Here is a 57,671-nt window from a genome sequence, read left to right as displayed (position 1 = left end):
GGGATGCCAAAAATCCTAACGGTTTTCGAGAAGCGGGCAAGAATTATCCGATTTGGAAAGATTTTTTTGGCGGGTTTAAGGGAGAAAAAGATTCTTTAGTAAAAGATGTGGCAGTTGTTGATAAGTCTACAATTAAATTTGTTTTGAATCGACCTTTTGCTGCTTTTCCGTCGGCGATAGGGTCCGCTTATTTTGGGATGGCGAGTCCGGCGGCGGTGAAAAAAGCGGGTGCTAAGTACGGCACTCCGGGGTCGCTGGCGGTGGGTACGGGGCCTTTTGTGTTTAAGGAATGGCGATCGGGCGATCGCATTGTTTTGGAGAAAAATCCTAATTATTGGAAAACTGGCACGCCAAAAGTCAATCAATTGGTAATTCGCTTTGTTGACGATCCGGCGGCGAGACTGGCTCAGTTGAGAGCAGGACAACTTGATTTTACTGTGGATTTAACGCCGGATCAATTGAAAGAGGTTCAAGCAGATCCTAATTTAGAAGCTGTGGTGCGACCTTCTTTTAATGTCGGTTATTTAGGGTTAAATCCGAGTTACGAACCTTTGTCAAAACCGGAAGTCAGGCGGGCGATTGCCCAAACAATTAACAAGCCAGCAATAGTCAAAGCTTTCTGGGGAGAACTCGGAAAACATGATTCGCAATTTATCCCGCCTGCGCTGAATTGGGCGGGGTCTGATAAAGTTAAAGATTATGAATTTAACCCGCAGCAAGCTAAAGCAATGCTCGCGAAAGCCGGTTATCCGAACGGTTTTGATTTGGATTTGTGGTATATGCCCGTCAGCCGTCCCTATTTTCCCACGCCGAAGCCGATTGCTGAGGCTTTTGCGGCGGATTTGAGCGCGATCGGGATTCGGGTAAAATTGCTGACAAAGGATTGGTCTGCTTATTTAGCCGATCGGGTAAAACCTCCCGGATTTCAAGCTTTTATGATGGGTTGGATTGGAGATTACGGCGATCCAGACAATTTTTATTATCCTCACTTCGGGCCTGGTTCCACGGGGGATTTGGGAAATTGGAAAAATCCGAAAGTTCTGGAACTTTTGGATCGGGGGAGGGCCAGTGGCGATAAAGCAGCTAGGGCGAAAATTTATGCGGAAGTTAGCGAGATTTTGCATGGGGAAGCTGTGCGTTTGCCGATCGTACATTCGCAGCCGCTTTTAGGGAAACGCAAGAATATTCAAGGTTGGATTCCGAGTCCTTTGGGGTCTGAGTCTTTTGAGGATGTTAGTAAGTCTTGAAAATCGCGGAGAATGTGCGTTTCTAAGCACCCTACATTATACTTATTCTCATTGCGATCGGATTTTGCTTAAAGCTTTGCAATTGCTTTCCTTCGGAGCGCGAAAGCTAACACTCTCGCAATGACAAATAGTTTTATCGGATTTTAAGCACAATCGTAGGGTGCGTCAGCACACTAAAACTTTGGAAAATTTAACAAGTCTTCAAGCTGACGCACCCTACAAGCTAAAATAAAGCCATGTTTCAATATATTGTTAAACGTTTGCTGGGACTATTGCCAGTCCTTTTCGGAATCACTCTGCTAGTATTTATATTTTTGCATTTGATACCGGGAGACCCAGCTACAGTGCTTTTGGGAGAACGGGGAACTCCCGAACAGGTGGAAAATTTGAGAGCGAGATTAGGTTTGAATCAGCCTTTGCCTTTGCAATATTTGGCGTTTTTATGGAGTTTGCTGCGCTTTGATTTGGGAAATAGTATTATTAGCGGTATTCCGATAATTGATGAAATTAGAAGTCGGTGGCCTGCTACTTTTGAACTGTCTGTGGTGGCGATGTTGGTGGCACTGGTTATCGGAATTCCGGCCGGGATTTTGGCTGCTGTTCGGAAAAATAGCTGGCTGGACAATCTGGCGATGAGCGGTTCGTTAATTGGCGTATCTTTGCCAGTGTATTGGTTGGGATTGATGTTGATTTATTTGTTTGCTGTTTATCTGAAATGGCTGCCTCCTAGCGGGCGGATTAGTGTAGATTTGGGGTTTGGTTTTAAGTCGATTACGGGTGTTTATGTTTTGGATGCGTTGCTGAGGTGGGATTTGGCGGCTTTGCGGGATGCGATCACCCATTTAATCCTGCCCGCTTTGACTTTAGGAACTATTCCCCTGGCTATTATAGCTCGCATCACTCGTTCTGCGATGCTGGAAGTGCTTTCTCAAGATTACATCCGCACTGCGAGGGCTAAGGGATTGCCGGAATATTGGGTGATTTTGAAACACGCTTTGAAAAATGCGTTTTTGCCTATCGTCACAACTATAGGTTTGCAGTTCGGCACTCTTTTAGGTGGCGCTATTCTGACTGAAACGATTTTCTCGTGGCCGGGAATTGGTTCTTGGATTTATACGGGTATTCTGACGCGGGATTACCCAATTGTCCAAGGAGGAGTAATTTTTGTGGCTGTAACTTTTGTACTGATTAATCTGGCGGTTGATATTTCCTATGCTTTTTTCGATCCGAGAATTCAGTACCGTTAATGAAAAGGAAATTAGACACGAAATGCTTGTTTAACATCCGGCTGCAGCAGGTAGTAAATGCTAGCCACTGCAAAACCCAGAGTTAAAAAATTGACGGCTGTACCGCCGCTGCCAAACATTTTGACAATTTGCGTGAGGGTGGCGAGGATGTGGACAATTAACGTTCCCGTCCAAGCCCAATTTTTGAGTTGAAACAAACCCCAAGTTAAGAGTAAGGAGAGGAGACCTAAAATAAAACTGATCGCAGCAAAAATTCCAATGAAGCCCCCGATTACAGCCCCAATTTTTGCCCCGCCGAAAGCCGCACCGAGACCGCCAAAAATGCCTGCAAAAAGTAAGATGAACAAGCCGTCAAGGAGGCTGAATACGCCACTAATTAGCTGCAAGATTGCCAGAACTGTAACGCTTTGAGGACGATTCATTATTTTGATTTTCCATTTTTAACGAATTTGAAACATATTTTAACCCACATTGAGCAGGTAGCGATCGTCCGCGAGGAATTGTTCAACTAAAAGTGCATAGGATCTCAAGAGAGAAGGTAATATTGGCGGCAAGGAGCACCCAAGAACTGGAGAATCCCCAATCGCTCAGATGTCAAATTGGTAATCTGCTTGACACCATCAACCGTCAACAAATGAATCGACATGAAACATTTAAACACCCACCGAGCAAGTAAGTTTGGCCGTAGGCTTACCGACTTGATTCTCAATCGTCTGTTTAGCACGCTCGATAGCCTGACGAAGTGACCGTTGACCCAAACTATAAACCACCAAATACAAACCCATTAACATTGACCACAAAGCCACTCGTTCAGGAGTCTTGAGAAAGACAACAAATGGGAAGTCGTAAGCATCGCGGACAAAACCCAGACTGCGTACCACGAGTTCCATGATTAGTGTAGCCAGCACCGCTACCTTAACGATCGCCAGAAGCCGATCACGGATAATCGCCTCAGTGATCGCGTCTTCAATTAAGATGTTGACGCAGTTGGAAGTCTAACAACATAATGCGGACACCGTTATTCCACCCACTTGTCCCTGGCGCATCGCTTCCGGGCGACTGGTATCACGGCAGCATTCCTACCAACATTGAAGTGGGAGAGAACTCAGTGATCGATTCTTCCTTCTGCTTCAAGCACTACTACGCTGCTGGCTCTGTTGGTCTGCGTGTTGGGAGCAACGTCACGATCTGGCGTGCTTCCTTGGCTGTTGACGCCGATGCAGTCATTGAGATTGGTGATTATTGCTACATTGCCGATGCCTCCCTAGTTTGCTCCGCCCGCATCACTCTGGGTGCCCATGTCATGGTTGCAGGCGGAGTAACAATTGTGGATTCCGACTTTCATCCCATTGCTCCCGCTGCCCGGCTGATCGATACGATCGCTCTTTCTCCAATTGGCGATCGCCAACGCCGCCCTCCTATTGAAGTTCTTCCCGTAGTTATCCAGGACGACGTGTGGATCGGCTACAATGCAACCATCCTCAAAGGAGTACGGGTGGGAGCTGGTGTCGCGATCGCGCCCTCTCCAATGCCAACCCCGATCAAAGAGCAATCACCGAAATAAGTAGGTAGAAGAAATTAAACACAGCTGCGCGCCATTTTATAAATTTGCCCTTTGCATCAGACTAGAAATCACCTTCTCCGCTGCAAAATACTCTGTCGCTATCTCTCTGGCAGCAAGGCAATTCCCCTCGTAGTCGCTCTCAATAGCATCAATTGCTGTGAGGATGTCCTCCATTGTTGTGAATCCAAACAGCCCCCGCCCTGTAGGCAGGAACTTACTAAAACCTGTATCCTGAGTGATTACTGGTCGTCCGGCGGCGAGGTAACAGGCGCTGCGATCGCTAAACCAGCCAGTACGAGGACGGACATACTGGTCACGCGCTACGGTGAACTCACCACGAGCACCTTGGATGTAAGTTCGGTAGCGCTCAACGTCTTGTGATATACCTATTGAATCCACATGACGCCACCCATGCTTTTCAAGTAGTTGCTTTACCTCCTCGCTTACCAAAGTTGCTAACTCAAATGGCACCTGGCAGCGACTTGGGAGGTCGAGAACCTTCTCGAACTCACGGTCTTTTGTCCAATAATACGTATCGCCTTGATAGGAAATATTTTTATCCTTATTGTGCCAGGTGGTGATGGTATTATAGGCAGCTCCATCGCTCTTGTAGGGGTTGTCCCACAAATCTAGAACTATCGGTTGGCGTGTCGGTAGCCAGTGGAAGCGCTCTACGGGTAAACTGCAATCTGGTTCACCTAGGTTCTCGCCAAAGCTAAAGTGTGTATCGTGCGCTGACAGCTCAGCGATTGTTGCTTCATCGCCCTGCGATACCCAAACCTGGTAGGAAAAGGGATCTGACTCCACGTAAATGCGACGAGGACAGGTTAAGTGTTCTTCACGGATTTCTTGCGACCCAGTGACATTCAGGAATGCGTCCGCCTCCCGGTAAAGCTGTAATATCTGGTCTTCGGTCATTCCGTAGCACTGCCCACCGGGATAGTTGCCACGGAACGCCCATCGGTTCCTAAAGCCATGTGCCTCAAGAATTGGAACCATCGCCTCAATATTCCCGCTTGCATCACCCGAAAGGTCGTTGATTCGGGGGTCGTATATCCAGCAACTGGAGTCCTCTATATAGTATGGGTCATAGCCGAGCCGACGTAGCCCGATCAGGTAGTGGAGAAACTGATAGGTAACACCAGCCAGAGGGTACCAGAAGAAGATACCAAAGACAATGATTTTTCCCTTGGAAGGCTTTTTAGGCTCCATCGTTTTTGTCCTGCATTTCCAATTGTTTGATTAAGCGTGCAGGGTTGCCAGCGACGACACTGTAGGGCGGCACGTCTTGATTTACCACAGACCGCGCCCCAACGATCGCTCCCTCGCCAATAGTCACCCCTGGCAGCACGCAGGCATCAAAACCAATCCAAACGTTGCGCTCAATACGGATTGGTCGCGCCACAACCCCGGCGTCGATGCATCGGGGTAAACACTCTGACACTCGCTCCAGTTGACGCTGACGTTCTACGGGGTCAAATGGTAGTCGGTAGGTATCCATCAGCACAACGTTCCAGGAAATTAGGGTATAATCCCCAATTTCTATCTCGGCGTCACAGATAATCCTAGCTCCGTGGACAAGGGTATAGTTGCCCACCGTCACCTGCCCGTGCCGACCAACATCAAACATCGTTCCTAAATACGTGGAGGCACCACGACCGAGCGATACTCCCACTTGTGCCTCGCTGCGGTATAAGGAGAAACTGAAGCTAGTCTCAACGTAGGCGGTATCGTCGAGAACTACGTTCTCTGGAATCGTCCCCGGATACCAATCCCAGGGGAGAGTGCGTGTGGAATCCATGGCATTAGACGCTCCCGATAACTTGTGCCGGATTGCCGATGACTCTGGTGCGGGGCGGCACGTCTTTAGTTACCACCGCCCCAGCCTCCACGAAAGCCCCAGCCCCAATCCGAACTCCCTTCAGAATTGCGGCGTTCGGTCCGATCCAGGCGTTGTCCTCAATTACCACAGGTCGCCGTACAACCTCTGGTCGCCGTAAGCCCTTCCCCAGGGGTGAGCAGGCGATCGCATCGGCAATGCGATCGCTAGGTGCGATCGGATGAAAGTCCGTGTCCATGATGGTGGCATTCCATCCAATAACCACGTAGCTGCCGATGCAAAGTTCTAGCTCGCACAGCAGCACAGCATTTGTGAAGTAGCAGTAGTCGCCAATCTCAACCCGACCTTCCTGGCCAATGGCAAAATGAACGCCGTCCATCGTACAGTGCGCTCCAATCGTTAGCGCCGATTCTCTGCAACTGTGAAATCGCTTAAAAGCGAATTCACCCGTGATGACTGTATTGGAATTGACTTGAACGTTCGCCGGGAGTTCTCCGTTTGTCCAAAATCCCGGCTCGAAGTGTGCAATATCGCTCATCGTCTCCTCTGTTCATCTAGAGCTGCTGACACATCTGATGTCACAGTAAGCAGTCGTCCATTTTCGAGTACCAGCAGCTTGTCACAGCTTTCCAACGTACTCAGGCGGTGGGCAATCATAAAGGTGGTGCGGTTGTTCATCAGACGTTCCATCGCTTCCATAATCGCCGCTTCGGTTTTGGTATCGATTGAACTTGTAGGCTCGTCAAGGATGAGAATAGGAGCGTCCTTCAAAAAGGCGCGAGCCAGAGATATCCGCTGCCGCTGCCCACCTGAGAGCCGCATTCCACGCTCACCGACCAGAGTTTCATAGCCCTGTGGTAGGTTGAGGATGAACTCGTGGGCGTTGGCTGCCTCCGCCGCCGTTATAATATCTTGCTCACTGGCATCAGGGCGGGCGTAAGCGATGTTCTCGGCGATGCTGGTTGAGAAAAGCACCGGTTCTTGGAGAGCGATCGCAAACTGGTTACGTAAAGCAGCTAACTTGTAGTCGCGCAGATCAATGCCGTCTAGGAGGATTTGACCAGCAGTGGGATCATAAAAGCGGGTCAGCAAGTTGAGCAGGGTAGTCTTGCCTGCGCCTGTCTTCCCCGTTATACCCACGCGGGTGCCAGGAGTTACCTCAAAAGAGATATCCTCTAAAATTGGGTGACCCTGGTCGTAGGCGAAGGAAGCCTGGTAAAAGGTCACAGCACCCGCCGCACGAGAGATTGACCTGGTATATCTGCGTTCGACAACATCCGGCCTCTCGCCAAGAAGGCAGAAGGCTCGCTCAACACTGGCAAGGGAACGCTGCATCCCTGTGACTTGATCGCCAATGCTCATTAGGGGTATGTACAGTTGCGTCAGATAAGAATTTACCAGGAGCAAATCGCCCAGGCTTAAAATCCCTGTTTGGACGTGTTTCACGCCCATAAACAGAACAGCTGCTGTTCCTATTGCCATAGTCAGTGCCACGAGGCAGCTGAAAAAACTTTGGGCTAAGGAGACGCGAATCAGCGCCCAAATGCTTTTGCTGTAGTGATCGATGAAGCGGTCTTGTTCGTGATCCTCCCGACCAAACGCTTTTACCACACGAATTGCCCCCAGCACCTCCTGTACTACTGATAGAGCAGAGCTTTCCAGGTTTTTTGCCTCAGTCCACTGATGGCGCAGACGCTGGCTATAAACCTGTGTGAGTAGGAACAAAATGGGTGAAACACCGAGGGCGACTAAAGCAAGTTGCCAGTCGAGGCGCATGGTGACATAAGCCATCCCGACGAATGTGAAAACCGAGGTGATTAAGGGGATGAACCCGTTAATCATGATCCATTGGATGGCAGGGGCATCGTATTGGATGCGGTATGTGGAGTCGGTCGTACCCTTAGAATCGTGGTAAGACAGTGACAGACGCTGGACATGGCGGAAAAGCTGGGCGCGGAATTCTAGAACCATCTTTTCGCCGGTGAACGTCCCTAGTAACAAACTCCCAAACCCTTGAAGTTGGTTGAGCAGAGCGATCGCAACTACCAGCACGGCTGCGATCGCGAGTACAGCCGGATCGGAATGGGCGATCGCTGTTGGCAGCAGTGTATCCAGGAAGCCGGGAATTGGTTGGGAGCCGATAACATTGTCTACAGCAATCTTGAGCGGTAGCGGCATCAGCAGCGCCAGGGGCATTGACAGCATACTGAGCAGAAAGATGCCTGCAATGTGGAGCCAGTAGGGCCGTGTCTGGCGCAGCAGCTTTCGGTAGAGACGGAAATCACGTACAACCATGATGGTTAGGATGTGACCCTTTCAGTTATTGAAGGGACTGGCACTAGCTCTAATTTCTTAGCCACGATCTCTAGGACGTGGTACATCGTGCGCCCCAAACAGAACTGCTGATACAAAATGATCGCTGCGATCACTGCACCAAGTACTCCTGTAGCTACGGCTACCTTAGTCAGGCCTAGAATAAGAGACACAATTGTAACCAAAACCCAAAACCATAGGATTGTTGCAGCCATCCGCGACATCCTTAGCGTACACCCCACTCTTAAGAGTCTCTTATTCCCTCCGTGGTTTTCGGTACAAACTTTAATCATTGCTCTGGGAAAGAATCCTTGATGAATCTTCAGATCCCAGTCACTCCATCCTTGATCGACGGTAATAAAATACTTGCGGGGCAAGAGGAAGTCCATCACTTCCTGAATCAGACTCTCTTTCTCCAGACCTACCTCCGTCCAATAGGATAAGAAAAGGGATCGCTTCTGCCAAGAAATCTCAGGTTTTTGCACAAGCTCGTCAAACTTTATCGGCTCCACCTGGCTAAGTCCCCGCCTCCGCCAAAAGTAACGCTCTAGGCTGCGTACAAGAGGACCTAAGTAAATCAGCAATGCCACTAGCAAACGACCTTGCAGTCCCTGAAAACGACTATCCATCTGGGTCCGTAGCGAACCGGATATACAGTAGCTCCATGATAAAAAGAGCGGTGCTATACCTAACCACGGGTTGCCACCCGACAAGACTAAATAAATAAACAACAAGGCAGCTCCGACATTCCACTCCAGCGTCAGAGGAAGATAAGAGAGGAAGGAGGCGGGAGGCTCATACAGGGTTTGAAACAACCCGCGACCAAAACCCCCAGAGTAAATAACAGGCTGACCGGAGAGGAAACTAGAGGAAAGGTCGCCGTAGATCCTGCCTAGCCACTGCGATTGTCCCAGCAGGTTAAAGCGGTAGGGATGTTTGAAATATACGAGAGCTTCTGCTTTACCATAGCCGCGCTGCTGCTTAAGGTAGTCTTTAACTGTGTTACGCCGAAAGTGCCACACTACTGCTGCTGGGCTAAAGCCAATTGTATAACCCTTGTCTTGCAAGCGCCAGCAGATATCAACATCGTCACCCGCTGCATGAAACATGGGGTCAAAGCCTCCTATTTCCTCTAATACCTTACGGCGAAAAGCCATGTTACAACCTGGGATGTGTTCAGCGACTTCATCACTCAAAAGGACGTGAGTTGGCCCACCTGGAGACACGGCAACACAGGAGGGGACAAGAGAGTTCTCTGGGGGAGGGAAGTTTGGTCCACCCACTGCCGAAAGTCCTGAAGACAGAAACTTGGCAACCATATAAGTAAGCCAGTCTGGATCGGCTACGCAGTCCGAGTCGGTATAGGCAATAATTTCACCTGTTGCCTCTGCTAGACCTACATTGCGTGCCACGCTTAGCCCTTTATTATCCTGGCTGATTAGTTTGATATAGTCATAAGATTTGGCGATTTTGAGAGTGCCATCAGTCGATCCATCATTGATTACAATAACTTCGTAGTTCGGATAGTTGAGTTCTTTGAGAGAAGCTAGGCAACTGTCAATAGTGCGATCGGCATTGTACGCGCATACAACCACCGAGACCCGAGGATACTCCGGTAATGCTGGTGGCAGATGTGCTGTGTAATACTGTTGCACTGTCTGGAACGCAGTTTTCTTACTTCGTTCGGCATCCACTAGACCAAAAGCCCAGTCCTCGATAGCAGACCCCCCCGTAAACCACTCGTCAGTCCAAGAAAACACGATCGTCCCCGCTGCTCCCATATCAAAACTGGTTGACAATTTTTGAGCGATAATTTCGGCTTGGGATTGGGTACCCTCACGGATTGAGTCAACACCAAACTCGCTTAACACCAAAGGTTTATCTTCTGCCAGGTTATGCAGTCGGGAGAGGTAGCTGCGGAAATCCTTTTCTCGATGTAAGTAAACGTTAAAAGATAAGAAATCAGTAAAGTCAATATCTAGATACTCAGTACAAGGATAATTGGCATAGCTCACAAGCGCCTTTGGATCGGCATCTTTTACCACCCCCATTAACTCCTTAAGAAAAGCACGGATTCGCTTGGCACCGTGCCACCGCACAATATCCGAAGGAATTTCGTTACCAATCAAATAGCCAAATACACCCGGATACTCTCGACAGGCTTTCACCCCATTGGCAATTGTCTGACGAATCTCTGCTCTAGTAGAAGAGGAGTCAAGGAAGGCAATATGCTGAGCCCAAGGTATACCAATGAGTATTCTGAGACCGTAGGTTGCCGCTAGATTCAAAAGCCAATCGGGTGGAATGGTATAGGTGCGTATACAGTTTGCCCCTAACTCTGCCATCAGTGCAAAGTCTTTCTCTACCATAGGTTTTTCGGGAAAAGGCGCACCGTGACTACCTAACGAGAAAGTACCATAGGTCACCCCCTTGAGGAAGAATTTCTTTTCCCCAACAAAGAAAAATTTTCCCTTTACTGTAACCGTCCCAGGATTGGGCAAAGGCTGACTACGGCAGTCCAAATTTGGGAAAGAGATATTTTCCACAAAATCCTTTAGTTTGATGTTTAGAGCAACTGTTCTTAATGATTTTCATCAATGATATAGTACAATATTTATTGTATGTAGTATAATTAAAAACAAAAATTAGCATTAGAGCGAGCAAAAATCATCTCTAGAACCCATTTGACATCTAAGAAGAGGGTGCAAGCCTTTTAAGCTTCAGTCGAATAAAAAAAAGTTGAGCTTTGCAGTCGCATTATCCAAAGTTCTCTGAAAGTTCTTGACTAAAATTTTGTATCTTTCCACCCAAGCATTTGACCGTTCTTTTCCCCCACCTTGCTCTCACGGGTACAAATCCGGATCTTCCCTGTACTTCTTTGTCTTGTTTTGAGGGTTTTTTCGAGAGTTCAAACTTGATTTTTGTCAGAATTTGTGGAGAAATCTTTTTTTACTCCTAGATGTCATCGCTTCGCGAACACGAGTCCGCAATAACCTAGTGACGGTCGATCGCCCGCTGTCATATCCCACTGCGATCGCTTGTGAGAGGGGTACTCCTAGATCCCAAAAACAATATTGTCTGCTAAAATATATTTTATTTGCCAGCAGCCAGGAGCGATTCTGTTTGGGTCCACCTCTTTTGGCTGAAAAAACTTAACATTATTTAATAATTTGCAACGATTAGCTATAATTGTTTACAGGTGCTGGTTGGGGAACTTTTTTAAAATCACCCGATGGGATGAGTCTGGAAGACGATGCCAAGCATCTGAAAAAATTTTACCTTTAAAGGTAATCCTGAGATTAAATTAGGTGAGTCGGTATGATCGTTAGCCCTAAAAAGGAAACTGCTCAGGTCAAGGTGGAAGATACTCAGACTGTAGACACCAAGGCCGCAGAGACCAAAATTGCAGATAACAAAACCGCCCAAAAGCAGTCTCCGAAGAAACCCGCGCGCAAACCGCAGCGGTGGGCGATTGGGTTGGTTGCAGCCGGGTTGCTAGCTGTACCGACCACCATATATATAGCAAAAAGTCGATCGCAGCCGAAAGTAGATGCGATCGCCACGATGACAGTGCCGGTGGAAGCGCAAAACCTCACGGTGCGGATCACGTCGAGCGGCACCGTGCAGCCCGTACAGCGCGTGAATCTCAGCCCCAAAGGCTCCGGGCGCATAGCAGAATTATTTGTCGAACAGGGCGATAAAGTCCAAGCAGGACAAATCGTGGCTCGCATGGAAAGCCGCGATGTAGAAGCTCAACTAGCTCAAGCTAAAGCCCGCGAAGCCAGCGTGCGAGCTAAACTCGCCAAAATCGAAGCAGGAAATAGATCGGAAGACATCGCCAGCGCCAGAGCGCGCTTAGAGCAAGCAGAGGCCAGTCTCGCGCAAGTCCAAGCGGGCAGCCGCGTGGAAGAAGTTGCAGGAGCCAGAGCTCGCTTGCAGCAAACTCAAGCAGGTTTGCAACGACTGCGAGCTGGCAGCCGCGTTGAAGAAGTCAGCCAAGCGCGAGCTCGTTTAGCCCAAGCTCAAGCTCGTTTAGCAGATGCTAAAACCGGCAGTGTCAAACAAGAAATTGCCCAAGCACAAACGCAAATTGACTCGAGTAAAGCCCAAGCCGAACTAACCGCTCAACGGGTAGAACGCAATCGGCCGTTAGTGGAAGAAGGTGCTCTGGCTAAAGATAAACTGGATGAATTAATTAAAGAAAATCGTACAGCCCAAGCTAAATTAATAGAATCCCAAAGACGCCTGCAACAACTGCAAGAAAGTCGGGAGTCGCAAATTCAGCAACTGCAAGCTGCTGTGCAAGTCGAGCAGCAAGCATTGAAGCAATTGCAAAACGGCACGCGATCCGAAGAAATTGCTCAAGCCGAAGCAGAAGTTGCCGAAGCAAAAAGCAAATTAGCGCAAGTAGAAAACGGCAACCGTCCAGAAGAAATCGCCAAAGCCGAAGCAGCAGTTGCTGAAGCTAAAAGCCAATTGGCGGCACAAGAAAACGGTTCTCGCCCGGAAGAAATAGCTCAAGCTCAAGCTGAATTAGCCGAAGCTCAAGCTCAAGTTCGCTTTCAAGAAGTCCAGTTAGAAGATACGAAAGTTCGCGCTCCATTTGCTGGAGTTATTACCCAAAGATACGCGATTCAAGGAGCTTTTGTAACTCCGGCAACTTCGGCATCGGAAGCTACTTCGGCAACTTCGACATCGATTGTCGCTTTGGCTAGAGATGTGGAAGTTTTAGCGAAAGTCCCGGAGGCTGATATCAGTCAAATTAAACCGGGCCAAGAAGTTGAAATAGTGGCTGATGCTTATCCAGATAAAGTGTTTAAAGGTCGCGTTAAATTAATTGCGCCGGAAGCTGTTAAGGAACGGGATGTGACGCTATTTCAAGTTCGAGTTGCCATTGATACAGGCAAAGAGTCGCTGCAATCGGGGATGAATGTAGATTTGAGATTTGTCGGTCAAAAGCTGAGCAATGCTTTAGTTGTGCCGACGGTGGCAATTGTGACTAATAAAGGTCAAACGGGTGTGCTAGTTCCTGATGAGAAACAACAGCCGAAGTTTAAGCCTGTTACGGTTGGCTCGACTATTGGCAACAAGATTCAGATTTTAGAGGGTGCAAAAGCGGGCGATCGCGTTTTTACCGAACTTCCTCAAGGTAAAAAATTAGAGGATATTATCAAGAATCAGAAATAGGGCATGGGGCAGAGGGCAGAAGGCATTACCAATTGTGAATTGCAAATTGGTTGTTTGTTATTTGTTATTTCATGATTGCTCCTTTTTCCCTCTTCCCTCTTCCTTCTTCCTTCTTCCTTCTTCCTTCTTCCTTCTAAAAATTATGGATATTGTTGAAAGCGTCAAAATGGCCGTCACAACTTTGATGGCAAACAAGCTTCGCAGCACCTTGACGATGTTAGGAATTATCATAGGCAATGCTTCTGTCATTTCGATGATCGGTATCGGGGAAGGAGCTCAAACATTTATCGAGGGACAAGTTAACTCTCTGGGTTCAAACTTGCTATTTATTATTCCCGGAAGTCCTGAAGCCCAAAGCCGGCCGGTGATTCCGCCACAGACTTTAGTAGTGGAAGATGCAGAGGCGATCGCATCTCAAGTTCCTTCTGTCCAAGAAGTCGCACCAACTCTCAATGATAGTCAACTCGTTACTTACCGCAATAAAAACGTTTCATCTTCCATTGTCGGAACTACCCCAGAATTTCTGACAGTTAGAAGCTTTGATGTCGGTCAAGGTCGATTTTTAAGCAAATTAGATTTAGAAAGACAAGAAAATGTGGTTGCTTTAGGATCGGAAGCAGCAGAACAATTGTTTGGCAATACACAGCCAGTGGGTCAATACATTCGCATCAAAAATTCTAGCTTTCAAGTGATTGGAGTCATGCAGGCGAAAGGTTCAAGTTTTGGCGACAATCAAGATATGAACGTTTATTTGCCGCTGACAACAATGGCCAACCGGATCGTAGGTCGCTCGTCTCCCTACGGTACAAAAGTAACATTTATTTCGGTTGCGATCAAAGATGAAACTATGATGCAAGCGGCCCAATTTCAAATAGAAAATCTGCTCAGGTTGCGTCATAAAATCACTAAAGAAGATGATTTTACAGTCCGAAATCAGAAAGAGTTAATGAAAACTTTGGGCAACATTACTGGTGGTTTGACGTTGATGTTGGCTTTTGTGGCAGCAATTTCGCTGTTTGTCGGCGGCATCGGGATTATGAATATCATGCTGGTTTCTGTTACCGAACGCACCAAGGAAATTGGATTGAGAAAGGCGATCGGAGCATCTCAGCAGGATATCCTGATTCAGTTTATGATCGAGTCTGTGATTTTGTCAGCGGCAGGCGGGGCGATCGGCACTGGATTCGGTATCGGAGGCGTGCTTTTAGTCGCTGCTTTTACTCCTCTGCAAGCTAGCGTTTCCCCAGTGGCGATCGCACTTGCAGTCGGTGTTTCCGGCAGCATAGGCTTATTCTTCGGCATTGTACCTGCAAAACAAGCTGCTAAATTAGACCCGATTGTGGCTTTGAGAAGTGCTTAATCAGTTTGTTGACGGTTGACTGTTGACTGTTGACTGTAGTAATTCATTATTAAGTGTGTCATGGTTTGCTGTGCGTCGCAATCCCAATCCCCTGGGATTTTGACGCACAGCAAACCATGACATTGGCCTGTTTTTCTTGTTCCTTCTTGTTCATTTAAAGAAAATATGAATTTTATTGAAAGCGTCAAAATGGCAGGTCAAACACTGCTAGCAAACAAAACTCGCAGCAGTTTAACAATGATCGGCATGATTGTCGGCAACGCCTCAGTAATTGCCATGATTGGAATTGGAGAAGGAGCTCAAAAATTTGTAGCAGGACAAGTTCAATCGCTGGGTACAAATGTATTAATCGTGAGGCCTGGAGTTCCCAACGCGAGGCGAAGTTCTCTCACAAATGTGCCTCAAACTCTCGTACTGCCAGATGCAAAGGCGATCGCCACTCAAGTTCCCTCCGTTCAAGGCGTGTCAGCGGAACTTAACAGTTCCGAAATAGTTCGCTACAGCAACAAAAATGTTTCTGCTCTAATTTTTGGCACGATTCCCGAATTTCTAGAAGTCAGAAGTTTTGAAATGGCAAAAGGGCGGTTTTTGACCGAACTTGATGTTAAGCAAAGTAACCAAGTTGTGGTTCTCGGTTCAGAATTAGCGGAGAAACTTTTTGGCAATACAAATCCCTTGGGCGAACAGGTGCGTATCCAAAATGTCAGCCTCAAAGTAATTGGAGTATTGGCCCCCAAAGGCACATCTTTTGGCACGAATTTTGACAATTCCGCCGCTGTGCCGATCGCCACAATGGCCAATCGCATAGTCGGGCGCACATCTCCCTACGGTTTGGCTGTCACGTCGATATTTATTTCGATTAAAGATGAATCGCAAATGGACGCGGCGCAATTTCAGGTGGAAAACCTGCTGAGATTGCGGCACAAAATTACTACCGAAGATGATTTTAGTGTCAGAAACCAGAAAGATTTAATGGCAAGAATGGGGGCAATTTCCGGCGCTTTGACTCTGATGTTAACTGCTGTTGCCAGCATTTCCCTCTTAGTCGGCGGAATTGGGATTATGAACATTATGCTTGTGTCGGTGAGCGAACGCACTCAGGAAATCGGGCTCAGAAAGGCGATCGGCGCATCCCAACAAGATATCTTGTTTCAATTTATTGTCGAAGCTGTAATTTTGTCGGCTGCCGGAGGGATAGTCGGTACTTGCGTAGGTGTCGGCGGTATCTTGCTTGTAGGTAATTTCACGCCCTTGCAAGCTGGTATTTCGCCCGTGGCGATCGCCCTTGCTGTCAGTGTATCCGGTGCAGTTGGCCTCTTTTTCGGCGTTGTCCCCGCCCGCCAAGCCGCCAAACTAGACCCGATCGCAGCCTTGAGAAGTGCTTAATCAATATATACTTACTCAGTTACACCATCCGCGCCTTTTATGAAGGTAAAAATTATATTGCTCTAAATTTAAAAAAAATGTTTTTTTGTAAAATTTTAACCAAGTGGCAGTATGGGAGGCAGTTTTAAGGACTGTATTTTTACGCACATTCAGAGCGCAAAACTTTATAAAAAGCCCATTAAATATTAAAGATTCAATAAAGCTGTGTTGTGGTGTTTACTTCCGCGCCAGAAAGTTTAATAATATTAAACTAGGGGTAAACACACTTAAGCATCTATAGAGTTTACGAAACCTTTGCGATTTAATCAAAATATCCAATAAATAAACATGGCATCCCGGACCTCTAGTTCTAAGTTTGACTATCTCGAAGGAACCACCGAACCAGACAGATTTAACGCCTTGGATGGCAACGACATCATTTATGCCAACAGCGGAGACGACTATCTCGAAGGCGATGTCGGCAAAGACAAAATCTGCGGCGACTCAGGCAACGATACGATTCTTGGCGGTGCGGACAATGACATCCTCTGGGGAGGCAAAGGCACCGACCTAATTGGTGGCGATTCCGGGAACGACATCATCTACGCGGGCGCAGGCAGCGATACCATGAGCGGCGGCACAGGCGATGATATATTTGCCATTGCTAAAGGCAGCGGCGGCCCAACTGTAGCCACAGCCGACTACATCGCCGACTTCGGCAACGGCAATGACAAAATTCGATTGCTAGACGGCCTCACCTTTGAAGATTTAAACATCCAGCAAGGCACCGGTGCCAACAGCAACAGCACCGTCATTCAAGACAAACTCACGGGCGAGTATTTAGCAGTCTTGCCGGGAGTCAACAGCAACACAATCAACCGCGACCAATTCACAAATCAGCTATCGGGAAACCCTGTCATCGAGTGGAACGGAGTCATGCTGAATGCAGTGCGGACAGCCAGCACCGCGCCTCCCCTCGCCTCCCGCAACATGGCAATGGTTCACGCAGCCATTTACGATGCTGTTAACTCTATCAGCAAAAAATACACCCCTTACCTCGTGGAAATAGACCCACCTGCAGGTACATCAGCAGAAGCAGCCACCGCCGCGGCCGCCTACGGCGTCTTACGCCTCCTCTACCCAGCACAAGCAGCCACATTTGACGAAGCATACGCATCGTCTCTAGCTAAAATTACCGACGGCAAAGCCAAACAAGACGGGATTGCCCTGGGACAGCAAGTTGCCGACCAAATTATCAGTTCGCGGAGTACAGACGGCATCACGAATCTAGTGGAGTACACCCCCTCAACCAACCTTGGCAGTTGGGTGCCGACTCCCCCCGCCCTGGCCGCCCCGCTGGCGCCGCATTGGGGGGGCGTGACTCCCTTTGCGCTGACTAGCGGTTCTCAGTTCCGCCCGGACGGCCCGCCCGCCCTTGACAGCGCCAAGTACGCAGAGGAACTTAACTACGTCAAAGAAATCGGCAAAAGTGACAGCCTCACGCGCACCCCAGACCAAACAGCGATCGCCAAATTCTGGGCCAACGGCGCTGGGACGTTTACGCCTCCGGGCCACTGGAACCAAATCGCCGAAGAAACAGCGACTCTCACTGGTCAATCCTTAGAAGATAGCGCCCGCTTGTTCGCCCTGCTGAATATTGCTCTGGCCGATGCAGCTATTAGCTGCTGGGATGCCAAGTACCAGTACAATTTATGGCGCCCGGTGACAGCTATCCGCCAAGCTGACACAGACAACAATCCCGAAACCACAGCCGACCCCCTGTGGACTTCGCTGATACCTACTCCGCCGTTCCCTGAGTACATGTCGGGCCACAGTACCTTTAGCGGTGCAGCCGATGTCGTTATGAGTTCTGTATTTGGTTCGGATTACGGCTTTGGAGATCCGGGAGACAAAACTGTCAACACTTTGCGAACCTATGAAAACTTCAGCGCAGCGGCCGATGAATCGGGCATCAGTCGCATTTACGGAGGCATTCATTTCATGAGTGCTAACGTAGATGGTTTAAGTGCGGGTAGAAATGTGGGGAACTATGTTGTCCAGAATTTCTTAAAGGCTTAGGAAAGTCGGGGCGGGTTTACGAGATTATTGGTTTGAGCTTACATCTTTCACCATTTTCAAGAACGGGCAAGATGCCCGTTCCACAAAACTCAATTTTCTTGTGGAATGGGCATCTTGCCCGTTCCGCAAGATGCCTGTTTTACAAGAAATCAACTCTTTGTGGAACAGGCATCTTGCCTGTTGCTAATTATTCCAGCAGTTCTACAGTGCCGAGATACCCGTCTACTCGGACTTTTTGACCGTCTCGCAAGCGAGTGGTCGCTTCAGAAATATTCATGACTGCGGGAATTTTGTACTCGCGAGCGATTATTGCTCCGTGAGATAGTTGGCCGCCAACTTCGGCGATAATTGCTGTTGCTCCTAATAGCAGCGGTGCCCAACCTGCATCGGTGTAAGGAACTACTGCGATCGCATTTTCTCCTAAATCTGTGCTCGCGGTGCGGCAAATCTTGACAAAGCCTTCGACACGACCAATACTTGCTGGAATTCCCTGGATGATATTAGTTGCGGATGTGGCAAGTTCGATCGACCTTTTCTGAGAATTTGGCAGCAAATTGCCGTAGACGACAGGGGGAATCGGACGATCGCGATCGGCTAAGAGGCGATCGCGCCTTGCCGTAATTGTATCCTTAAACGAAACACTCGCCCCGCTGCGAATCCATTGCTGAATTTCCCCAAATTCCAGATAAAAAATATCCCCGCTTTCCTGAAACACCTGCATTGCCAATCCGCAAGCTTCTATCTCCAAAAAAGTCCAGCGTAGATGAGCCAACAACCGCGCGTAAATTTCGCTAATTTCGTTTTTGACGCTCGCTCTTTCCTGACATTTATCTAGCCGCCACTCCTGCCCAAAACTCAAGCCTAATTTCCGCTTTTCGACTAAATTAATTTGGGCTTTTTGAGCCATACTTATTAGCAGTTTTTGGTAAACTTCCGGTTGTTCTCGCCAAGTATGAACAGCGATATCCGTTCCCACTTCGCTCAAATATCCGTAAATATCAAGCCACTTTTCAAAGTCTGCTTGTAAAGCTGGAGTTTCAGAAAATGTCTGTGCTAAATGTGCGACTGAAACAGTTTCGTCAGACTGCGAAACAGCAGCTTGCCGCAATTTTTGAGCCAACTGCTGCAACGCTCGCACAGAAGCAATTTCAGGAGCGCTTTCATTGTCCAGCCATTCATCAGAAACGCGAAAAATTGCCTTGCGAATAGCCAGCCCGATCGGCCCTAATATATTGTAGTAAGTAATCGGTTTCAGCCACTCCTGAATTTGCTCGGCTTTCTCCAACAATTCCGACAAATATTGATAATCTGGCATTGGGCATTGGGCATTGGGCATTAATATTTCTTCTTCGCTCAAACCTCTTCCTTCTTCCTTCTCCAGACTTTGCAGTGCGGGGAGGAAAATAGAAGTGCGATCGCGTTTAAATTCTGCATTCAGCGCCCTCTCCCGCTGCACCAGACGCCACAAACCAGGCAAATTAGGCAAAATCTTCCCCAAAGGCGGCTTGCCCATCTTTTGCCCTCTGAGCAAAAATTCCAAACCCTGCTCTGGCAATCCCATCATCCGAAAAATTTCGCCCAACAAAGTCGCATTAAAATAGGCGTGAGAACCCAGCAAAGTTGCCGTTTCATTAAAGTTTAAGCCACTGGCGCGATCGCCCAAAACCACCTGAAAAATCTCTCCCCAAACCCCGCAAGTAAGCGGTCGATTAATGGACCAAGTTAGCGGGCGAATTGCACCGGGAATCACTTCTGCTGCAATAGTGCGCGTCCAAAAAGGCTGTAAATTTGTAATCGGCCGACTTTGCAAAATCCAAACTTTTTCGCCGTCCCAACTCCACTCAATATCCTGCGGGATGCCGTGAAAAAAAGCTTCGATTGCTTGCGATTGTTTCACCAATTTTGCTATAATCGATTTATCAATAATAGAATTATTTTCAACTTCACTTAAACTTTTTTCTAATGATTCAGGTGTACTAAAATCTATTTCTAAATGAACCGGAGTAACTTGTCCGCCGACAACTGATTCAGCACCTCCCGGCAAAGCTTCAATAATAATCTGGGAACCGCCATCTAAAGGATTGCGGCTGAACATGACTCCCGCAATTTGGCTGTCAATGTAAGGCTGAATCAATACAGCCATTTGGGTATCGGGGAGTTGTCGCTGGCGGCGGTAAGCCACAGCTTCGGAAGTCCAATAAGACTGGCGGCAGCGATTAATTGCATCGAGCAATTCTGCTTCGGTGAAAACCGGGCCAATAGTTTGATATTGTCCGGCGGCAGAACTTGTATCGCCATCTTCTCCCGCAGCAGAAGAACGCACAATCATTCGATTTTGGATTTTGGATTTTAGATTTTGGATTACAGAATTACTGATTAACAGTCGATCGGCATTTTCCTCATCGCCTCTTCCTTCTTCCTTCTTCCCTCTTCCTTCTTCCTTCTCCCCTCTTCCTTCTTCCTTCGATGCCCATATAAAACCAGCAGGTACGTTAAAACCGCCGCGTTTCAGTTGAGACAATTTAGCAGCTTTATCGCCGCAGATTGCAGCATCTAACGAGTCATCAAGAGAAAACAATTGTTCTGATTTAGATAAAGCCATATCATCACCCTGACTGAAATTAATTGCTGCTAACAACAAAGCTAACCCTGTTGCTGCTAAAAATTCAGGCATTGATTGTCGCCACACCCAAACCCAAATTGGCGTACACAGACACCCGCAACGGGAAGCAAAGAGTCTCGCCCGATCGCCCTCACCCCACCACCGCTGTGCCAAACCCCACGCCAGCAGCCCCCAAATGCCCGATGATACAGCCACCGGCGGCGAAAATACCAAAAGACCCCACACCGCGTTCGTCACGCCTCCACCTCGGGCGATCGCATATCTGCCCGCAACTAGAGGAATTAACAGGGCGATCGCGATCGCGGGTGCATCCGGGAAGCAAAATCGCCCCGCCAAAACTGGCACAATACCCCGGGCAATTTCTACCAACACCGCAGCAATTCCCGCTAATTTCCCCCCGTGAATGAAAGCTGCAGACACCCCCACATTCCCCGTGCCCAGCGCCCTCAAATCTCGGCGGCCAAACACTCGCACTGCCCATTCCGTTAGCGGTAAAGCACCCAGGCTGAAACTAGCAGTCAACAGCAATGCTATTGTCGGCAACGGCATAAAATCAGCTCTCCTATTTTCAAGCTCTAAACATTATGACGGCAATTCTGTCAATTTTTCTGTCTTCCGATATATCAACCAAACGTCCTTAGCACTTAAGATAATGTAAAAGTAGAGTAGATAAGGATTTAGCCTAATGATAGGTATCAGCTTGACCACTCCCATAGCAGTTGTTGCACCCATCCGGCGAGTAATGATTGAGCTGCTGATGCAGCAGCCAGTGCCGGAATCAAGTGTCAGCTTGAGCACTCCAATATTAGTTCTTGTTGCTGGCTTTATTGCGGCAGCTACGATCGGCTCTGTCGCCTGGTATAACTCCAAGCGTCCCCCCGGTTGGGAAGCCAAAGAACGCCCTGATTTTGTACCCAAAGTTGATAAAGATGATTTGATTGCTGAGGTTTCTGATTCAAAGAAAAAATAGAACAAAGCTGTTTGAGATCAAAAAAAGCTTTGAGAGGAATAGAAATTACCCTTGCATATCTATCCGGTAGGGTGCGCCTCGGCGCGCCTTACGCTGCTATATATAAAAGCTTTGAGTGAACAGTTTTAATAGCCCGAAAGCACTAATGTCAATACAGCGATCGCTCATCCCGCGCTCGATCCCTTTATTGACATTGATGGAAGAGATCATTAGATAGATTTAATCATAGAAATTTCGACCTTGAGTACAGCTTTAGAGTTCTCAGGAGATTCAGGCTCTTTTGGGAAGTGGCATTTGAAACATCTCACCACCTATTCGTAAATTTGGCTGCTAAGGCGATCGCCCCGACGATTATTTTGCAGTTTAATGTCATAAGTTTGTTTTTTCGACGTATGGGCGATCGCTCTAAACCAATGCGGCTGCTTGAGGGTGTGACTTTTTTTCTACGCCTAATTCCGTCCGCTTCAAAACCAACAGCGTAATATCATCAAACACTTTTTGACGGCCTATATGACGCCGTACATCGTCAATCACGGCTTGCTTGATTTCCCCAGCCGATAAATGCCAGTTTTGGCTAATGACTTCACACATCGGCTCAACGCCATACTGTTTTTTGTTAATGTCTTTTGCTTCGGTAATGCCATCGGTATATAGCACTATACCATCTCCTGGGTGTAGCTCCATTGAAATATGACTGATGAACTCAGCAATGTCATCGTCAAGAGCAATCGGAAAACCTAAATCCATCGTGTCGATACGTTCTACCTGTCCGCCAAGGCGCACAATGATTGTTTCTTCATGCTGACCGCTAATGCTGACCCGTCCTTGGGAATAATTTAAAATCGCTAGGGTGAGACTTTTCTCAGATTTCATACGCTGCACGTTTTTATACAGGGTGCGGTTGAGCGCATCTAAAAACCGAACCGGATCAGTTTCGCGGATTTCCTTGAGGGTACGGACTGCCGTTTGCGCCATCAGCATCAAGATACCGCTTTCGAGTCCATGTCCCGTGACATCGCCGATGCCCAGAGTGACAACGCCATCGGTGTTTAAAACATCATAGTAGTCGCCGCCGACTTCATCGGCAGCCTCCATGTATGCGGCAATATCGAGTCCTTCAATTTTCAGTTCCTCAGCATTGGGCAGAATCATTTGCTGCATTTGACGCACGATATCCAATTCAGCACCCATGCGAAGATTGTCTTCCTTTAGTCTCTCGTTGAGGGCAAGGATTTCGCCGTTGGCAGTTGCTAGTTCTGCCGTGCGTTCTTTGACTTTATCTTCGAGTGTTTCAAACGATTCCTTCAGTTGCCCTGCCATGCTGTCGAAGGAACGTTCCAGCGTATCAATTTCCTCAATTTCAATAAAGTCAGTGGTGCCTACTCGCTTATCGAGGTTACCAGCAGCAATTTGTTCAGCAGCTTTAGTAATTCGGAGAACGGGACGGGTAATCGAGCGAGCCGTCAGGATACCGATCGCAATTGTCAAAATCAGAGTCGCTAAACAGAGCAGGATTGTAGTACGAGTATTAGCATTGATTTGTGACATAAAGTCCGATTCTCGAACCGTAGTCACTATCACCCAATTCAGACCAAACTCATCTTGCCAAGGTTCAACCAAAACAAATTGGCGTTCCCCCTTAATCTTAAAGTCGAGTTGTTGGATCTTTGTAATCTGGTTGAGATCGCCAAAATGCTCTGACAAATACTGTGTACTTGCCCGGATCAAAGGATCGCTGCTGGTTGATGCTGCTAATCTTTCGGCTTTACCATTCTTGACTGTGTAGATAGGGGAGTTCGTTGAACTCGCAACCAGCAGTCCTTCACGATCCATGATAAACACTCCTCCCGAAGGACTAATTTTGATTTGATTCAAAAAGTTACTGATGTGAGAAATAACCAAATCAGTTTCTAGAACACCTACAAAATTGCCTGCTTTATCACGATAGGGCTGGACAGCCGGAATTCCTAACCGTACTGCTGAGTTGGAAGAAAACTGATAGATTTTACCCCAAGTCGGTTTATTGGCTTCCTTAGCCGCTCGGTACCAGGGGCGGCGGGTGGGGAGGTAGTTTTTTGAAGCACCGATCTGCTTATCAATTAGATTTCCCTGTTTGTCAAGCAGATAAACTAGCTTATTGACACCCGTACTTTTATCCTTAACTTCTACAGAAAATTTGCCACCCTCTAGTCGTTCAACACCGATAAATTTTTCCTGCTCATTACCAAACCCAATGTAACTGATGGTTTCAAACTGTTGAAGGAGTCTCCAAAAATACTGCCTTGAGGCAGAAAACTTATTGACATCCAATAAGCCTATCTGAATGAGATCATAATTAATTTGATTAACTCGCTGAGGCATTTTCAGGTAAGTCTCAAGGTGGTGATTAACTCGATTGTTGACTTCCTTTTGCAGTTGGTTTGCCAGATCATTGATTGCTCTTTGTCCGCTTCTAAAGGAGAGATAACCTACTAACCCAACAGCCGCTACAATTTGCAAAACGAAGGGAACGACGAGGGCTGTACGGAGACGCAATTTACGAGAAGTATTTTTCAAAGATTTCACGGGAATAGCGGTTAACTAAGAATAATTTACCCTTTCAGCATCGCTTCCAGTTGTTGCGGGGCGTTATTAGGAGTTTCTACCTATTCCTTCAAAACCCGCAGTGTATTATTATCACTGGCTTAGCGGGACAAAAACTGCCTTTTAAGCCCAAACAAAGCCTACACGGGCTTTATATGAAGGTGTAGAAGTCCCTGTTTTCTTGCAACCAGCAGATTTGTGGGATTTGCTCTCAGCAGTTTACAGGCAATATGCCCTGTACTATACAACTTTTTAGGCCGCCTATGAAAAAGTTTTCCCTCGCCAGCGATACCAATCTGGCGGGAGAGATAGGGGCAAAACTTCTGATATACCAAGATTCAATAACACCCTGATGCCAGGGATATCTCGCTATTGTAATAAAAACTATATCATTTTATTATAAAATGCTCTCCAATCATGTGGGAGCTATCTGGTATTTTATCGAGGGTTACAAGGCTTCTTGACGCCTAAAAGTGTTAAGGATTTTTCCTTGCTATGCACAAGAACCCAAAAATTTAAGTTTGGTAACGGAACTTTCCGTGGCCTCTTCAGCTAATTCAATCCGAACAAATGTCGAATTTAGGACAGTTGGTGGCAGGAGTGGCTCACGAAATCAAAAACCCCGTAATTTTTATTTACGGCAAAATAGTTCATGTTAATCAAAATTTTTTAGATTTATTCAACCTGATTGAAATTTACCAGACCTACTATCCATAATTCGCAGCCTAAATCTCATAAAATGTAAAACATATTGAGCTAGATTTTATTAAAAATGCAGAAATAGCGTAAATCTTGTTGAGCAGATAGCAGGTCTAAAAGCGTTTATCTAGTTTCAAGAAATTATATTATTTATGTAGGGGCTAATTTCAGACAGCCCCTACATCATCTTTGCTCCGACTGGCTTATTTTTGCAGCGGATTGAGTTTCGTAACTGAGCTTTCCTTGGCATCTTCAGCGCTATCTTTGAGGAAACCAGAAGCATCCTTAAAGGCGGCGCCTACTCTCTCTAAAATTTTGGCATCGGGATCGCTGCGGTCGAATACGGTTTGAGCCTTAGCCGGCTGTCCGTCTGGCGTGTCTAACAGAGTTTTATCTCCGCCGAGTTCGAGGTCGAACTTGTCCGTTTCCATCGGTGCAGAACCCCGATAAAGCAGCTTTGAGGAATTAGATTCACCGGTAGTCGAGGCCAGGAGACGATCGCCCACGATCGACAAATCAGCCCGATTGTTTTCTGCTTTAGCAGGCGATTGATTGACTTTAGGGTCGGTAGACATTTGATAATTCGTGTATCCATCTCCACCGCCCTTGTGGGGGTTATTCATTCCTCCCATTTGAACGGGAGGATTCTCAGGCCGAGCACCTCGAACATCGCCGGCATTGCAAGCTGTGCTGGTAAACACCAGCAAACCTGCCATCAATACAGTCAAAAATTGACCGATACGCAGTCTTTTAAAAAAAGCAGTTACTGTGTTCACAAAAGTTTTCCAATTTTTTACTACTACTTGTCAAGAGTAAAAATAAACTACCCACGCCTGCCTCTAACGGCGGTAATATTTTGCCACGGATTGCTATCTATTTTTTTATAACTTTAGAGGGATTTAAAAAGTGCGATTGCCTTCGAGAGATTATTTTTGGTATGACTAACACGCCGATATCTAGAAACCCGGTAAAAAAACCGGGTTTCTAGAGAAAGTTCGGTTGAGAAACTCGCGTACCCGACGGAGAAGAAAAGGGGGAGAGAGTTTCAAAGCGTAGTCTTCGGGTGCGTGCGTTCCAATAATTGCTCGCAAAAGCTTTTCTGTTTTTGACCACGCCCAAAAACGGATACTTGCGAACGACTCCTGCGGTGGAGTTATACAAATTTTAGACTCTTGTTCAAACACCCAGATTCATCTGTGGAGTAAATCTAACATCTAACATCTCAAATCCACTGACGCACCCTACCAGCTACTAACCTCAGAACGCTACTGCTAATCTGGGAATTTTTCGACTTTCGCTTCAGCTTCCAAAGTCAGCACACCAGCTTCCACATTTAGCTGTTGGACCCGCAGGGACATTCCCTCAAGTTCAAAATTTCGCAAGTTTAAAACTTCACCAGCTTTCTCGGCCAAAGCTTGAGTTAACTCCGGCGAAAATTCCTTGTTTTCGGGATACTCGACATCCTGAAGAGAAATTGCCCAACCGCCCGCTGCGATCTCAGGTTTGGATGTAAATTGAATTTTTTCCGTGGAGGCAGTTTCCCGCACCAATACCTCAGCATTTAAAGCGATTTTTCCGGTTAGCAATTGGCACTCAATAGTTTTAACGTCTATTGTCTGCTGTTGTCCGTCAACAGTAACTTTTAAGTTTTTCAGTTTCCTGCTGATGTATTCGGAATTAAAAGCGCGGTTGATATCGCTTTCTGTTAAAACTACGCGTGCCGCACCCAAGGCAGGGCCGTTCAGTTCAATTTTGCCAAACATAGCCGTCAGGGGATTGACAGCAATATCCTTAATGTGGATTTGCAAATCTTCCACGCGCAAATCTTGTTGCATTACCAACCCTTTGCCCTCAACGGCAACGGCCTCTACCGATCCCTGGGCTAGCTGGATGGGATCGGTGTTGACTGTGACAGACAAAGTTTCCGATTCGTCTAATTTGCTAGCAATAGCAATCTCGGCCACTTTGTCGATCGCCTGTTCCCCTAAACTCCTATTTTCTTGAAGCACGCTCAGAATTCCTAATAATTATTGCTTCAAAAATAGTAGTTAATACTTAATTGAGTTAGCGTCTTCCTCTCGGCAGGTTTCTCGTCTTAAAAAAACTCAGCCAAAGACAGAGGGTTTCCACAAAGTTGCTAAAATTAGTAAGCTGCTCTTCGGCGCACTCTACATTGACTCGGTTGCGAAGCAGTGAAAAATCAAAAACTTGGATTTTTCCCAAAAGTCTTTTCGAGAAGTTCGATCGCCCGCTACAATAAATAACAGCCGGCACCGCTTTTTGCAATGAATTCAGAATCAACTCTCGCCAGACTACAAGCTACACTTCCCGACGGAAAACTGCCTTCTAGCTACGGGGTATACTTCAAAAACACCCTAGTAGCCCTGTGTCACGCCCTAGAAGACCACATTTTGCAAACCAGCGGCGGGGACAAGATAGAACTCAAACCCCTAGTTTTGGTGGCGTTTCAGCAGGGAAAATGGTATTTACAGGAAGCCGATCGCTACCTAGATATTGCTAATGCCTCTCGGCGCATTGTCATCGCAGCAGTAGCCGACAGCGGTTTCGCTACCCACAAAACCGGTCAATTAGAAAATGTATCTTTAATAAATCTCGATGAGAGCGACCCGATAATCCAAGAATGGAATTTAATCATCCTCGCCCCGACATACAAAGCAATGGTGCTTTGCCGCGAACTTTCAGCCCAAGAATACTTGCCCGAGGGCAAGCCAGAAGTAGATACAGAGCGAAAGTTCTACGGTTTGTGGTCGTTTGACCAGTCTTTGGTGTCGGCTGCTGCAGAAATTTTTATAGAACAGACGCGACATTACAACGCCCCCCTGGCCGACAGTTTGCTGGAAATGCACCACGAAATCCTGGCAACTAAAGGCCCGCCCTTGGCCGACATTAGCGGCGTCGTATCGCGGATCGTCACTTACCTGCAAAGTTCTCAGCAGCAAATGGTGGCAATTAACCGCCAAACCCGCGAGTTGTGGGAATTGGAAGGTCAAGCTTTGCGCGTCAGCCGGAATTTGAACGCTAACAAACTTCAAGCTTTTCTGCGGATGGCCCAGCGCGTAGACGAACGCGATACCGCAAACCCCACAGCGTCTTTGCAGGTGGCGGCTTTGTCGGAAACTTTGGGTCAACTGCTGGATTTGCCGGCTTTGCAGTTGCGCAGGCTGCGGCTGGCTGGATTGCTGTTTCGAGTCGGCTTAATTTCGGCCCCGAATGAGGTGTTCGATCGCACTCCCGAGGCTTTCGACCAAGCAACTTTATCATTTTGGCGCGATCGCAGTTTCATCGGTTCCCAACTGCTGCAAGCAATGCCGGAAATAGCACCTGTCGCAGAAATTGTCAAGCACCAACTCGAATATTGGGACGGCAGCGGCAGGCCAGAGGGTTTGCGAGCCGAAACAATACCCGTGGCTTCGCGGATTTTGGGGTTGGTCGCTGATTTTCAAGAATTGACTCAACCGCGTGGCGATCGTCCGGCTTTGAGTTTGAGCCAGGCTTTGGAAGAGTGCCGGGAACTGTGCGGCATTCGCTTCGATCCGGCTTTGGTGGAAACTCTCAGCAACGTCGTCAGGCTGGCAGAAATGGGTTTGATGGAGTTACCGACTCGCCCGAGCCAACTGCCTAACGTGTGGTTGGAGGATTTGGGCGAGCGAACGACCGCGGCCGCTCCGGCATTATAAAATAACTGGATTGGTAATGGGCGATCGGTAATTGGTAATTGGGAATTGGGCATTTAGGACTCGGGCACAAATCCTTTCCAACACTAGAAAAAATCAGCCCTCTGTGCTTGCTAAGCACACCCTACCGCTTTCCAACACTAGAAAAAATCAGCCCTCTGTGCTTGCTAAGCGCACCCTACCGCTCTTAGTAGGAGCCGTAGCTTCTCTGTGCCAACCGCGCACAGAGAAGCTACTAATGAATGACTAAAAACTAATGATTAATGACTAAAAACTAATGACTAATGACCTCGAAGCCATACGAAAAGGCAAAATTTTGATGTTGGCCGGCACTGATTTAGCCGGCAAAGACTTAGCGGGAGCCGATCTCGCCGGTGCTAACTTGTCTCAAGCCAACTTGAGTGGAGCTAATCTCGCCGGCGCTAACTTGCAGCGGGCCGTATTGCGAGCCAACCTCCGCGGCGCTGACTTGAGCGGCGCTGACTTGCGAGGCGCAGATTTTCGGAATGCCGATTTGCGGGGGGCTTCCTTCGCTAACGCTTTAGTCCGCGACGCAAGTTTTGGGGGTGCTTTTTTGACAGGCGCTGCGATCGGCAATTTGGATTTGAGCGGTGTCGATTTTCGCGGCGCCGATTTGCGGGGCGCTAATATGGCTCGGGCAATTTTGCTGGCCGCCGATTTGAGCAATGCCAATTTGTCCGGCGCTGATTTGTCAGGAGCTGACTTGGAAGAAGCGATCCTGAATGGAGCCGTACTGCGCGGCGCTAACCTGACGGGGGCTAATTTGCTCTGCGCGTTGATCGAACAAACCGTTTGGGATGGAGCGTTGCTCGATCGCGCCTGTCTCCAAGGCACCCCCCTGAGCCGTTAAATTTCAACAATGTTGTTTAGAAGACAGACAAAAAACAAGATCTGCTTATGAGGTGAATAAGCACAAGCGATTTTTACATTTCTTAATATGGGGTTATAATGGCGACTGTAGACGAGCAAACGAATAAATGGTAGCAGCTTTGTTTAGCGGTACATCCTTTCAAGGTCAAAGTGGCGATCGCCTTGTTAGTAAAGTAGCAGGAGCTGCGATCGCAGCCTTATTCAAGCGTTCTGAAAAGGCCGAAGCCAACATCCGAGTCGAACCAGTAGCCAAACTCTTGCAGGGAAGCATCGACGGTTTCGACTTCGTTGGCAAAGGTATGTTGATGTACAACGGCCTCCGCATAGAAGTGATGGAACTATACCTGCAAGCACTCTCCATTGATTTTGGGGCGATTTTTGCAGGTCAAGTGAAATTGCGACAGCCTACCCAGGCAAATATGCGAGTAGTCTTAAGTCGATCGGATTTAACCACCTCATTCAATACACCTTTTGTAGTTGAAAAACTCCAGAAGCTGAAGTATCAAGAGCAATCTCTGCACTTTCAAAACACTGAAGTCAGCTTCGGAGCCGACAAATCCATTCGGCTTCAGTCCGAAATTACCGTAGGCGATGCCAGCGAACCCGTCAAAATAGATATTACAGCTCAATTGCAAGTAGAAGACCGACGCAAAATCCAATTTGTCAGCGTTACTTACGGCGGTGACGGGCAAGCAGTAGACTTGGGTCAAGCTATAATTGCCCACGTAAATAACTTGCTAGACTTAGACAAATTTGCCTTAGAAGGCACTCAACTGCGAGTAGACCGCTGCCGAGTTCAGAACGACGAGCTGGTTTTCTACGGTTGGGCTGGTATCGAACAGTTCCCCAAGGGCAAGCGCTAAACCTCAGCCTGCTGAGGTGGTCAAATGAAATTTGTGTGAAGAATTTTATAGCTTAACAACAAAACCCGCCCAGGCGGGTTTTGCTATTTTAGCGACAGTTGTTAAGCTGTGGCGCTGCTAGGGTAAGGTCGCGCTATAGCCTTTATGACAAAAATTGGGTACACCCAAACCGGTGTTGCCAAGCTTCTTAAGTTAGATTTCATAACTCATCTAGCCAAGAAATTCTATTTCCGGCGTATTTACAGAACTAAGTTGTCGCGCATTTAATTAATCAACTACTGCGTACTTAAACTGTTGTGGGGTGACCACTCCTAGCGCACCCTCAAGCTTAAATTTAAATGAAAAATAGTTGATTCACTGGGATTCTATTCTCGGCTCAAAATCAGCACTCAGGTTGATGCGATCGCATAAATTACCTTGATAAAGTTAGAGCGTCCTCAACCCAGAAACCGGGTTTGAAGGACTAAATTCTCTGGTAAAGGGCGATCGCCAGGATTGGAACAACGCGGTTGATGAGAGTCGCGGGGGCGTAAGTCCTATAGAAAATAAATAACCCCAAAAGAGGAAAAATGTTCGGATTTTATTTATTTTGTATCTACATCGCAGTCTTGTCCGTGTTTGCTGGACCAAGCACCCGCAGGTCCGAGAAATGGTGGGTAGAAATTGTCACAGATTTGCCTCACTGTACCTACTATTTTGGCCCCTTCGACACCGACAAAGAAGCCTCCAGCAATATTCCGGGCTACGTCGAAGACCTGGAAAGCGAGGGAGCCAAAAGAGTTAGCATCCGCATCAAACGGTGTCAGCCTTCGGAACTCACGATTTGCGATAGTGAATTTTCAGAGGGTATCGCGGCTTAAGAATTTTGATAGTGCAGGCGCCAGAAACCGGGTTTTTTGACTAAAATACTCCGTCTATCACGAGGGGTATATGTTAAATAACCCGGTTTCTGAGCGTCAAGAGTGCCTCAGTTTTGTTTGAGTTTTCAATTACCTCAAGCCTCAACAATAATATTAAGCACGATCTTGTCTTAGTCCTTACTCTGCGGACTTTGTATTTGTAGTGCTGGCTTAAAAGGCGGCATCTTCTCCACCAAAATGCAGATTTTAGCCAGCATTAACGGTCAAAAATAATCGGGGCTAAATCAGCACTGAGGACGAGCCGATCGCTCGCGTTGCCTTGATAAATTGAGAATACTAAAAACTACTTAAGTATTCCCAGAGGTAAATATGTTTGAAATCTCTATGTTGGGTATGTTTTTCACGGCTGTTTGGATGCTAGCTCAACCTGCTAGCAGCACTCGACGCGACGAATGGTGGGTAGAAGTTGATACAGATTCGCCAAAGCGTACCTACTGCTTTGGGCCCTATGACAGCAGACAGGAAGCTTCTGACAGATCGACCGGCTACATCCGAGATCTGGAGAACAAAGGAGCTAAAAAAATTACCATCAACCTCAAACAAGGTAGTCAACCTACTCAGCTAAGAGCTAGCGAAGAGTCTTGAGAAGGTTGGAAACTGCCAATTACGGGCGAAGAAAAGTTGATTTATTAACAGGGTTTTTTTCTAATGAGATCGCGCTTGCATAGACTAGGGACACAACAATGCTGTGTCCCGAGGAAAGAGTGAAGAAAGAATCTTATTTGCGTCCGAGAAATGCACGCTTTTTCAAAGCATCATCTGATTGAGATTACTGCGAGGATTAAAAGTACGATTTGCTTGGATTTTCTCGTAGGACTCGCGTTCGATAGGGGTGAGTTCTTTCGGCGGCACGATCGCAATTTTTACCAACAAATCAGTCCGCTCGTTTTTCTTGGGTTTCGGCCATCCTTTGCCCCGCAACCGCAAAGACTGACCCGAACGAATCCCGGCTGGAACTTTCACAGTGATCGTTCCTTCAGGCACCGGCACTTCAATTGAAGCTCCCAACACCGCTTCGTCTGGAGTTATCGGTACTTCGCAGACCAAATTTTCTCCCTCAAACTGGAAGAAAGCATGAGGCAAAACTTCTAATTTTAGGTACAAATCTCCCTGCTGCTTCGTGTATGGGTCAACTTGCCCTTTGCCTTTTATCCTAATTTTGCTGCCGGTTTTCACTCCTGCTGGAATCGAAACTTCGCCCGTGGCGACTCGCTTAGAAGTTCCCCGAAATGCTTCCCCCAGAGTCAAGGAAATGGCGACCTCGGTGTCGAGAGAGGTTCCTGCGCTGCGGTTTTCGTACCCCGCGAAATCTTCAAATCCGCCAAAACCCGCGGGCCCGCCGCTGCTAGTGCGGTAGTTACTGTAATTCCACTTGGCGTTGCGGCCACTACCCGGACTACTACCTGCACGGCCTAGCAAGGCATTGATAAATTCGTCAAAACTGCCGTACTCGCTGAAGTCAACCCCGCCAAAGTCTACATTCGTACTGCCCCCGCCCGGCCATCCGCCTGGAGTTGTGGCAGCTTGCTTCCAGTATTGACCGTATTGATCGTATTTTTTGCGTTTTTCAGGGTCTGAGAGCACTTCGTAAGCTTCGTTTACTTCTTTAAAACGAGCTTCGGCTTCTTTGTTGCCGGGGTTCATGTCCGGGTGATATTTGCGGGCTAGTTTGCGGAAAGTTTTTTTAATTTCGTCAGAAGTGGCAGTTTTGTTGAGCCCCAAAATAGCGTAATAGTCTTTAAAATCTGTTGCAGCCATTAAGCAATCCCCTCTTTATTAGTTGTTATTTGTTAGTTGTTAGTTGTTAGAAAGAATAAATCCCAAATTAGCCGCAGGATGGCGCATTAGTATAATGCCAGGAGCCGAAGTGCCTGCGGCATCTCATTCAAATTATAGGTTATCAAAGGTTTGGACTCGATCTAGTTCGGTTGTTGCTTGCGGGACGATCGCAATTTCCGCACTCCGCTGCTGTTTAAGATTTTATAGCATTCGGCTCTCTCGTGCTGAAGGGAGCCGGAGCAGTCGCCTCTAGAAATGCTTTTGGCATTCGACAGCAAAAACAATGCTTTCATTAATTAAGAACGTCCTTACCCTCCCTATAGGCCGTTGCTATACCTGTGAGCTTTGAGACGGTAAAAATCCTGCGACGAAAACTTTTGGGGAGTTATGAGGCAAAGGGCGTTCGGGAGGCGGCAGCCCTGTTAAGGTGAGGCGGAGAAAGCTGCTGCTGTTGCGGGCGCGAGTCCAGGAGGGTTGACTGGCGCGGACTACCGATTTTTTTTTGCTCTTTTTTTCCGGGGCGCGGTGCGATGGCTACGCCCCGGCTTACGCCTACGAACTTCTCGATATGAGCTTTATCACCCAATCGGCATCTTAGCAGGTTTTCATCAGCAAGTCCGGTCAAATCTGGTTTCTGAATTGTGACTATATAATACCCTAAATTGCGCCGTTCTTACACAAAATTTCTAGATATTTTTTATTCACCCCAGATCCGTGCTAGAGAATTTTATTTTTACAACCTCTGAAGAGATTTAAGTCAAAGTAATATAACATAATTTCTCCTGTGTCTGTTAGCTACATCACACACTTTTATAAAACATTAAGATAGGATAGTAGAACAATAAGCTTTTAACGCTACCAGGGTGCTAACATTATGAATTATTTGCTAAGTTGGCCTTGCGGCTGCTGCGACGATTGGAAAGATAGTTCCGAGAGTTGTGTTGTACTCAGAAACGGGCAGCGCATTTGTCAGTCGTGCTACGACCGAAAATACAAGAATCAGAAGCTATTCGCCAGACGCAGGCGACCGGACATATCTGTATCACGGCAGACAGTAACAGAGACTGTCGCTTATTAATAATGCACTAGCCTTTGAATAAAGCCAAGTATTTCGACAACCTCGCCTCAGCGGTTGGAATAAATAATCAACCAAAAAAAGAATGAATTTTGTCATCAGTCATCAGTCATCGGTCATTGGTGATCTGTCACTAATTTACTTATTTATCATCAGTCACTGGCTGAGAGGTAACAGATTTTAACTTAAAAAACTAATGACTGACGACTAATGACTAATGACTAATAACTAAATGATAGTTCCATCAGGAATCGTGGCATTTTTCAGGACTACGATAATGCCGCTGCGGATGTAAAAACCTTGGTTTTCGCGGTTGGCTTCTTCCACTCCGTCTTTATTAATTAATTGAACATTGCGGCCGATGCGGGCATTTTTATCCACAATCGCGCGGCGAATTGTAGTATCTGCACCGATACCGAGGGCGACGCCGCCGTTGTCCAAACTCGAATGCCGTTCGGCGTCGGGTTCGTAGAAGTCAGCACCCATGACCAGAGTGTCTTGAATCGTACATCCAGCTTCAATGCGCGATCGAACTCCCAACACAGAATGGTCGATCCGGCACTGTTTGAGAATGCAGCCTTCAGCAATAATCGATTCAGTCACGTGAGTATCTAAAAGCTTTGTCGGCGGCAAGAAACGCGGGCGAGTGTAAATCGGCGCATTTTCATCGTAGAAACTGAAAGGCGGCTGAGGCTGTTTTGTCAGAGCCATGTTAGCGTCGTAAAAAGCCTCAATGGTTCCGATATCTTCCCAGTAATCGTCAAACAAATAAGCTTGAAGGTTGTGTTCTTTTGCCGAATTCGGAATAATCTCTTTACCAAAATCAGTTTGGTTTGGAGATTCTTTCAGGAGTTTAATCAGAACTTCTTTTTTGAAGACGTAAATCCCCATCGAAGCAATGTAAGGACTTTCCTGAGCCTGCTGCGCTGTCAGCCCCAGTTTAGTAGTATCCACCTGCATTTGTTTGAGCGCATCGCCTTTTGGCTTTTCGCTGAAAGAAACAATGCGACCGTTGCCGTCGATTTTCATCAAACCAAAATCCGAGGCACGCTTCTCGTCCATTGGCAAAACCGAGAGGGTGATATCGGCGTTGGTTTCGCGGTGTCTCTGCACAAACTTCTGGTAGTCCATGCGGTAGAGGTGGTCGCCCGAAAGAATCAAGTATTCGTCAACGTCCCACTGTTCTAGCAGCGAGAGATATTGGCGAACTGCGTCGGCTGTCCCTTGAAACCAGTTGGGGTTTTCCTGAGTTTGCTGGGCGGCGAGTACCTCGACAAATCCCTCGGTGAAGCCGGAAAACTGGTAGGTGCGAGAGATGTGACGGTTGAGGGATGCCGAGTTGAATTGCGTGAGGACGTAAATTTTGACTATTTCCGAGTTGATGCAGTTGCTGACAGGAATATCGATGAGGCGATATTTGCCTGCGAGGGGAACTGCGGGTTTGGCTCGCAGTTTGGTTAGGGGGTAAAGGCGGGTGCCTACACCGCCACCGAGGATGATGGCTAAGACTTTTTTCAAGGAACTTTCTCCCTAGGGTCAATTAACTCTCCAAGTACAGTGTCGGATGGTGAGGGCTTCTTGACAAGGGGGGGGAGCAAGGAAGTTTTGAGTTATGAGTTATGAGTTGAGTCGGTTACGCAGAAAGGGGGTTTTTTTAATCCAAATACTTCTTCCAACCCTCAATAAGAGTTAAAAAACCCAGTTTATGAGAGTTGGAGTGCGTCCGGGACAGGAGTTATGAGTTTTGAGTTTTGAGTTAAAATACTCATCAATAAATAATGGATAGTTGAAAAAGTTTTGAGTTGTGAGTTGAAATACCGCTCAATAAATAAGGGCTGTTTAACAAAAGAATAAGGTTCGGGGTTTGGGCTTTTAATTACAAGTTTTCTGGGTTAATTCCCCGTTCTCGCCATTTCTTCATCCTGGAGCATGGCGCTGTTGTTGTTGTTCAAAGGCTGGTCGATCGCGCCGTGTCACACACAAAGCGCGCTCTGTTTGGGCCCAAAGCGCGCTTTTGGCTTGGGTTTTATCCGGTTCTTTTTGCTGGCGTTCCTGTTGTGTGAGTTTTTCGGACTCCACAGCAGTCAGGAATCGTGGCGCGCCGGGACGATAAATTTCTAGGTAGTGTCAGTTTTCAATCTTAGATTGACTGCAAATTTGTGTAATATTTTACAATTTGTCGATCGACAAAATTGGATTAAATGTCTATTCTCTACCAAAAGCTAGATCCCCTACAAACCTCTGCTACTGTAGCCTAACCCCTAAAAGCTCGAAAAAATGTATGCAAATTCAAACGCCAGACTGGGTTAAACACGCGGTATTCTACCAAATATTTCCCGATCGCTTCGCCAAAAGCAAACAGCCTCGCAAACGCCTGCTGCAAAACTTCAAGTGGGAAGAATGGCACGAAATCCCCACCCTCCAAGGCTACAAAGGCGGGGACTTGTGGGGCGTGATGGAACAGCTAGACTACTTGCAAGACTTAGGCATTAACGCAATTTATTTCACCCCCATATTTCAGTCGGCCAGCAATCACCGCTACCATACCCACGACTACTATCAAGTCGATCCGATGTTGGGTGGCAATCCAGCTTTTAAAGAGCTTATAGACGCCGCCCACGATCGCAATATCAAAGTTGTCCTCGACGGCGTATTCAACCACGCCAGCCGCGGCTTTTTCTTCTTTCACGACATCCTCGAAAACGGCCCCCATTCTCCTTGGTTGGATTGGTTTAAAATTGAAGGCTGGCCGCTATCCGCCTACGACGGCAATTTTCCTGCTAACTATGCTGGTTGGGACGGGAATCGAGCCCTTCCTGTATTCAATCACGACAATCCAGAAGTCCGAGAATACATCATGGAAATCGCCGAATATTGGATTAAATTCGGCATCGACGGCTGGCGGCTCGATGTTCCTTTTGAAATTAAAACCCCGGGATTTTGGCAGGAATTTCGAGACCGAGTGAAAGCAATTAATCCCGAAGCTTACATTGTCGGCGAAGTTTGGGAAGATGCGAGAGAATGGCTCGACGGTACTCAATTTGACGGGGTAATGAATTATCTTTTTGCTGCGCCGACGATTGCTTTTGCAGCGGGCGACAGGGTAGATTTAGCTCAAATTGAAGGTCGTTCTTACCATCCCTATCCGGCGCTGTTTGCTAAAGAGTACGGCGACAAAATTCTGCACGTTTTGGAATTATATCCTTGGGAAATACAGCTAACTCAACTCAACTTGTTAGCCAGTCACGATACAGCTAGGTTGCTGTCAATTGCTGGGGGCGATACAGCTAGCGTCGAACTCGCAACTTTGCTGCTGTTAACTTTTCCCGGAGCTCCTAGCATTTACTACGGCGATGAAGTTGGTTTGCCCGGTGCTCTCGATCCCGATTCTCGCCGCGGTTTTCCCTTAGAATCTCACTGGGAACTTGATGTTTTAGATTATCACAAGCAGTTGATAACTTTGCGTCACAAATATGCTGCCCTCCGTACTGGATCGTACCAAATTCTTTTTGCTGAGGGAACGGTTTACGTTTTTGCCCGAATTTTGGGGGATGAGGAAATAGTTGTTGCTGTCAATGTCGCGACCGAAGCAGCTAATATTAGCTTTGAGCCAGCTAATTTGAAATCTCCTCACGATAAATTGCTTTATGGAAAAGGCGAGTTTGTTTGGAAAGGTGACGGGGAAACTCGGCAGTTAGAATTGATGCTGCCGGCACGCTCTGGCTTGATTTTAGGTTCGGATAATTAGTTTAAAATGTAGGGTAATCTGCTCCCCGTAGGCCTACATTTATCGGTGTAAGGTGCGCGCCTACATTTATCGGTGTAAGGTGCGCGCCTACATTTATCGGTGATTTGCCCCGCCTCTTCTAAATTTATTACAATTTATTATAGGCATCAGGTGCGCCTAGCGCACCCGAAATTTATCAGCGAAAACACAACTTTTATTCTCCTGCAACCATTGCTGGTAGTAACACCGAATCAATGATATGAATGACGCCATTGTCGGCAAGAATATCTGAAGTGAGAACTTTAGCATCATTCACTTTAATGCCGTCAGAAGTATCAATTCCCACCACAGAACCTTCCACTGTTTCAGCAGAACTTAACTCAAGCAAATTCTCAGTTAGTACCTCGCCAAACAGAATGTGATAAGTCAGAATTTTCTTGAGCTTGGGTATGTCTTCCAGCCAAGACGTAATAGTGTTCGTAGGAATTTTGGCAAATGCCTCGTCAGTTGGTGCTAAGACGGTGTAGGGGCCCGGACTTTGCAATAAATCTAACAAACCAGCCGCTTCAATAACAGTCACGAGGGTTTTGAAAGAGCCGGCATTGGTGGCAGTCTCGACAATATCTGGCATGATGTTTTTCAGGAGTGCAAATAGCAGAAAATAAATCTGGGGCGACGATCATTTTAGCAATTTACAAATAGCAGAAAATGAATCGGAGGGATGATGATTATTTTCCTCATTATAAGTTATTTGGGTTGCCGCCCCTGATGGCTCGGCGCGATCGACCTTTTTGGCTTATACTTGGCTCGCCTCCTCCCCCTTGCGGAAAAACTGCTTTAAAATCTCTCCGGGCTCTCTGTCCCAGGTGTCGATATGTTCGTAAATTAAGCCGTCTTTATCCAATTTATAAGTAGAGTAGCCGTTAAAAAAAATCCGAGCTTTCCAGGGAACCCGCAGTGTCCCGCGAACAGTCCAATTTGCCACAATAGTATCATGGGCTGTCTGACCTTCGTCGTGCAGGTCGAAGTAAATCTCGTTAAAGAATAGCTGCCCGTGAAATCGCAGAGTCCAAAAGATAATGCGATAGTTGATTTTTCCTTTAAATTTGTTAACAGGGTCTTGAAAATAAACATCTTTTGTGTAGATGTCGTAGGAGATGTCTTTCTCAAACAGCGTCGGGAGATCCGCTTTCAGCGTGTCTACTGCTTGTTCTACCTGCCTTTGATATTCGATCGCGCTCAAACTACCACCTTGTGACAGTATTAATTTATAACTTTAAATGAATAATCTCGATCGGCAGCGGGATGAGAAAAAAATTGATACTTCATCCAGCTCTAATCTTACCTCTAATTATATTGTCCGCGCCGGCCTTTCTGCTGGCCCGGACTTGCGACATCGAAACCTTGGCACAGATTTGACAGAACACCCCCACTCCTCTGACATTCTCGCAGAAATTAACAGCGGTAAGCTGTTGATGGTAGATAGCCGTCGCCGGAACGGCCTAATTTTGATTAAACGTTTCCACGCGGAGTTTGCCGGGCCTGGGGCTGCCGTTGGGGGCGCTTTTGAGGTAGACTCTCAGCAGGCGATTCCCGTGGGCGATTTTTGTTTGGTTTGCCCTCAATCTCCCGAAGAAATACAGAAAGCTTTTGGAATTCGACGGCAGTGGGTGCGGTTAATGGAACAGTTAACGGCGAAGCCGGCAGCTTTGGAACGCGCACAAATGGTTTTAACTCAGTTTGAACAATATTTGGATTCGGAAACGGTGGCACAAATTCCCGATGAAGCTTTGGCACTTTTAGTAGGCGTATTTCCCCAAACCATTCGGGCGGCACGGCAAGGAAACGATCGAGTATGAAAATATTTTATCTATTTCCTAATTCTAGCTTGTGGCTGCAAACTATCGAATCAGATGCCAAATTAAGGACACCCTAACTCTTCTATCATCCGCTGACAATGCTGTGTTATACTAACCGACAAAGCATCAATATCGAGCGGAGTATTCCCTACAGGAAGCTTGGTGGCAAAAGTGCGACCGAGGTGCAATCTATCCCATACAGAACGTTTTTGCCCTGCTCGCCCACTGCCAGGGTCATGTATCCCGAATCCCGATATTTCTCTATTCCAAACAGGGCTGAAGTGACGGATCAACACTGCTTCTCCCCATGAAACTAAATCGATTTCCATCGGCGCGACTTTGAAGGCAAAATCCTCTATTTTTAGATTGTCTACAGCTTCGATAGATTTTCTATGCTCTGACAAGCGTCCGTAAAGAGTGTTGCCAATAGTTGTACGCCCCGTCCGACGACCGCCCGGAGCTGCTTTACCTACATAGATGGGCAGACAGCACTTACTCAAGTTTGCCTGTTTAATAAGGTTATACATTGAGAAGTCGCCCTGGTAGTAAAGCAAATATGCTCCGCAATATTGGATCAAATCCTCCCTGAAACGATCCAGTTCCTGAAGATTATAACAATTTTGCCTGCCACAGAAAGCAATTAAGTTTTCTTGTAAATCTGGCGGGACTCTAAATACTTCGAGCATGGAGTAAATTCTCAAATCTAAAATCTCAAATTCATTGACTACACTCTCGCTCTTCTAACTGTCTCCAGCCGCCATCTAATGCTAGAGGCAATAACTTCTGCCAAAGCGACTGGTACAGCATTCCCCAACTGCTTCATAGTTTCTGTCCAACTGTGAGGAAAAAAGTATTCGTCAGGGAAAGTTTGCAGTCTAGCAGCTTCGCGAAGCGTAAAGTAACGCACCTGTCCTGTGGGATCAACTAACATATTTTCTCCTCCAGGTACCCCGTGAACTCCTGCTTTTAAAGTTTTAGCTGGTTCATCTAACAAGCTGCCCGTATGGCCTGGGTACTTTCTGGCTCCGGGTATAAAAATGTGATTTAGTACGCTGTTTTGGCTTTCTTTATTGCCTTGTGGTGGTAAGTCCGAAATGGCATCCCGCACAGTGCGCCAAGGCTGTTTTTGAGGTGGAAACAAGTTGAACTGAAGATTGAATATGCGCGAGGAAAGCTTGCTAGGTATGTCTGGACGATCACTTTTAGATATTTGATTGCGCTCCCAATAATTGCCAGTCACCCATTGCTCCCAATGCAAGGCTTCCTGAGAACAAGTCGGTTCAGGAAAAGACCACTCTAATCCTAAATCCGATCGAAAACCTACAATAAAAACCCTTTCGCGCTTTTGGGGAATGCCGTAGTCTGCCGCGTTGAGTAAGCGAAACACTACACGGTATGATAGTCCGTCACCGCGACCGGCGGTATGATGCTGTTCTAACCGGGACAGGTGATGGGGCCAATCCTCCTCCAGTCTTTGTACAACTTCGGGATAAGTGAGTTGTAGGACAATATACTCAAAATATTTAGTGAAGGAGGAACGCAATAAACCTTTAACATTTTCGATAACAAATGCCTTGGGTTTGAGTTCTCGCACGGCCCGAAAAAAGTGCGGAAACATATTTCGATCGTCCTCACTCCCGCAGTGTTTTCCTCCTACAGAAAAAGGCTGACACGGCGGCCCTCCAGTTAGGAGGTCTACGCCCTCTTTGAGTTCTAAGGATGTAAAATCGAATTTAGCGATATCTGTCTCAATAACAGACCAGTTTGAAATCGCTTTTACACCCCGCCGCTGATTTTCTCGAATTGTCTCGCAGGCATTTTTGTCCAGCTCGATAACTGCTTTGTGACAAAAGCCTGCTTTTGATACGCCTATTGCTAAGCCTCCTGCTCCGCTGAATAGTTCTACAGAGTTCATTATTAGCATTGTATTGAGCAACGGTGGATATTAATTTTAATCTAAAATCGCTGCGATTCGATCGACTGTTCGCTGATTTTCCTCCGGGCTACCCACCGTAATTCGCAAACCTCCTCCAGTGTGCCTAATTAAAGTACCTCCCTCTTTTAGCTGCTGCATGATTTGTTTGTGTTCCTGTTCGCCAGATTCGCCCTCACTAGCTTTCACCCGCAGGTAAACGAAGTTAGCCGCACTCGGCCAAACTTGCAATTTTTGATGCTGAGTTAGCGTTGCAATTAATTTGGCTCTTTCTGATAGAGTTTCGGGAATGGTTGCCAGCAATAACTGCCGCTGCGCTAAGGCTAACTCGGCCGCAGTTTGCGAGAAACTGGGAAGGTTGTAGGGGAGACGGATTTTTTCTAAGGTGGCTGTGAGTTCGGGATGGGCGATCGCATATCCGACTCTCATTGACGCTAATCGAAATGCTTTGGAAAATGTGCGTAAAATTATCCAATTCGGGTGATGGTGCAATTGGTCTGCTAAAGTATTTTGGCTGAATTCAAAATAGGCTTCGTCAATTACTACTAATATCTCTTCGGGTAAATCTGACAACCATTCTATTTCATCTGCTGTCAAAGCATTGGCTGTGGGAGAATTGGGATGAACGACAAAGACGGCGCGCACGGGGGGATGTTGATTTTGGGCGATCGCCTTTTTAGCCGCCTCGATATCGATTTCAAAATTCTCCTCTTTTCGCTGAACACTCACAACGGGAATGCCGAGGGTTTGGGCGATTATTCCATACATCGAAAAGGTAGGATTCGCAACGAAAATAGAGCCTGTACCGCCTAAACAAGTAGCTATTAAGATGGATCTAATTAGTTCGTCCGAACCGTTGCCCACAGAAATATTGTCGGCTGTAATGGCGGTTGTGGGCAGTGTAACCCCCCCTAGCCCCGCCTTGTTCAGGGCGGGGACATTTAGGGATTCATTGACATATTCGGCGAGATCCTCTTTGAGGGCTGCGTGGCCTCCGTCGGGATAGCGATTTGTCTCAATTAACTGCTGGTAAGTCCAAGCTAGCTTTTTTTTTAATTCCTCTGGCAAGTCGTAGGGGCATTCGTTAGTATCGAGGCGATCGAGTACACTTTCCGAGTGCGCTGATTCTCCTGACGCGCCCCCCGGATGGGGAGTGTATGCGGTAAGTTCGGCTAAGTCTTTTCGGATAAAGGGAAGCATGGTATGATTTTAAACTTTTGATTTAGATTGTCAGCTTACAAGGCAAGGCAGAAGGCACAAGTCAAGAAAAATTACGAATGCAAAAATTTTTGTTTTTTACCTCGCTGCTGAAATTTTTGCCTAATGCCGAGTTACTTATGCTGTATCAAAGGCGTCTAAACTTAGGATATAGCCTTTTCTCTATCGAAAGCAAGAGGAGAGAGGGGATTTAGTTTCTGTCGCTCGATTGATGCGTCTGCTGCGGCCAATTGATTATTCTGATAAAGTAACTGCTGATATTTGGAAACCGAGTATGAAAGTCAATCCGTCCGATATATCTAAAAATGCCGCCGCTACCCTCATAGCTTTGAGTTTGGCTGTTCTCCCTTCAGCGATGCCTGCCTCAGCTCAAACGCAGTCAGCTCCGGCACAGAACAATAGTGATTCTAATGGAGTTGTTCTAGACAGAACTCCCCTTCAAGAAAGCAAGGAAGACAACAATCATTGGGGCGCTTTGGGTTTGTTGGGAATCCTCGGTTTGGCGAATCTGTTTCGCAAGGATGAACCCAAACGCTACCGCGATCCGATGGGCGAATAATTTTTTAAAACGGATATCGCACCAGCCAAAAACAACATCAACTGTCCTCGATTTAGAAACCGGGTTTTTTAGGAAAAAACTGGATTATTGCCTTTAATCCGGGCAAAAAACTCGGTTTATTTGATTTGATATTTATGGGCATTTTTGCCACACAGTTGATTCAATCGCGCCACAAAGCAATCCCGCCCAATAAACCGCTGACATTCGGTACTATTTTAACCTGCGGCGGTAACTCAAAAACAATCTTTTTAGTATTGCCACCGCCGATGTAAATGCGATCGCAGTTAAAGAGATGTTGCAGAGAGGTGAGCGCTTTTTCCAGACGGCGATTCCATCTTTTGGAACCGACTGCATCTAATGCCGATCGCCCTAATTGCTGTTCGTAAGTTTCCCCTTTGCGAAACGGGTGATGTCCTAATTCTAAATTGGGTACCAAGATACCATCGACAAATAAGGCAGAACCGAAACCTGTGCCCAGGGTAATTACTAATTCTACCCCCGTCCCGGCAATTGCTCCCAATCCTTGAATATCGGCATCGTTAGCCACTCGCACAGGTTTTCCCAAGCGATCTTTGAGGGTAGTTTCTAGGTCAAACTCTATCCAAGACGGATCTAAATTCACTGCGGTTTTGATGACGCCTAGACGCACGACGCCTGGGAAACCGACGGATACTCGGTCAAATTCCCCTTGTCCGCTGGCTAAAGAGGCGATCGCCTCTAGTACGGGTTCCGGTTTCGGTGGTTGAGGCGTTTCTAAACGGCTGCGTTCCGTTTGGGGTTGGCCTTCATGATCCAAAACCATAACTTTGATGCCACTTCCGCCAATGTCAACGGCTAAGGTGCGAGTCGATCGATCTTGTTGAGTCATTTGATTGTTAAGACTTGCAAGTTGGTCAAATTTTAATTTTTGAATTGGCAAAACTTTTGAGTCGCTTCCCACATTTCCGCTAGGACATTTCCCAAAGAATGATCGTCTTCTAATTCGATTAATTGCACCCAGGGACGGTTAGCGGCAAAATCTCTGCTAGCTTGAATCGGTATTATTGTATCATGCTGGCCGTGAAGAATTAACGTAGGGACTGACCGAATTAATTTTTGTTCAGGGTATTGAGCCATATCTGCCACAAACTGATAATTCAGCGGCAGATAACGCTGTTCGCCGTAGTGATAAACGGGCAGATATTTCTCCGACTGCCACTTTTCTAACTGTTGCTGTCCCAACAGCGGCAGCCAGTGGGAGATAAAGTCAAAAGCCGGTGCTAACAAAACTATTTGCTTTACTGACAATTGTCGCTGGGCCACCCAAGCCGCTGTCAGTCCCCCAAAACTCGACCCAATTATGGTGATTCCCCCGATATTTTTTACTTTTTCTGTGGGAGATTGGGATGATTCGGTTGGCAAAAAGTCTGTTTCTATTTGGTTTAATTGGCGGGTGAGAGTGAGCCCAGAAAAATCCTTTTGATTGAGATCGGGAGTTTTTAGGTCAATCCCTAGATCGGAAAAGCGGTCTCGGAAATATTTTGCCTTAAGGGAATCGGGACTTGAAGCAAATCCGTGTAAATAAATGTAATTATACTCGTTTTGTAGATTCATCCAGAAAAAGTTATGAGACTTCCCAACTAATTATTTTAACTTAATATGACTTATTAACTAAAAAACTTAAGATACTCCATCAAATAAAATATATACGGCTCTTCCGAATAGTTCAAGGAATCGTAGCGAGTTGACTTCTGTGCTTTTAGAGTGTTTATAACAAACTCAAGCACTCCTAAACTTGAAACTTGCTTCGCTTTTAGACTGCTTTATCAAAGAGATAAAGCAATCGCATTGATTACAGAAAAGCTTCGTTTATCGATGCCTGCCTTTATGGATTTCTACCTGCTTACAATGAATCGCAGAGTGCGTACTGGGCACTCTGCGATTCACTCAAAACTACTCGTCAATTACTGCGGTTTTTGACCGTTTTGCATCCTGTTTCTAGCAGTTTGTCGGCGCTGCTGTATCATTTGAGCTAATTGGCTGCGCTGTTCGGCTGTGAGCAATTCTCGCATTGCGAGTGTACTTTCAAATTGCACCTCTTCCAACTGCTGCCTCAATCCGATTATTTGACGGTGTTTTTCGCGCATTTCGCTAGCATTGGCCGTGCCGGACATCATCGTTTCCAATTCTTGTCTGGCTTGGCGGACTGCTTGCATCCGCTGGGAAACTTGGTCTTTGTAGCGATCGCGAACTGCCTGCATTTGCTGCTTTTGCTCGGCGCTTAAATTAAGTTTCTCGAACATCCCACCTTCCCTGCCAGCGGGTCGATTGGGACGCTGGTTTTGTGCAATTGTTTCCGGTTCTAGAGGATTGGGAACTGCTATTGCTGCGGCTGTGCTACCGAGAGTCAGCATTAAAACGGCTAGGGCAGATATACGACGAATTGACATGAAAATTGCCTCTTTGATATTACTTATTTGTTGGCGGTTCACTGTCAGCACCCGGGCTGAAAGTCAACCAGTCTGTTTGTGAGCGCTCGGTCATACTTTCTTGGGGAGAATCATGGAGTACACCCTCCCAGTTAGTAACTAAAAATGCTTCTAATTGAGCTGTTTCCTTATCGGGCAATTGTGCAGTCTCAAACGGACGGTAGCCCGACCAAAGAACTAGCAGACCAGCAGCAATCGCAGACGAGAAAACCCACTTAGAAACAGAGGATATTTTTAACCTGTCACCAGACTTAGCTGAGCCACTTAATCGCGTTTTTTCCCGGTAGGTTTCATGGAAAAAACTCGCCTGATTACTTTCTATTGCTGCTAGAATTTTTTGCTCTAAATCTGGTGCAGCTTCAGGAATATTTGGGCGATGTTGCTTCAAGAAATTAACTAACTCTTGGTCGCTGCTTGGGTTATTCATAGCTCGCTGACACCTTCTTTTTGCAAAAATTGCCGCAGAGAATTTCGGGCATAAAACACGCGAGATTTGACAGTCCCCGCCGGCAGTCCCAAAATTTGGGCTACTTCTTTTTGCGGGATGTCTTCTAAGTCGTGCAGCACCAAAACGCTGCGGTGTTCAAAGCTCAATTGCTCCAGTCCCCGTTGCACTAAATCTTGATAGTGCAACTGCATCAAGTCCGATGTGTTATCTTTGAGAATAACCCGATCCCTTACTTCTTGATTTTTGAGTTGGGAGTCAAAAGAATGCTGTTTAGCAAATGCTTGTCTTTGGTCGGAAGCCACATTCCAAGTGATTCGATAAAGCCAAGTAGAAAAGTTTTCCTGGTGCTTGAGTTTGGGCAATCCTTTCCAGACTCGTAGGAATACTTCTTGTGCTAAATCGTCAAGAAGCGACGGGCCGCAGAGTTGGTAAAGGGTTGACCTGACTTTGTGTTGGTAGCGTTGGTAAAGGTACCGAAAGCAAGTACGATCGCCCTTTAAACATTGAGCAACTAAGTCCGAGTCGGAACAGTCATCGATTAAAACATTGGCTGGCACACCTAACACCTGTGAAGTCTCCCCCACCAGTTCGTTATCTGAAGTGTTTAGACAGGACAGCTCTAAAAAAGGTTCAAAGGATTTAAAATTTTTTTTCGACGAGGCGGCAGGTAGGGAAACGGCACTGCCGTGTCCTGATTTTTCCTGTAATTAACGGGTTCCGAGGTGTAAAGCCTGGAAACCCAGATCCAGAGTCCGAGCCTGGGTTGAGAAAATGGACGCTCTGACTCGCCCCAGAAGCGTTACTTTCGCTAAGCGCCTAGTTACAAGTAAAACCAGTAAAAATTTGCTCAGCGGGTAGGGACATGACAATGCCCATTGGTGTCAACTTAACCTCAAATGTAATGCGAGTCTTCTGTCGAGCGATTAAAACCTGATCGCCCCGGTGCTCCCCGAATCGTTGCGGGGGGACAAGAATCTTCTCTTTCGTCCCCCTTTTTAAGGCTACCGCGTACACACAAGTGGATTATGAGCTAGTTTCCACTCCTGCTGTTCGACCAATGCCTTGCTCGGAGGATAGATTAATTGTATAAGTACCCTGATAAGGCTGTTCTCTTAAGTAGGCATAAAGCAATTGTGACTTGTCTAATAACCGACGGTCTTGTACAAGTAATTTAGAAAAGGTATATATAGCGGTTCTCAGTTAAGGGAGGTACAAGTTGAGATTGAATAATTGAATTATTGGGGAATTTACGAATCAATTAAAAAGTCCTCAATCTCCCAATTTAAAATCTAAATCTGTACCTCACCTACCTGAGAAAAGCTATAGTAGACTTACCGCTTTTATTAACCTGAGAGTTTGAGGCGATCGCCTGCCTGCGATATTGCTCGATCCAGGATTGAATTGCCAATTTCAATTCAGCTTTTTGGGCGTCTTTAATTCCTTTGGGATCGAAGCGATCGCAATAATGAATCTCAATCAACAATGCTAACTCTTCGAGACAATATAATTCCGGTTTTTCTTTTTTTAACCTCTCGATCCAATTTTTTAAAGACTCGGAAGGAGGGCGAATCAATCCAGACTCATTTAATGCCTGTTCGATTAAATAAAATTCCGATTTCGGACTCAACGAATCTTTCTTATAAATAGCTTTTAGCCATCTTTGTTTCTTAGATAAAAGGCGTACAGTTTTCTTAAAATTAGGATTACACCTCCAAAAAAATATTAATGCCAGCAGGATGACTCCCCCATACTTCAATCCATTGCTACCTGATAAATATCGCAACCCCAGCACAATTTTGTAACTCAATAGCGACCATAAATCAGAGATAAAAGCCCCTGGGGGAGCAGCAGCATCTTCCATGCTTTCCCAATCAGAAGGCGTAGGATCAAAAGCTTGCCATTTCCCCGCGATATAAGCCAAAGTCCAAGCATGAGCATGGCGACTTCTTACAATATATTGGTTCTCCAAAGAACTAAATTCGTGAACAGAATATCCAACAGCATAACGGGCTGGAATACCGAGTTTTCTCAGGAGAAGTGTCGCAGCGGTAGCAAAATATTCGCAATGTCCCGAGCGAGTGTCCAGTAAAAAGGTTGATAGAGGCGTAGCATCATTATCTTTGCCCCTAAGCTTCAGTGAATAAACGAAATTTTTTAGGAAAAACCACTCTATTTTATCTAATATTTCTGGTGGCGACTTTCCTTGAGTATCCACTTGACTGAGGATTTTATTCAGTGCCGCCATTTCGGATTTTGGTATTTGCAGGTCGTCTTCTGTTGGCGGGCTATCTACAGAAAAATTATTATTAAAGTAGCTTCGATAAGCCAGCATATCAACTTTTCCCACCACTTTTATTGTGCCATATTTATTCTTTTCCATCTGACTGACAGGCAATGCGTCAATTTTAAAAGTTCCATCTGGCAGCTTTAATAAACCTTGGTTGCCTGGGAGTGTAGCCGAAATAGTAATCGTTGATGGATTCGGTAGTTGGTTGCCTAAATCCCAAGTTGTGCCATTAATCTTTGGTTGTACGGGAACAAAGTTAGGATTTAAGGCCAGCCAAAGTGAAGAGTTGTAGCGATTATAAGTTGCTTCTCTTAGGAGTCGGGGAGGAGTCTGTTTAGCTTCAGGGGCAACTCTAAAAATAATTTCATTTGACTGTTTTAATAATCCCACTGATCCCATGTTCGTTTGTTTTTTCAAAAAATCAGTTTCTTGAGAATTACCATTACTAAGCCATGAGATTGCTTGCTGTTCTACTGCCACGTGAAGTTGGTGCAAGCCCATCTGCCCTATAAATCCTATACTGCCAGCAATTAACATCAGACTCAGCCAGAGAATAGATGAAAAATTTTTCGTTCTCACCGACCACAAAGCAATAGCGGTTAAGGCAAATATCCCAGCATAAAAAGAGATATCTCTACTGTTCGCCGTACTAGCGGATAGCAGACAACAGATAAAATATGGATAATTAAGGTTCACCATCAAGGGGTTAAGTGTTGCTTTTTTTGTGACTTTGTTTAGCCACAAAAACATTAGGCGTATATCCAGACTTTCCTTGACAGAATATACCTGAGCAGCTACCAGTGGAAAAAATACACCAGGAAGCCATTGCAACAAATTATATATCAAGTAAATAGAGCGGTTGGCGACCAGGAGATAAACCAGCAAACAGCACAAAAAAATCAGGCAAAAATTAGCAATGCGCCTAAAATCACTAGCTGAAAAATCCCACCGATAAGGCAACCAGTTAGCTGCCTCTAAAATCAGAGCAATTGGCAAAGCAAAAAACCATAGTCCCGTCTGCCAGCCCCAAAAAATTACACTAGCACCCAAAAGAAACACTGGCATTTTCATAATTTCATTAACTCCTCTTGTATTTGACCTAGCTTTAAAATATGGCAGCTTGTTAAGTCATCTTTAATGAGTTCTAAATTTAAGCTATCTAATTGAGCGTCTCGCTCTGCTAAAATTAAAACTAAGGTATGGATACCGCGACTTCTCAGATAATTTACTAATCTTTTTCTAGGTTCGTCCCAACACAAAAATATACAAATACAACCGCTTAGCAGAGAGATTTTTTCCATCAAAACTGAGGTGAGCGAGTCAAAATCTTTATCCTGACAGGCACCTACGGAGGCGAGAATTTCTAGTATTTTTTCAGTAGAGTTCAGCCCTCTGCCCAAGGTAAAACAATAAGCTTCTTGAACGACGAACATCAAATCCAATAAGGATTCTTGAGTCTGAACTTCATAGGATAAGGAAGCAGCTATTGAGATGGCCTCTTCTAAAATTTCACTATATTTTACACTTTGAAATGTATCCAAAATAAGGGCGTGCCTCACAAAAAATTCATCCTGTTCTTCTTTGACCATTGGCTTACCTGCTTTTGCCCAACTTTTCCAGTGAATTTTGCGTAGCGAATCTCCCGGTCGATAATCCCGCAGAGACCTAAATTCCTCAGAATCTCCTACGGATGAAGCTAATGTTACGCCACCTGATTGATATCTTCTTGAGCCAGGAAGCTGAATTGGTGGTAAATGATATAGTTTGGGTAAAATTAACATAGATTGGGGCAAGGAAATTGTTTTACAAGCATTCCAAATCCCAAAAGGATCTGACCTAGTAACTGTTAGACCAATCAGGCGGATAACACCTCTGTAGGACGGCGTAATTTCACATACCACTTCTGTTTTGCTATTGGGTAGAAGAGGAGGCAATTCTATGGCTTTAGCTGTGGCGCATTGTTTTCTATAAATCAGCCACAGCCAACGATAATAGCCGAAGTATTTATCCAATGAAGTGCGCTGTTCTTCACCGGGTTCAGGTGTTTCTATAAATTCTTGAAAACTTGGGTATGTGTCGGCAAAATTTTCCCCCAATTTCAGGTTATTTTGACTCTGGCTAGTTTTGTTATGAATGAGAATACGGTATTTTAAAGTGACTCCAACAGTTGCAAACTTTGGCAAGAACCGTACTGCATTGAAGTGGAAGCGAAAAAATCTACTGAAAATTATGGCTATTCCTATAATTGACAACAGGAAAGTAAAGATTTGATAGGTCAGGGTTTGATTAGTATCTAATCCTAAAACCCCCGCTAAAAGCGTGCAGCTAAGCACTGCTAAACCATTGTTGGTCAATCGCTTCTTTCGCGAGCGATTTACACGCGCACCGAAGCGAAAAATAGCGTAGAAAAAACGTTTCATTTTTTAGGCAGGTACAGGAATAGATTTGATAATTTCTTCAACAACACCTGGGGCCATTCTGCCAGAAAAACGCGCTTGAGGTTCCATTACTAGGCGATGAGCGATGACTGATACCGCCTGTTCTTGAATATGTTCTGGCGTAACAAACTCATAGCCATCGAACAAAGCTAATGCTTGAGCAACTTTCATTAAAGCTATGGAAGCTCTGGGACTCGCTCCTAGTTGTACGCCTTCGGCTGAGCGAGTTGCATTCACGATATCTACGAGGTAACGTTTCAATTCTTCACTAATTCTAATTTGCTTTACCTGCTGTTTTAAGCTAATTAAATCCTCTAAATTAACGCAGGTTTGAAGTGTATCAATAGGATGTTGATGGATTTGGTCTCCGAGCAGGTTAACTTCGTCTTCTGGCGAGATGTATCCTAGACTAAATTGAACTGCAAAGCGATCCATTTGGGCTTCAGGAAGTGGATAAGTGCCACGAGATTCTACTGGATTTTGAGTAGCAATGACAAAAAATGGGTCTTTAAGTTTGTGCAAATTTCCGTCAATGCTGACTTGAAATTCTGCCATTGCTTCTAGGAGTGCTGATTGGGTTCGCGGTGATGACCGATTGATTTCGTCAGCCAAGATAATATTAGCAAAAATTGGGCCTTCGTGGAAATGGAACGTGCGTTGATTGGGGTCGAGCATGGATATGCCCAAGATATCGGATGGCAAAAGGTCAGGTGTAAATTGAATGCGTTTAAAGCTGACATCTACAGATAAGGCTAGGGCTTTAGCTAGGGTAGTTTTACCTGTACCGGGATAATCTTCTAGGAGGACGTGCCCGCCACTCACAAAGGCTGACAGCAATTTCCTGATTGCTGCTGATTGCCCTTTCACCACTTTTTGAATGTTGTTGGAAATCCTTTGATAAATTTCTCTGCCCGACTGAGAGTGATTTTCTGTAATTGCTTTATCCATTATTTATTGTGATCGTAGCGTTCGGTTACTGTCCCGCTGATTGGCTTGTCCCGATTTAACTATTTACAGCATTTTTCCAATATGTATAAGTTTTTAAACCAATACTTTCTTTATTTTCATTATATATCTCGTCCAAACACCTGAAAAGAGCCAAAGCATAATTCTTCAATCCCAAATTTGTCAAACTTGTGAGAATCCTAGTCAGCCGCAGGTAGTTGTGATTAAATGGTTCAATCCACTCTCTTTTTCTTGACAAATATTCCTCGGATTTGGCAATTACCATTTCTGCGTTTTCCCCTTCGCGGCATTCCAACCCGTAAAACGCCAGCATAACTTTTAGAGATTTGACTAAGCGATTTCTCAACTCTTCACTTGTTCTAAAAGCTTGAACCACCTCATCATTTAAAGTAGGAGCACTGGAATTAAAGCGACTCTTTTCTCTCAGCGGAAACAGCCATTGAATGTAATTGTGCACGGATTCCAGCTTCTGGTAATCCCACGACCAAATATGCTCGATCGCCCGATCTTGTGAATCAGGCTGCTGACCGAGATAGAATGCTAAAATTTTGTTCTGTTTGGTTGAATTACTCATTAATAAGGTGTTTTGTATCTAAATTGTATTTTTGGGCGGGCGGGACGCCCACCCCACAACCAGAAAATTAAATTTTTGTGTGGAACAGGCATCCTGCTGGTTATTCAAAATAGTTTTCTTGAGTCGGTTTTAACCGACTTTAGCTATTAGCCAGGGGTTTAAACCCCTGGCTGCTTCCCCGGCTTTACCGCAGAGTCACAAACTCTTCAGCAGTCGATGGGTGAATGCCAATAGTCGCGTCGAAGTCTTTCTTCGTAGCTCCCATATTAACCGCGATCGCCATTCCTTGAATAATCTCGCCCGCGTCTTTCCCAACCATGTGCACGCCCAAAACTCGATCGGTATTAGTCTCAACGATTAACTTGACAAAAGTTTTCTCATCTGCACCTGTCAAAGCGTGAAACATCGGCCGAAACTTGGCTGTGTAGCACTTAATTGAATCGCCAAATTTAGCCCTGGCTTGGCTTTCTGTTAAGCCGACTGTACCCGCTTCCGGCTGGGAAAATACCGCCGACGGGACATTTTCGTAATTGATTGCTCTGGGATTGTGGCCAAATTCAGTATCTGCAAAAGCGCGTCCTTCGGCGATCGCAATTGGCGTTAAATTGATGCGGTTGGTGCAATCTCCCACTGCAAAAATGTGCGGCTGACTGGTGCGGCTGTCTTTGGTAACTGCGATCGCACAATTATCGATTTCTACCCCCGCATTTTCTAAAGCCAATTTTTCCAAGTTCGGCAAGCGCCCGGTAGCGCACAACAGCGCGTCTACTATGAGCGTTCCTTCGGATTTTCCCGACAAAGTTAATTGTAAGCCTTCTGGAGTTTTCTCAATGTGGTTGATCGAGCTTTCGGTCAAAATGTTTATTCCGTGCTTCATCATTCCTTCTTGCACGTTGGTGCGAATTTCTGTGTCGAACTCGTTCAAAATTAACTCGCTGCGGATGATTTGAGTTACTTTGCTTCCCAACCCGTTCATAATGCAAGCAAATTCGACACCGATGTAGCCACCACCCCAAATGGCTAACCGTTTTGGCTGCTCTTTTTGCAGGAAGATTTCGCGGGAGGTTATCGCGTGTTCGATGCCGGGAATTGGGACTCTTCTGGCTTCTCCGCCGACTGCAATTAAGATTTTGGCTGCGGTAAATTTTTTGTCACCAACTTCGACGGTGTGGGGGTCAATAAATTTCGCGTATCCTGAGATTAATTCGACTCCGGCTTTTTCGAGGAAGCTGATGTGCAGTTTGCTCAGCCGCCGCACTTCTGTGTCTACGCTGGTGATGAGTTTTTCCCAATCAAAGCTGCTTTCAACAGGGCTCCAGCCGTAGCCCACTGCATCTTCGTAAAGGTGCGAAAATGTTGAAGCGTACACCATGAGCTTTTTCGGGACACAGCCGCGAATTACGCAGGTTCCGCCTACTAAGTCATTTTCGGCGATCGCCACTTTTGCGCCGTAGGATGCTGCTCGCTTGGAACTCGCCAATCCGCCGGAACCCGCACCTATCACAAACAAATCGTAGTCGTATGTCATAATTCTCGCTACTTTCCTATCTCAATTTTACCCATTTTACGCTTTACTTTTCTTAATGATATCTCAAAAATTTTTTGTTTTTTTTGGGGAGCCACTACTTTACTGTTTGCGATTGATATGGTATTATTAAATAATACTAATTTATGCGTTAATCTTAAAATCAGTCACACTCCCATTATTAGATTATAGCACAAGTGATCGGCAACAAACATATAAAAATGTAACTATTTTGGAACCGCCACGAAGCAGGAAAGAAATTAGTGTCGATCGCTCGTTATAGCCGAGTCTTGAACCCCGTAAATCCCTCTAAAAAAGGGAAACTTTGATGCTCTTCCCCATTTTTAAGGGGGAGTAGAGGGCAACAATCAGGGGGGAGCGGGGCTAATCGCAGCGCTACGACAGAAAACTGATACTACCTTAACCTATCGGGGCAGCCACGGGAGATTATTACCCTACAGTTTTTTAAATTTCATAAATCCTTGATAATTGCTATATTATCAACATAAATTAATTCTCGGGCTAGCTTTATGATCGATTGGCTTTTGCTCTGGGGAGCAACGGAAGCAGTAGGCATTCTCGTTAAACCCATCTTAGAAGATTTAGTCAAAGACGGCGCGAAGGATTTTGCTAAAGATTTTTTTAAAGATTCCCTGAAAAACGTCTTATTACGCGAAAAAGACCCGCGAAAAGTCGCAGCGGGCAAAGCAATCAAAAAGTTTTTGGAGTTGGTGGAACAGCAGTTGAAAATTGGCGGACTTTCCCCAGAGCAAAGAAAGCTGTATATTAAAGATGTTAAACAGTTTATCAGCAACAAGTCTGTTAAGGAAATTTTGGCCAAGGCTTTTGAGAGCGATCCCGAATCTCTCGATGCAGAACTTCTCGAACAAACCTGGACTCAACTAAATTTAACTCCTTTACCAGCAAGATTTAAGTGGCTAACCATCGCCAATCAGTATCTCGCAGAAGTTCAAGAAATTTTCTTTGACTCAACAGACTTGCGCGATATCTTGAAGGCTCAAAATCTGGATAGCATTCAGAAAAATACTCAAGAAACGGCGGGGATTATCCCCGAATTTGACTTGAGGCAATATCAAGAAGCTCTGTGCGAGCGTTACAGCAATCTCAATTTAAGCAGCGTCGATCCCAATACCTACGATTATCGGGAAAAGCTGAAGGTTTGGCAAATCTTTATTTTCCAAGATGTGCGATCGATTTACGAATCATTTCTGCCGCAAGCTTACGAAATTCCTAAAGAACATCAACGGCGGCTGCAAGACAGCAATCAATTAGACGCGATCGATCTAGAAAATTTAGAGAAATATCGGCGCAGTTATTTTTCTCAGCCGATCGTATCCGTGTTAGATGTTATCAATGACAAGCAAAAGTATCCCTACATTGTTATTTTAGGCGATCCGGGTTCTGGCAAGTCTACTCTGTTACAATATTTAGCATTAAACTGGGCGCGATCGCCCTTAAATAGCGTGACATCTCTGCCGATTCCGCTGCTAATAGAATTGCGGACTTACATTCGCAGCGGGGAATCAGGACATTGCAAGAATTTCCTCGAATTTTTCCATCAAAGTCCGGGTTCAATTTGTCACTTGAATCAGCATCAATTACAGGAACAGCTTAAAGCAGGCGACGCTGTGGTGATGTTCGACGGGTTAGATGAAATTTTCGATACCGGGAAACGAGAAGATGTAATTACGGCGATTCATCGGTTTACCAATGAGTATCCGCGCGTGCGAGTGATTGTCACGTCTCGGATTATTGGTTACAAACCTCAACGCTTGCAAGATGCAGAGTTTCATCACTTTATTCTCCAAGATTTGAACGCGGAACAAATTCAAGATTTTGTTCGCCGCTGGCACGAATTAACTTTTACTGATGCTGGGGAAAAAGCGCGGATTCGCGATCGTATGGAAAGAGCATTAGCGTATTCATCAACGATTCGAGATTTAGCGGGTAATCCGTTATTGTTGACGATTATGGCGATTTTAAATAGCGGGCAAGAATTGCCGAGAGACCGGGCCGAACTTTACAATCAAGCTTCGCGGGTATTGCTTTATCAATGGGATGTGGAAAGGTCTTTAGTAGAGGATAGCAGGCTCGATCCGAAAACTATTGATGCTAAAGATAAGCAAGAAATGCTGCGGCGAGTCGCTTACAAAATGCAAGCAGCACCTCAAGGCTTAGCTGGCAATATTATTAGTGCGGAAGATTTGGAGAATACCCTGACAGCATATCTGAAAAATAAAGATTTCGATCGACCCAGAGTAGGGGCGAAATTAATCATTAATCAACTGCGAACTCGCAACTTTATTTTATGCTTTTTGGGCGCGGATAGTTACGGATTTGTGCATCGAACTTTTTTGGAATATTTCTGTGCGTCGGAGGTTGTGGAAAGGTTGTATAAGACACCAGAAATTTTACTGGAGGAGTTAAAAACAGAGGTTTTTGGCAAGCACTGGGATGATGAATCTTGGCAGGAAGTTTTGTGCTTAATTGCCGGATTGATTCCTGGAAACTTGACCGGGAAGTTGATTGAGTTTTTGATTGAGCAGGATGGGGAAGGGCAAAAGTTCCGCAATCTGTTTTTGGCGGCGAAGTGTTTGAATGAAGTGAGAGAGAGAAAAGAGATTGCTGCGGTTGAGACTCAATTGCTTGAACGCTTAAAAGAGTTAACCAAGTACGACCTCAATTATTATTATGAGGCTCATCAAGAAGAGGTAGGTCTAGTTCCTAAAATTCGGACTCCAGCAGTAAGTACGATCGCTTACACTTGGAAAGATGACCCAGAAACCTTACCTTGGCTCCAACAACTGGCTCAATCTGATAGTAATTTGTATGTGCGACGTGCAGCAGTCGAAGAATTAGCACAGGGGTGGAAAGATAACCCAGAAACCTTACCTTGGCTCCAACAAATGGCTCAATCTGATGATGATTCGTATGTGCGATATGCAGCAGTCGAAGAATTAGCACGGGGGTGGAAAGATGACCCAAAAACCTTACCTTGGCTCCAACAAATGGCTCAATCTGATGATGATTCGGTTGTGCCATATGCAGCAATCCAAGAATTAGTACGGGGGTGGAAAGATGACCCAAAAACCTTACCTTTGCTCCAACAAGTGGCTCAATCTGATGAGAATTCGGCTGTGGGACGTGCAGCAGTACAAGAATTAGCACGGGGGTGGAAAGATGACCCAAAAACCTTACCTTGGCTCAAACAACTGGCTCAATCTGATAATAATTTGTATGTGCGACGTGCAGCAGTCGAAGAATTAGCACAGGGGTGGAAAGATGACCCAGAAACCTTACCTTGGCTCAAACAACTGGCTCAATCTGATGAGAATTCGGCTGTGCGAT

46 protein-coding genes and 2 pseudogenes (1 of these 48 running past the window's edge) are annotated in these 57,671 nt (G+C 46.0%); 18 read left to right on the top strand and 30 right to left on the bottom strand.

Annotated elements, in window-relative coordinates; translation table 11 throughout:
- Positions 1 to 1,247, top strand: the 3' portion of a protein-coding gene (locus QUB14_RS05115) for an ABC transporter substrate-binding protein (RefSeq protein WP_333297103.1). The gene continues 412 nt to the left of window position 1, outside the view; the window shows 1,247 of its 1,659 coding nt (coding positions 413–1,659); its start codon lies beyond the left edge, outside the window; the stop codon is at positions 1,245 to 1,247.
- Positions 1,248 to 1,483: 236 nt separating this feature from the next.
- Positions 1,484 to 2,494, top strand: coding sequence for an ABC transporter permease (locus QUB14_RS05110; RefSeq protein ID WP_333215436.1), 1,011 nt, complete (start codon positions 1,484 to 1,486; stop codon positions 2,492 to 2,494).
- A gap of 11 nt (positions 2,495 to 2,505) precedes the next feature.
- Here QUB14_RS05110 and QUB14_RS05105 read toward each other — a convergent pair whose 3' ends face one another.
- Positions 2,506 to 2,916 (bottom strand): hypothetical protein, encoded by a 411-nt coding sequence (locus tag QUB14_RS05105; RefSeq protein WP_333215438.1) that lies wholly within the window; start codon positions 2,914 to 2,916, stop codon positions 2,506 to 2,508.
- A 104-nt stretch (positions 2,917 to 3,020) separates the two neighbouring features.
- Positions 3,021 to 3,330 (bottom strand): annotated as a pseudogene (locus QUB14_RS05100) (IS1634 family transposase); the annotation flags it as partial.
- Positions 3,331 to 3,695: 365 nt separating this feature from the next.
- On the opposite strand from QUB14_RS05100, the gene QUB14_RS05095 reads away from it, so the two are divergent.
- Positions 3,696 to 4,058, top strand: coding sequence for a hypothetical protein (locus tag QUB14_RS05095; protein WP_333215439.1), 363 nt, complete (start codon positions 3,696 to 3,698; stop codon positions 4,056 to 4,058).
- A gap of 36 nt (positions 4,059 to 4,094) precedes the next feature.
- Here QUB14_RS05095 and QUB14_RS05090 read toward each other — a convergent pair whose 3' ends face one another.
- The 5 genes and pseudogenes from QUB14_RS05090 to QUB14_RS05070 form a co-directional block, all read right to left on the bottom strand.
- Positions 4,095 to 5,270, bottom strand: coding sequence for a hypothetical protein (locus tag QUB14_RS05090; RefSeq protein ID WP_333215441.1), 1,176 nt, complete (start codon positions 5,268 to 5,270; stop codon positions 4,095 to 4,097).
- Positions 5,271 to 5,295: 25 nt separating this feature from the next.
- Positions 5,296 to 5,445: pseudogene (locus tag QUB14_RS28705) on the bottom strand (chloramphenicol acetyltransferase); the annotation flags it as partial.
- A gap of 418 nt (positions 5,446 to 5,863) precedes the next feature.
- Entirely contained in the window at positions 5,864 to 6,436 is a 573-nt protein-coding gene (locus QUB14_RS05080; RefSeq protein ID WP_333215445.1) for an acyltransferase, read from the bottom strand.
- Positions 6,433 to 8,193 (bottom strand): ABC transporter ATP-binding protein, encoded by a 1,761-nt coding sequence (locus QUB14_RS05075; RefSeq protein WP_333215447.1) that lies wholly within the window; start codon positions 8,191 to 8,193, stop codon positions 6,433 to 6,435. Before QUB14_RS05075 ends, QUB14_RS05080 begins: the two co-directional genes overlap by 4 nt.
- Before the next feature lie 5 nt (positions 8,194 to 8,198).
- Positions 8,199 to 10,757 (bottom strand): glycosyltransferase, encoded by a 2,559-nt coding sequence (locus QUB14_RS05070; protein ID WP_333215449.1) that lies wholly within the window; start codon positions 10,755 to 10,757, stop codon positions 8,199 to 8,201.
- Between the two features lie 772 nt (positions 10,758 to 11,529).
- Here QUB14_RS05070 and QUB14_RS05065 point away from each other — a divergent pair.
- From QUB14_RS05065 to QUB14_RS05050, 4 genes are all read left to right on the top strand, one after another.
- Positions 11,530 to 13,398: an efflux RND transporter periplasmic adaptor subunit gene (locus QUB14_RS05065; protein WP_333215451.1), complete on the top strand. Its 1,869-nt coding sequence runs from the start codon at positions 11,530 to 11,532 to the stop codon at positions 13,396 to 13,398.
- Positions 13,399 to 13,540: 142 nt separating this feature from the next.
- Positions 13,541 to 14,758: an ABC transporter permease gene (locus QUB14_RS05060; protein ID WP_333215453.1), complete on the top strand. Its 1,218-nt coding sequence runs from the start codon at positions 13,541 to 13,543 to the stop codon at positions 14,756 to 14,758.
- Between the two features lie 165 nt (positions 14,759 to 14,923).
- Positions 14,924 to 16,144 carry an ABC transporter permease gene (locus tag QUB14_RS05055; RefSeq protein ID WP_333215455.1) on the top strand — a complete coding sequence of 407 codons (1,221 nt, stop codon included), beginning with the start codon at positions 14,924 to 14,926 and terminating at the stop codon, positions 16,142 to 16,144.
- Positions 16,145 to 16,471: 327 nt separating this feature from the next.
- On the top strand, positions 16,472 to 18,202 hold the full coding sequence (locus tag QUB14_RS05050; protein WP_333215457.1) for a chemotaxis protein CheB: 1,731 nt from the start codon (positions 16,472 to 16,474) through the stop codon (positions 18,200 to 18,202).
- A 187-nt stretch (positions 18,203 to 18,389) separates the two neighbouring features.
- Here the strand turns inward: QUB14_RS05050 and QUB14_RS05045 are convergent, their stop codons facing one another.
- Positions 18,390 to 21,374, bottom strand: a complete 2,985-nt coding sequence (locus QUB14_RS05045) for a glycerol-3-phosphate acyltransferase (RefSeq protein ID WP_333215459.1) — start codon at positions 21,372 to 21,374, stop codon at positions 18,390 to 18,392.
- A gap of 208 nt (positions 21,375 to 21,582) precedes the next feature.
- On the opposite strand from QUB14_RS05045, the gene psb35 reads away from it, so the two are divergent.
- On the top strand, positions 21,583 to 21,795 hold the full coding sequence (gene psb35, locus QUB14_RS05040) for a photosystem II assembly protein Psb35 (RefSeq protein ID WP_190732354.1): 213 nt from the start codon (positions 21,583 to 21,585) through the stop codon (positions 21,793 to 21,795).
- A gap of 405 nt (positions 21,796 to 22,200) precedes the next feature.
- On the opposite strand, the gene QUB14_RS05035 is transcribed toward psb35, so the two are convergent.
- Positions 22,201 to 24,360 carry a SpoIIE family protein phosphatase gene (locus tag QUB14_RS05035; protein ID WP_333215461.1) on the bottom strand — a complete coding sequence of 720 codons (2,160 nt, stop codon included), beginning with the start codon at positions 24,358 to 24,360 and terminating at the stop codon, positions 22,201 to 22,203.
- Positions 24,361 to 24,948: 588 nt separating this feature from the next.
- Between QUB14_RS05035 and QUB14_RS05030 the strand changes: the two genes are divergently transcribed.
- Positions 24,949 to 25,095 carry a hypothetical protein gene (locus tag QUB14_RS05030; protein ID WP_333215463.1) on the top strand — a complete coding sequence of 49 codons (147 nt, stop codon included), beginning with the start codon at positions 24,949 to 24,951 and terminating at the stop codon, positions 25,093 to 25,095.
- 185 nt (positions 25,096 to 25,280) lie between these two features.
- Here the strand turns inward: QUB14_RS05030 and QUB14_RS05025 are convergent, their stop codons facing one another.
- Complete coding sequence (locus QUB14_RS05025) at positions 25,281 to 25,853, bottom strand: DUF6658 family protein (RefSeq protein WP_333215464.1); 573 nt, start codon at positions 25,851 to 25,853, stop codon at positions 25,281 to 25,283.
- A 495-nt stretch (positions 25,854 to 26,348) separates the two neighbouring features.
- The gene (locus QUB14_RS05020) at positions 26,349 to 27,086 is read right to left on the bottom strand and encodes a DUF2993 domain-containing protein (protein WP_333215466.1); all 738 of its coding nucleotides are present in this window, start codon (positions 27,084 to 27,086) and stop codon (positions 26,349 to 26,351) included.
- 276 nt (positions 27,087 to 27,362) lie between these two features.
- Here QUB14_RS05020 and QUB14_RS05015 point away from each other — a divergent pair, with 276 nt between their 5' ends.
- From QUB14_RS05015 to QUB14_RS04995, 5 genes are all read left to right on the top strand, one after another.
- Positions 27,363 to 28,775: a DICT sensory domain-containing protein gene (locus QUB14_RS05015; protein ID WP_333215468.1), complete on the top strand. Its 1,413-nt coding sequence runs from the start codon at positions 27,363 to 27,365 to the stop codon at positions 28,773 to 28,775.
- Positions 28,776 to 29,049: 274 nt separating this feature from the next.
- Complete coding sequence (locus tag QUB14_RS05010) at positions 29,050 to 29,643, top strand: pentapeptide repeat-containing protein (protein WP_333215470.1); 594 nt, start codon at positions 29,050 to 29,052, stop codon at positions 29,641 to 29,643.
- A gap of 127 nt (positions 29,644 to 29,770) precedes the next feature.
- Positions 29,771 to 30,526 carry a DUF2993 domain-containing protein gene (locus QUB14_RS05005; protein ID WP_333215472.1) on the top strand — a complete coding sequence of 252 codons (756 nt, stop codon included), beginning with the start codon at positions 29,771 to 29,773 and terminating at the stop codon, positions 30,524 to 30,526.
- Positions 30,527 to 31,095: 569 nt separating this feature from the next.
- The gene (locus tag QUB14_RS05000; RefSeq protein WP_333215474.1) at positions 31,096 to 31,386 is read left to right on the top strand and encodes a DUF1816 domain-containing protein; all 291 of its coding nucleotides are present in this window, start codon (positions 31,096 to 31,098) and stop codon (positions 31,384 to 31,386) included.
- A 369-nt stretch (positions 31,387 to 31,755) separates the two neighbouring features.
- The gene (locus QUB14_RS04995; protein WP_333215476.1) at positions 31,756 to 32,031 is read left to right on the top strand and encodes a DUF1816 domain-containing protein; all 276 of its coding nucleotides are present in this window, start codon (positions 31,756 to 31,758) and stop codon (positions 32,029 to 32,031) included.
- 162 nt (positions 32,032 to 32,193) lie between these two features.
- Here QUB14_RS04995 and QUB14_RS04990 read toward each other — a convergent pair whose 3' ends face one another.
- The 4 genes from QUB14_RS04990 to QUB14_RS04975 all read right to left on the bottom strand — a co-directional run bounded on the left by QUB14_RS04990 (position 32,194) and on the right by QUB14_RS04975 (position 36,379).
- Positions 32,194 to 33,204, bottom strand: coding sequence for a J domain-containing protein (locus QUB14_RS04990; protein ID WP_333215478.1), 1,011 nt, complete (start codon positions 33,202 to 33,204; stop codon positions 32,194 to 32,196).
- A gap of 161 nt (positions 33,205 to 33,365) precedes the next feature.
- Positions 33,366 to 33,518, bottom strand: a complete 153-nt coding sequence (locus QUB14_RS04985) for a hypothetical protein (protein ID WP_333215480.1) — start codon at positions 33,516 to 33,518, stop codon at positions 33,366 to 33,368.
- Between the two features lie 1,010 nt (positions 33,519 to 34,528).
- Positions 34,529 to 35,818, bottom strand: a complete 1,290-nt coding sequence (locus QUB14_RS04980) for a glucose-1-phosphate adenylyltransferase (protein WP_333215482.1) — start codon at positions 35,816 to 35,818, stop codon at positions 34,529 to 34,531.
- 399 nt (positions 35,819 to 36,217) lie between these two features.
- Positions 36,218 to 36,379, bottom strand: coding sequence for a hypothetical protein (locus tag QUB14_RS04975; protein WP_333215484.1), 162 nt, complete (start codon positions 36,377 to 36,379; stop codon positions 36,218 to 36,220).
- Between the two features lie 202 nt (positions 36,380 to 36,581).
- Between QUB14_RS04975 and QUB14_RS04970 the strand changes: the two genes are divergently transcribed.
- The gene (locus QUB14_RS04970) at positions 36,582 to 38,048 is read left to right on the top strand and encodes a glycoside hydrolase family 13 protein (RefSeq protein WP_333215486.1); all 1,467 of its coding nucleotides are present in this window, start codon (positions 36,582 to 36,584) and stop codon (positions 38,046 to 38,048) included.
- A 193-nt stretch (positions 38,049 to 38,241) separates the two neighbouring features.
- Here QUB14_RS04970 and QUB14_RS04965 read toward each other — a convergent pair whose 3' ends face one another.
- Both QUB14_RS04965 and QUB14_RS04960 read right to left on the bottom strand, forming a co-directional pair.
- Positions 38,242 to 38,658: a fasciclin domain-containing protein gene (locus QUB14_RS04965; RefSeq protein WP_333215488.1), complete on the bottom strand. Its 417-nt coding sequence runs from the start codon at positions 38,656 to 38,658 to the stop codon at positions 38,242 to 38,244.
- A 165-nt stretch (positions 38,659 to 38,823) separates the two neighbouring features.
- Positions 38,824 to 39,270, bottom strand: coding sequence for a DUF2358 domain-containing protein (locus QUB14_RS04960; protein WP_333215490.1), 447 nt, complete (start codon positions 39,268 to 39,270; stop codon positions 38,824 to 38,826).
- Between the two features lie 37 nt (positions 39,271 to 39,307).
- Here QUB14_RS04960 and QUB14_RS04955 point away from each other — a divergent pair, with 37 nt between their 5' ends.
- A complete protein-coding gene (locus tag QUB14_RS04955) occupies positions 39,308 to 39,886 on the top strand; it encodes a hypothetical protein (RefSeq protein ID WP_333215492.1) in 579 nt (192 codons plus the stop codon).
- 62 nt (positions 39,887 to 39,948) lie between these two features.
- Here the strand turns inward: QUB14_RS04955 and QUB14_RS04950 are convergent, their stop codons facing one another.
- From QUB14_RS04950 to QUB14_RS04940, 3 genes are read right to left on the bottom strand one after another with little or no spacing between them, the layout of a single operon-like run.
- Positions 39,949 to 40,572 carry an Eco29kI family restriction endonuclease gene (locus tag QUB14_RS04950; RefSeq protein WP_190663820.1) on the bottom strand — a complete coding sequence of 208 codons (624 nt, stop codon included), beginning with the start codon at positions 40,570 to 40,572 and terminating at the stop codon, positions 39,949 to 39,951.
- Between the two features lie 38 nt (positions 40,573 to 40,610).
- On the bottom strand, positions 40,611 to 41,801 hold the full coding sequence (locus QUB14_RS04945; RefSeq protein WP_333215494.1) for a DNA cytosine methyltransferase: 1,191 nt from the start codon (positions 41,799 to 41,801) through the stop codon (positions 40,611 to 40,613).
- 36 nt (positions 41,802 to 41,837) lie between these two features.
- Positions 41,838 to 43,019: a histidinol-phosphate transaminase gene (locus tag QUB14_RS04940; protein ID WP_333215496.1), complete on the bottom strand. Its 1,182-nt coding sequence runs from the start codon at positions 43,017 to 43,019 to the stop codon at positions 41,838 to 41,840.
- A gap of 292 nt (positions 43,020 to 43,311) precedes the next feature.
- Between QUB14_RS04940 and QUB14_RS04935 the strand changes: the two genes are divergently transcribed.
- On the top strand, positions 43,312 to 43,596 hold the full coding sequence (locus tag QUB14_RS04935) for a WGxxGxxG family protein (protein ID WP_333215498.1): 285 nt from the start codon (positions 43,312 to 43,314) through the stop codon (positions 43,594 to 43,596).
- Positions 43,597 to 43,756: 160 nt separating this feature from the next.
- On the opposite strand, the gene QUB14_RS04930 is transcribed toward QUB14_RS04935, so the two are convergent.
- The 10 genes from QUB14_RS04930 to gor form a co-directional block, all read right to left on the bottom strand.
- Positions 43,757 to 44,464 (bottom strand): ROK family protein, encoded by a 708-nt coding sequence (locus tag QUB14_RS04930; protein WP_333215500.1) that lies wholly within the window; start codon positions 44,462 to 44,464, stop codon positions 43,757 to 43,759.
- Between the two features lie 32 nt (positions 44,465 to 44,496).
- Positions 44,497 to 45,189, bottom strand: coding sequence for a YqiA/YcfP family alpha/beta fold hydrolase (locus tag QUB14_RS04925; protein ID WP_333215502.1), 693 nt, complete (start codon positions 45,187 to 45,189; stop codon positions 44,497 to 44,499).
- Positions 45,190 to 45,539: 350 nt separating this feature from the next.
- The gene (locus QUB14_RS04920) at positions 45,540 to 46,025 is read right to left on the bottom strand and encodes a Spy/CpxP family protein refolding chaperone (protein WP_333215504.1); all 486 of its coding nucleotides are present in this window, start codon (positions 46,023 to 46,025) and stop codon (positions 45,540 to 45,542) included.
- 19 nt (positions 46,026 to 46,044) lie between these two features.
- Positions 46,045 to 46,491, bottom strand: coding sequence for a hypothetical protein (locus tag QUB14_RS04915; protein ID WP_333215506.1), 447 nt, complete (start codon positions 46,489 to 46,491; stop codon positions 46,045 to 46,047).
- Positions 46,488 to 47,078, bottom strand: coding sequence for a sigma-70 family RNA polymerase sigma factor (locus tag QUB14_RS04910; RefSeq protein WP_333215508.1), 591 nt, complete (start codon positions 47,076 to 47,078; stop codon positions 46,488 to 46,490). Before QUB14_RS04910 ends, QUB14_RS04915 begins: the two co-directional genes overlap by 4 nt.
- 740 nt (positions 47,079 to 47,818) lie before the next feature.
- Positions 47,819 to 49,633 carry a transglutaminase domain-containing protein gene (locus QUB14_RS04905; RefSeq protein ID WP_333215510.1) on the bottom strand — a complete coding sequence of 605 codons (1,815 nt, stop codon included), beginning with the start codon at positions 49,631 to 49,633 and terminating at the stop codon, positions 47,819 to 47,821.
- A 233-nt stretch (positions 49,634 to 49,866) separates the two neighbouring features.
- Positions 49,867 to 51,219 (bottom strand): DUF58 domain-containing protein, encoded by a 1,353-nt coding sequence (locus QUB14_RS04900; RefSeq protein WP_333215512.1) that lies wholly within the window; start codon positions 51,217 to 51,219, stop codon positions 49,867 to 49,869.
- A gap of 3 nt (positions 51,220 to 51,222) precedes the next feature.
- The gene (locus tag QUB14_RS04895) at positions 51,223 to 52,185 is read right to left on the bottom strand and encodes a MoxR family ATPase (RefSeq protein ID WP_333071013.1); all 963 of its coding nucleotides are present in this window, start codon (positions 52,183 to 52,185) and stop codon (positions 51,223 to 51,225) included.
- Positions 52,186 to 52,240: 55 nt separating this feature from the next.
- On the bottom strand, positions 52,241 to 52,777 hold the full coding sequence (locus QUB14_RS04890; RefSeq protein ID WP_333215514.1) for an opioid growth factor receptor-related protein: 537 nt from the start codon (positions 52,775 to 52,777) through the stop codon (positions 52,241 to 52,243).
- 184 nt (positions 52,778 to 52,961) lie between these two features.
- Positions 52,962 to 54,305, bottom strand: coding sequence for a glutathione-disulfide reductase (gene gor / locus QUB14_RS04885; RefSeq protein WP_333215516.1), 1,344 nt, complete (start codon positions 54,303 to 54,305; stop codon positions 52,962 to 52,964).
- A 527-nt stretch (positions 54,306 to 54,832) separates the two neighbouring features.
- Here gor and QUB14_RS04880 point away from each other — a divergent pair.
- Positions 54,833 to 57,671: HEAT repeat domain-containing protein (locus tag QUB14_RS04880; RefSeq protein WP_333297100.1), on the top strand; the 2,839-nt coding region annotated here is incomplete at its 3' end.

It is taken from the genome of Microcoleus sp. B3-D2, from assembly GCF_036705345.1.
Taxonomy (GTDB): domain Bacteria; phylum Cyanobacteriota; class Cyanobacteriia; order Cyanobacteriales; family Microcoleaceae; genus Microcoleus.
This window is presented reverse-complemented; position numbering and strand designations above follow the sequence as displayed.

Bases quoted from the DNA above. Each gene is read 5' to 3' on its own strand.
- QUB14_RS04940 (WP_333215496.1), bottom strand. From the start codon at position 43,019: ATGCTTCCCTTTATCCGAAAAGACTTAGCCGAACTTACCGCATACACT.
- QUB14_RS05105 (WP_333215438.1), bottom strand. From the start codon at position 2,916: ATGAATCGTCCTCAAAGCGTTACAGTTCTGGCAATCTTGCAGCTAATT.
- QUB14_RS04955 (WP_333215492.1), top strand. From the start codon at position 39,308: ATGAATAATCTCGATCGGCAGCGGGATGAGAAAAAAATTGATACTTCA.
- QUB14_RS04950 (WP_190663820.1), bottom strand. From the start codon at position 40,572: ATGCTCGAAGTATTTAGAGTCCCGCCAGATTTACAAGAAAACTTAATT.
- QUB14_RS04965 (WP_333215488.1), bottom strand. From the start codon at position 38,658: ATGCCAGATATTGTCGAGACTGCCACCAATGCCGGCTCTTTCAAAACC.
- QUB14_RS05015 (WP_333215468.1), top strand. From the start codon at position 27,363: ATGAATTCAGAATCAACTCTCGCCAGACTACAAGCTACACTTCCCGAC.
- QUB14_RS04925 (WP_333215502.1), bottom strand. From the start codon at position 45,189: ATGAATCTACAAAACGAGTATAATTACATTTATTTACACGGATTTGCT.
- QUB14_RS05010 (WP_333215470.1), top strand. From the start codon at position 29,050: ATGACTAATGACCTCGAAGCCATACGAAAAGGCAAAATTTTGATGTTG.
- QUB14_RS05080 (WP_333215445.1), bottom strand. From the start codon at position 6,436: ATGAGCGATATTGCACACTTCGAGCCGGGATTTTGGACAAACGGAGAA.
- QUB14_RS05090 (WP_333215441.1), bottom strand. From the start codon at position 5,270: ATGGAGCCTAAAAAGCCTTCCAAGGGAAAAATCATTGTCTTTGGTATC.
- QUB14_RS04895 (WP_333071013.1), bottom strand. From the start codon at position 52,185: ATGGATAAAGCAATTACAGAAAATCACTCTCAGTCGGGCAGAGAAATT.
- QUB14_RS05065 (WP_333215451.1), top strand. From the start codon at position 11,530: ATGATCGTTAGCCCTAAAAAGGAAACTGCTCAGGTCAAGGTGGAAGAT.
- QUB14_RS04945 (WP_333215494.1), bottom strand. From the start codon at position 41,801: ATGAACTCTGTAGAACTATTCAGCGGAGCAGGAGGCTTAGCAATAGGC.
- QUB14_RS04920 (WP_333215504.1), bottom strand. From the start codon at position 46,025: ATGTCAATTCGTCGTATATCTGCCCTAGCCGTTTTAATGCTGACTCTC.
- gor (WP_333215516.1), bottom strand. From the start codon at position 54,305: ATGACATACGACTACGATTTGTTTGTGATAGGTGCGGGTTCCGGCGGA.
- QUB14_RS05045 (WP_333215459.1), bottom strand. From the start codon at position 21,374: ATGCCGTTGCCGACAATAGCATTGCTGTTGACTGCTAGTTTCAGCCTG.
- QUB14_RS05060 (WP_333215453.1), top strand. From the start codon at position 13,541: ATGGATATTGTTGAAAGCGTCAAAATGGCCGTCACAACTTTGATGGCA.
- QUB14_RS05055 (WP_333215455.1), top strand. From the start codon at position 14,924: ATGAATTTTATTGAAAGCGTCAAAATGGCAGGTCAAACACTGCTAGCA.
- QUB14_RS04900 (WP_333215512.1), bottom strand. From the start codon at position 51,219: ATGAAACGTTTTTTCTACGCTATTTTTCGCTTCGGTGCGCGTGTAAAT.
- QUB14_RS05005 (WP_333215472.1), top strand. From the start codon at position 29,771: ATGGTAGCAGCTTTGTTTAGCGGTACATCCTTTCAAGGTCAAAGTGGC.
- QUB14_RS04935 (WP_333215498.1), top strand. From the start codon at position 43,312: ATGAAAGTCAATCCGTCCGATATATCTAAAAATGCCGCCGCTACCCTC.
- QUB14_RS05110 (WP_333215436.1), top strand. From the start codon at position 1,484: ATGTTTCAATATATTGTTAAACGTTTGCTGGGACTATTGCCAGTCCTT.
- QUB14_RS05030 (WP_333215463.1), top strand. From the start codon at position 24,949: ATGTCGAATTTAGGACAGTTGGTGGCAGGAGTGGCTCACGAAATCAAA.
- QUB14_RS04985 (WP_333215480.1), bottom strand. From the start codon at position 33,518: ATGAAAGCATTGTTTTTGCTGTCGAATGCCAAAAGCATTTCTAGAGGC.
- psb35 (WP_190732354.1), top strand. From the start codon at position 21,583: ATGCAGCAGCCAGTGCCGGAATCAAGTGTCAGCTTGAGCACTCCAATA.
- QUB14_RS04995 (WP_333215476.1), top strand. From the start codon at position 31,756: ATGTTTGAAATCTCTATGTTGGGTATGTTTTTCACGGCTGTTTGGATG.
- QUB14_RS04930 (WP_333215500.1), bottom strand. From the start codon at position 44,464: ATGACTCAACAAGATCGATCGACTCGCACCTTAGCCGTTGACATTGGC.
- QUB14_RS05000 (WP_333215474.1), top strand. From the start codon at position 31,096: ATGTTCGGATTTTATTTATTTTGTATCTACATCGCAGTCTTGTCCGTG.
- QUB14_RS04990 (WP_333215478.1), bottom strand. From the start codon at position 33,204: ATGGCTGCAACAGATTTTAAAGACTATTACGCTATTTTGGGGCTCAAC.
- QUB14_RS04915 (WP_333215506.1), bottom strand. From the start codon at position 46,491: ATGAATAACCCAAGCAGCGACCAAGAGTTAGTTAATTTCTTGAAGCAA.
- QUB14_RS04970 (WP_333215486.1), top strand. From the start codon at position 36,582: ATGCAAATTCAAACGCCAGACTGGGTTAAACACGCGGTATTCTACCAA.
- QUB14_RS05050 (WP_333215457.1), top strand. From the start codon at position 16,472: ATGGCATCCCGGACCTCTAGTTCTAAGTTTGACTATCTCGAAGGAACC.
- QUB14_RS05075 (WP_333215447.1), bottom strand. From the start codon at position 8,193: ATGGTTGTACGTGATTTCCGTCTCTACCGAAAGCTGCTGCGCCAGACA.
- QUB14_RS04890 (WP_333215514.1), bottom strand. From the start codon at position 52,777: ATGAGTAATTCAACCAAACAGAACAAAATTTTAGCATTCTATCTCGGT.